Origin of the sequence: Streptomyces sp. NPDC057099 (assembly GCF_042671245.1) — a bacterium.
GTDB classification, from domain to species: domain Bacteria; phylum Actinomycetota; class Actinomycetes; order Streptomycetales; family Streptomycetaceae; genus Streptomyces; species Streptomyces purpurascens.
Genome location: NZ_JBHUTX010000012.1, coordinates 55,982 through 111,489, shown reverse-complemented (window position 1 = coordinate 111,489; position 55,508 = coordinate 55,982). Strand labels below are relative to the sequence as shown.

Sequence of the window (55,508 nt, the reverse complement as noted above, 5' to 3'; positions counted from 1 at the left end):
CCGGTGCCGGATCGCGACGGCCTGTCCGAGCGCGAGGACGACTCCGAACACCACGCACAGGACGGCGATCGCCCCGACGCTCCAGACGGTGGCGGAGCCCCGGTCCGAGACGTCGCTCGTCATGCCCCGGTCCGAGACGTCGCGCGTCATGCCCCGGCGTCTCATGTGCCCACCGCCTCCTCCACCGACGCCACGGCCTCCTCGCGCACGGCCAAGGACAGCCCGCTCAGCAGCGGCGGTTCGGCCACGACAATCACCCGGACGTGTTCCGCTTCCCGGCTGACGGTCACCTTCGCGCCGGGCGGCGCCGCCTCGCGGGTCAGCCGCACGACCGCGTCGGGCGGGTCCTGGCGGGCCGCGGCGCGGGCGCCCGTCCGTGCCGCGTCCACGCACTGGATCTGCGCGGCCACGGCCAGCAGACCGCACACCAGCGCCATCGCGAACATCACCAGGACGGGCAGCACCACGGCCGACTCCGCCGTGACGAACCCCCGGTCCGAGCCCCGCTCACATCCGCGCATTGAGGGCTTCCGTCACCATGCTCTGCAGCTCCGCGCTGACCGCGCCGCTGGTGACGACCTTGTAGAGCACGACCGCGAACGCCACCGCCGCGACGAGTCCCATCGCGTACTCGGACGTGACCATCCCCGCGTCCCTCCGCGCCGCACGCATTCCGCACACCAGGGCGCGCAGCCGCGCCCGTACCGCCTGATACATCTCAACCTCCGTGAAAAAGTCCGAACTTCCTTCGGGTCCTGCTGACTTCTGTCGGTGTCGCCGGCTGCTCCCGGCCCGTATCCGCGTCATCCACCACCCCCTCCGAGCACCCCGCCCGCGAGCCCGATCACCACGGGCAGCACACCGACCGCGATGAACGCGGGCAGGAAGCACAGCCCGACCGGCGCGCTGACCATGACGCCCGCCCTGCGGGCCCTGGCCGTCGCGGCGCGGCCCCAGTCGGCTCGGGCCTCGGCGGCGAGCCGTGCGACCGGTGCAGCGGCGGGCAGTCCGGACACTCCGGCCCCTTCGAGCAGCCGGGCCAGGCCTCCGGCGCCCGGGACGGCGGCCAGCCTCCGCCAGGCCGCGCCCGGTTCACCGCCCAGCCGGACCTCCGCCGCGCCACGGGCCAGGGCGTCCCCCACAGGGCCGCCCAGGGCCTCGCCCACCGCCTGCGCCGCGATCACCGGGCCGGCGCCCGCCGCGATGCAGGCCGCCAGCAGGTCGGCCGCGAGGGGCAGTTGCCGCGCCGCCTCGTCGGGGTCGGGCGCCCGCGGGTCCGTGCCCACCGCCTCCTGCCGGAGCCACCACCGCCACATCCCGACCGCGCCGGCCAGTCCCACGGCGGCACCGACGAGGCCGCCGACCAGAGCCCATCCGGCACACGCCACACCCACGGGAGGCAGCCAGGTCCGCGCGGCCCGGCCCAAGGCGAGGCGCGGGACGGGAGCGCTCTCCTCCCGGGGCGACAACTCGGCCAGCCGCTTCCGCATCCTCCGGCGGCGCCGCGCCTCCGTCAGCCACCGCACCGACCACCCGAGGGCCAGCACGATCCCCACCACCACCCCCAGCCTGTGGACAACTTCCCCGCTCATGCCGCCGCCTCCGCGCCCCGCACGATCCGCAGCACCCACCACAGCCCCAGGCCCTCCAGCACACCGCCGACCGCCAGACAGCCCAGGCCCGCCGCCGTGTGGAGCAGGACTTGGAAGGGCTCGGCGCCGAGGGCGGTGCCGATGAGAAGCCCCAGGGCCGGCAAGCCGGCGAGCATCACCGCCGTAATCCGGGCGCCCGCCAACTGGGCTCGCAGATCGGAGCGTTGGTCCCGCTCGGCGCGCAGGGCGTCGGCAAGCCGGTCGAGTCCGGCCGCGAGCCCCGCGCCCTGGCCCACGGCCACTCGCCAGCACGCCGCGAGCCCCCGCAGCCCCTCGCCACCCGGCTGCCGGGCCGCCGCCTCGAGCGCGCCCGGCACATCACCACCGAAGCGCGCCGCCGCCAGAACCGTCGCCTGCGCGTCCACAAGTCCCCCGCAGTCCCGCGCGGCCCTCAACAGCGCCTCGCCCGGCTGGCGTCCGGCCCGCACCTCCCCGGCGAGCGCCCCGCACAACGCGATCACCGCATCCGCCCGACGCTCCCGGTCCCGCCCCGCCCGTCCGGCCAACCGGACCCGCCGCAGCAGCGGCATCCCGGCCGCTCCCAGGACGACCGGCAGCACCGAAGCCCCGAGCACCGCCAGCACCAGCCCGGCCACCGGTGACCACCACTCGGCCCGCAACCGCCCACGGACCCGCCGCAGCCCACGGGTCCCCCGCCGCCACCCGGGCGGCCCACTCCCGACGGCTCCGCCGCCCGCGAGCAGCAAGCGCGCCCGACGCGCCACCGAGTCCCGCTCGCCCAACAGCCAGACCGCCGCTCCCATGCACGCCACGGCCGCCCCCATCGACATCTCAGCCGCCCCTGCCATCACTCGGCCCTCCCCGTCCCGGCCATCGCCCGGCCCCCTCGGCCCCCGTCATCCCTCGCCCGCCCGCTGTCACCGGCACAGGGCCGCCCTCACCCGGCCCTCTTCCGCCGCCCTCGCCGTCCTGGCTGCCAGCGATGCCCTCGCCGCCCTCACTCCGCAGCAACCCCCGCAATCGCCCCCACCCCCGTTCACGCACAAAGGCCTCCGCTCCCCACCGCAGCGCCGGCACCGTCCGCACCAGCCCCGACGGATCCCGCTCCAGCACATGCACCTCGGCGATCCGCCGCCGCCCGGCCCGGTCGCGTACGAGGTGCAGCACCACGGAGAGGGCGGCCGCCACCTGGCTGTGCAGCGCGGCCCGGTCGAGCCCGGCGGCCGTGCCGAGTGCCTCCAGCCGGGCCGGTACATCGGCGGCGGCGTTGGCGTGGACGGTTCCGCAGCCGCCCTCATGGCCGGTGTTCAACGCGGCCAGCAGATGCACCACTTCGGGTCCGCGCACCTCGCCCACGACCAGCCGGTCGGGCCGCATCCGCAGTGCCTGGCGGACCAGGTCCTCGAGGGTGACGAGGCCCGCGCCCTCCTGGTTGGCGGGTCTGGTCTCCAGGCGCACCACGTGCGGATGATCCGGCCGCAGTTCGGCCGAGTCCTCGGCGAGGACGATCCGCTCGTCCGGTCCCACCAGCCCCAGAAGGGCACTCAACAGCGTCGTCTTGCCCGAGCCCGTGCCACCGCTGACCAGGAAGGACAGCCGTGCGTCGAGCAGCGCGCGCAGGACGCGGTCCCCGCCCGGCGGCACCGTGCCCGCCGCGACCAGCTCGCCGAGGGTGAAGGCACGCGGCCGTACGACCCGCAGCGACAGGCAGGCGCAGCCCACGGCCACCGGTGGCAGCACGGCGTGCAGCCGGGTCCCGTCGGGCAGCCTGGCGTCGGCCCAGGGGCGGGCGTCGTCCAGGCGGCGCCCCGCCACGGCGGCGAGGCGCTGGGCGAGCCGTCGTACGGCCGCCGCGTCCGCGAAGCGCACCGGCGTCAGCTCCAGTCCGCCGCCCCGGTCCACCCAGACCCGGTCCGGGGCCGACACCAGCACGTCCGTCACCGACGGGTCGGCGAGCAGCGGCTCCAGCGGCCCGCTGCCGACCAGCTCGGACCGCAACCGTGCGGCGGCCCCCAGGACTTCGGCGTCCCCGAGCACCCGCCCCTGCTCCCGCAGGGCCTGGGCCACGCGCGCGGGGGTCGGCTCGGCCCCGCTCTCGGCCAGCCACCGCCGCACCCCGTCGAGCAGCCCGGCGCCCTCGGATCCGGACACCGCTTCGGTCACCGCGCTCATGGGGCACCCGCCTCGACGAGCGCCCGCTCCCAGAACCCCTTGCAGAACCGGGCGAGCGGTCCGCGCGGGACGCCACCCGGTGGTGCCGTGCCCTCGTCCGGGCGCAGCAGCCCGGGCTCGACCGGCACCTCGCCGGCCAGGGGCAGTCCGAGCAGCCGGGCCACCTCCCGGTCGTCGAGCCCCGGGGGGTACGGACCGCGGACCGCCACCCGCAGGTCGCGCAGGACCATGCCGACAGCGGACGCCACGCGCCCGGCGGCCGCGACGGCCCGCAGCTCGGCGGGCACCACCAGCACGCCGAGGTCCAACTGGGCGAGTACCTCGGCGACTCCGTCGTCGATGCGGCGTGGCAGGTCGACCACGACCGTGCCGCCCCGGCGCCGGGCCGCCGCGAGCACCGCGCGCACCGCCTGGGGCGGGACCGCGATCCGGTCGCCGCGGTCCCAGCTGAGCACCCGCAGCGAGTGCAGCTCGGGCAGCGACTCCTCCAGGGCGCCCCCGCCGACCCGCCCGCGGGAGGAGGCGAACGCGGGCCAGCGCAGCCCTTCGGCCGTCTCACCGCCGAGGAGTACGTCGAGTCCGCCACCCAGCGGATCGGCGTCCACGAGGAGCGTGCGCAGCCCCTCCCGCGCGGAGGTGACGGCCAGCGCGCACGCGAGCGTGGACGCTCCGGCCCCGCCCCGGCCGCCGATGACGCCCACGGTGAGGGCGGGCCGGCCGACGCCCTCGGCCACGTCGGCGATGCGGTCGACGAGCCACTGCTCGCCGTCGGGCAGCATCAGGACGTGCTCGGCGCCGATCTCGACGGCCCGCCGCCACACCCCCGAGTCGTCCTGATCCCGGCCGACGAGGACGACGCCCCTTCTGTGCACGGCCCCTCGTACGCGCCGCGCGGCGTCGTCCCCCACGAGGACGAGCGGCGCGGCCTCCCAGCCGCCTCTGCGCTCCGGCACCCCGTGGTGCACCTCGGGTGTGGCGCCCGCCGCCGCGCACAGGCGCAGCAAGTCGTCGAGGAGGTCGGTGTCCTCGGTGACGATCAGTGGTCCGCCCTGCCGCCCTCCGGCGGCCGGTGGCGGATCGTGTGTGACGGCTCCGGCCACGGTCATCCCCCTTCACTGCTTGCCTCGCGCGGCCCTGCGGCCCCGCGATTCCCGGACGTGGGAAGAACCGACAAGGCGGCCTCCCTTTGAACGGCCGGCAGAAACCGGCCAAACGCCCCCGGCAATCGGAACCGGCCATGAACTCGCCGCGAGCGGGGTGCGTTGGGAATCACGGTGCAGCGATCCCGGAAATCGTGTGGATCTTGGTGGATAACTGTGGACGTCTCGACAGTTGTGAATATCGCCGTCACCCATACCGGTGACCGCCGCAGGCCCTCTGTGCGACTTCCACAGAGCAGTCCGACGGCTACACAGCGTGAGAAATCATGAGCATGACAAAGACGCAGCCGGCACCACATCGGAGCGGCGATCCGGCCGCGCGAAGAAGGGAGAAAACCCACCCGGACATGCGACGACCCCCGCCGGGGGGGAGAGCGGGGGTCGTCCCCACGGCCGACTCGGGGGGGGAGGAGTCGGGCCGGGTTAGCACGGTCGCGAACGATCCGTGACTTCCATGGTGTACCCGAGAGCCCTCTCAGGCAAACCCACGCGCCCCACCTTACGCCGAATGGGCTGCCCCTATGCTCAGGGGCGTGGAAAACCACTCGTTGCCCCGCACAGCGGCCTTCTTTGACCTGGACAAGACGGTCATTGCGAAGTCGAGCACGCTCACGTTCAGCAAGTCGTTCTACCAAGGCGGTCTGATCAACCGCAGGGCCGTCTTGCGCACCGCATATGCCCAGTTCGTCTTCCTGGCCGGCGGCGCCGACCACGACCAGATGGAGCGTATGCGCGCCTACTTGTCCGCGCTGTGCCGCGGTTGGAACGTGCGGCAGGTGAAGGAGATCGTCGCCGAGACGCTGCACGACCTGATCGACCCGATCATCTACGACGAGGCCGCCTCCCTCATCGAGGAACACCACACCGCGGGCCGCGACGTCGTGATCGTGTCCACATCGGGCGCGGAGGTGGTCGAGCCGATCGGTGAACTGCTCGGCGCGGACCGCGTGGTGGCGACCCGCATGGTCGTGGGCGACGACGGCTGCTTCACCGGCGAGGTGGAGTACTACGCGTACGGCCCGACCAAGGCCGAGGCCATCAGGGAGCTGGCCGCGTCCGAGGGGTACGACCTCAGCCGCTGCTTCGCCTACAGCGACTCGGCGACCGACGTCCCGATGCTGGAGTCCGTCGGCAACCCCCATGCCGTGAACCCGGACCGCGCGCTGCGCCGTGAGGCCCTCGCGCGCGGGTGGCCGATTCTGGACTTCCACCGTCCGGTCCGTCTCAAGCAGCGCATTCCCGCGTTCTCCGTACCGCCGCGTCCGGCGCTCGTCGCGGTCGCCGCGATAGGCGCCGCCGCGGCCACCGCGGGACTGGTCTGGTACGCGAACCGGCGCCGGGCGTCGGTCGCCTGACCCGGGACGACCGGAAGTCCTGTTTGAACGCAAAAGTAAAGAAGTGCAGCCTGGACTTCCGCTTACTGGGGGGCAGGAGTACAAAGGACTCAACGGCCCGCGAGACCAAGGACATCCGAGAGGATCACCTTAAATACGCATTTGGCCCCACGGACCGAGCATGAACACCGGGCACCCACGCGACGTCGACCCGTCGAATACGGGCCAGCCGCACCAGGGACGGGCAAAGTTCCCGACCTGATGGGCATATATCGAGGACGCTTGGTAACCCGATGCTCATGCCAGCGGCGGTACGAGTTTCTCGTACCGCCGCATCAGTTTCCGGCCCCTGTGGACGAGTGTCACGCCGCTCCGCGCTGCAGCGCCTCGCACACCGCCGTCGATTCGCGTGCCCCCAGCTCGACCGCCCTGCCGCAGTGGGCGATCCAGGCGGCCACACCCTCCGGCGTACCGGAGACGTACCCGTCGAGGGCTTCCCGGTAGGCGCCGCGGCCCAACTCGGCGTGGCCGACCTCGGCCGGGCAGACCGACTTCGGGTCCAGCCCGCTGCCGACCAGGACGATGCGCTCGGCCGTGCGCGCGACCAGGCCGTTGTGGGACGTGAACGGGCGCAGCGCGAGGAGTTCGCCGTGCACGACGGCGGCCGTCACCAGCGCCGGTGCGGTGCCGCCCGCGATGATCAGCCCGGCCAGTCCCTCCAGCCGGCCGTGCGCCTCGGCCGCGCTCGGCAGCGGCAGCGCGACGAGCGGCTCGTCGACCGGCTCGCCCTCCTGCCGGGGCCGTCCCACCTGGTCGCCCTGGTCGGCGGCCGCGACCAGGTGCAGCCGGGCCAGCACCCTCAGGGGCGACTGCCGCCAGATCGACAGCAACTGGCCCGCCTCCGCGGTGAGCCGCAGCGCGGCACCCACGGTGTGCGCCTCGTCGTCACCGCTGAAGTCCGTACGCCGGCGCACCTCCTCCAGGGCCCAGTCCGCGCCGGACAGCGCCGCCGAGCCACGGGCGCCGCGCAGGGCCGCCTCGGAGGTGACCGCGTTGCTGCGCCGCCGCATGATGCGGTGCCCGTAGACCCGGTCCACGGCCTTGCGCACGGACTCCACGGACTCGGCCACTCCGGGCAGAGCTCCCAGGGTCGCCAGGGGATCGGCGGTCGCACCTGCTGTACTCATGAGTACGACCCTACGCACCCCGGGAGCCCTCCCCACGGCGGAGTGGCCTTCCTCACGTGCGCTACGGCTTCGCCGCCGGCGCCCCGGGCACGCCCTTCGGGGCCGGGGCGGGGTCACCCCCGAGGAAGGACGCCCAGCCCTGCTTCGGCGCCTCGCCGACCTTCAGGGAGCGCAGCTTCTCCAGCGTCTCCGGGTCCTGGGCGTCCAGCCAGTCCACGAGCCGGCGGAACGAGACACAGCGCACCTCCTTCCTGGTGCACACCGCCTCGATGACCTCCTCGACGGCCCGCATGTAGGTGCCGCCGTTCCAGGACTCGAAGTGGTTGCCGATGATCAGGGGCGCGCGGTTGCCGTCGTACGCCCGGCGGAAGCCCTTGAGCAGGCCCTCGCGCATCTGGTCGCCCCAGAAGTCGAACTTGCCGGGGTCGCCCTGGGTGGTGGTGCCCGACTGGTTGACCATGAAGTTGTAGTCCATGGTGAGCTGCTCGTAGGAGTGCCCGGGGAAGGGCACGAGCTGCATGGACACGTCCCACAGGCCCTGCTTCCGCTTGGGCCAGACCTGGTCGTTGACGCCGCTGGTGTCGTAGCGGAAGCCCAGATCGCGGGCCGCCTTCATGAAGTTCCGCTGGCCTTCGAGGCAGGGCGTGCGGGCGCCGATGAGCTCCTTGTCGTAGTCGAAGGGCAGCGGGGACGCGTTCCGCAGGCCCGTGTTGGTCTTCCAGGTCCGCACGAAGTGCTTGGCCTGGGCGATCTCGTCCTTCCAGTCCTCCACCGACCACTCGCCGACCCCGCCGCCGCTGCCGCAGAAGTGGCCGTTGAAGTGCGTGCCGATCTCGTTGCCCTCCAGCCACGCCAGGCGCAGTTGCTTCGCGGTGGCGGCGATGCCGCGGCGGTCGTTGAAGCCGATGTCGGAGCGGCCCGGGGAGTGCTGCGGTGGCCGGTAGAGGTCGCGTTTCTCGTCCGGCAGCATGTACACGCCGCTCAGGAAGTACGTCATCGTCGCGTTGTTGGCCTTGGCGACCTTGCGGAAGTGGGAGAACAGCCTCTGACTGTCCTCGCCCGCGCCGTCCCAGGAGAAGACGACGAACTGCGGGGGCTTCTGGCCGGGCCGCAGCCGTTCGGGCCTGGGCAGGTGGGGCTGGGCGCCGGTGTAGGCGGTGGAGCCGTCTCCGATCAGCCGGACCGCGCTCTTCGGCGCCTGGGCCGGTTTCGCCTTCTGCGGTGCGGGGGCTTCGTTCCGGGAAGTGCCGGTCGAGCAACCGGCGAGCGATGCGGCGCAGACCGCCGCGATCACGGAGCACGCGGCGATCCTGTGGGTGGCGGCCATGTGTCGCCCACCTTCTTCCTTCTCTCGGGTGCCGACAGCGCCGCCAAATTCGCACGGGACAGAGAAGGAATTAGTACGACAAGCCGATGAAATGGCCACTTCACTCGTCGGGGTGATTTATTCGCCCATTTGCCCGTAAAGTCTATGCCTGTCCTTTACTCTGCATTACGATCCGTTTACCGAGCGTTGATGCATCCCGCCGATTTACGCCGTGCCCTACGGCCGCGACCGATCCCCGCCCCGAGCGGGAGCCCCAGTCACGCGACCGCGCAGCCCCGGAGGAGACGGGAAACAATGTCTGCCTGCGTCCCCACACGCGCCGCCGACCCGAACCGGACCGAGCGCACCCACCCGCCCCACAGCCCGCCCCCGACCGGCCCCCGCCGCTTCCGGATCGCGGGTGCCGACGTGTCGGCCTCGATCGCGGTCTTCCTGATCGCCCTGCCCCTGTCCCTGGGCATCGCCCTCGCCACCGGCGCCCCCCTGCAGGCCGGCCTCGTGGCCGCCGCCGTGGGCGGAGTCGTCGCCGGACGGCTCGGCGGCTCCCCGCTCCAGGTGAGCGGACCGGCCGCCGGACTCACCGTCGTCACCGCCGACCTCATCCTGCGCTACGGCTGGCGGACGACCTGCGCCATCACCGTCCTCGCCGGCCTCGCCCAACTCGGCCTGGGCTGCCTGCGCGTGGCCCGTGGCGCCCTCGCCGTCAGCCCCGCCATCGTGCACGGCATGCTCGCCGGGATCGGTGTCACCATCGCCGTCGCCCAGCTGCACATCGTGCTCGGCGGCACACCGCAGAGCTCCGTCCCCGACAACCTCCGCGCACTGCCCGCCCAGTTGGCGCATGTGCACCCCGCGGCCATCTCGGTGAGCGCGCTGACGCTCGCGCTGCTGCTGCTCTGGCCGAGACTGCCCGGCCGGGCCGGACGCCTGCTGCGCAAGATCCCGGCCGCGCTCATCGCCGTGGCCGGAGCCACCGCGGTCGCCGCCCTCGCGGGTCTGCGCCTGCCCAAGGTCGACCTGCCGTCCTGGAGCAACCACGCCCTGGCCGGGCTGCCCGAGGGCCCCGTGCTCGGCCTTGTCGCCGCGGTGCTCACCACCACGCTGGTGTGCAGCGTGCAGTCACTGCTCGGCGCGGTCGCCGTGGACAAGCTGGTGGCGGGCCGCCCGGGCCTGTCGGCCCAGGTCGGCCGCTCCCGCCTCGACCGCGAACTGCTCGGACAGGGCGCCGCCAACATCGTCTCCGGCTCGCTCGGCGGACTGCCCATCGCCGGTGTGGCCGTGCGGAGTTCGGCGAATGTGCACGCGGGTGCGGTGAGCCGGAACTCCACGATGCTCCACGGCGTTCTCGTAGTGATCGCCGCACTGCTGATGGTCCCGCTCCTGGAGCTCATCCCGCTCGCCTCGCTCGCCGCCCTGGTGATGGCCGTCGGCATCCAGATGGTGTCCCTGCACCACATCCGTACGGTGACGCGCCACCGCGAAGTGTGGGTCTACGCCGTCACCACCCTGGGCGTCGTGTTCCTCGGCGTCCTGGAAGGCGTCGCGCTGGGCATCGCCATGGCCGTCGGCGTCGCCCTGCACCGCCTCACCCGCACCCGCATCACACACGACGAGACGGAAGGAGTCCATCACGTACACGTCAGAGGACAGTTGACGTTCCTCGCGGTGCCACGGCTCAGCCGGACCCTGCATCTCGTACCCCATGGAGCCGACGCCGTCGTCGAGATGGACGGTTCGTTCATGGACCACGCGGCGTACGAGACGTTGCAGGACTGGCAGAAGACGCACACCGCGCAGGGCGGCACCGTGGAGATCGCCGGCCGGCACCCCGGCACCCGTGTCACCGAGCCCCAGGCCCTCACCGGCTGCCGTTGCCGGCCCTGGACACCCTGGCGCAACCACCAGTGCGACCGCCCCCGGTCCGCACCCCGCTCCGAGCACGACCCGGACGGGACGGACCGCCCCGAGCCGGACGCGACAGGTCCCGGCGGAGCCAGCGGGGACGAACTGGCGCGTGGCATCAGCGCGTTCCAGCGCAACACCGCGCCCCTGGTGCGCAGTGAGCTGGCCCGGCTGGCGCGCGAGGGACAGCGGCCCTCGCAGCTCTTCCTGACCTGCGCCGACTCACGGCTGGTCACCTCGATGATCACCTCCAGTGGTCCCGGCGACCTGTTCGTGGTGCGCAACGTGGGCAACCTCGTGCCGCTGCCCGGCGAGGAGAGCGGTGACGACTCGGTGGCCGCGGCGATCGAGTACGCGGTGGACGTGCTGAACGTGCGGTCCATCACGGTGTGCGGGCACTCCGGGTGCGGAGCCATGCAGGCGCTGCTCAGCTCCGAACCGGGCGGCACCCGGACCCCGCTCGAGCGATGGCTGCGGCACGGCCGGCCCAGCCTGAAGCGCGTGACCGACGACAGCCCACCGTGGGGCAGACTCGCCGGACGGGCCCCCGAGGGCGCGGTCGAGCAGCTCTGCCTGACCAACGTGGTCCAGCAGTTGGAGCATCTACGCGCCCACGACTCGGTCGCCCGCGCCCTGAAGGAGGGCGAACTGGAGCTGCACGGCATGTACTTCCACGTGGGAGAGGCCCAGGCCTATCTACTCACCGAGGTGGACGGGGACTGGGTGTTCGACCACGTCCGGGAGGCCGACCACGCACGGGAGTCCGACCAGCCGGCGTGAGCGCGGGGGGCCCGCCCCACGGCAGTTGGCATGAGCCCGGGGCCCGGCCCACGGCAGTTGGCGTGAGCCCGGGACCCAGCCCCACGGCAGTCGGCACAAGCGCGAGGCCCAGCCCACGACAGTCGGCGTGAGCCCGGGACCCAGCCCCACGGCAGTCGGCACAAGCGCGAAGCCCGGGCCACGGCAGCCGGCGTGAGCGCGGGGCCCAGCCCCACGGCAGCCGACAGGAGCCGGGGGTCCCGCCCTCCGCAGCCAGCATGGGCCAAGTGCCTCGCCCGCCGGCAGCCGACCAAGGCGGCGGCCCGCGCCCAACAGCCCCTGCCCGGGCCAGGTCCGGCGAAGGCGGGCGGCGCCCCCCGTACGCCGCCCGCCACCTGCCACCTGCCGTGCGCCGCCCACCGGCCCCCTCAGCCCTCAGCGACCTCAGCCCCCAGCCCTCAGCCCCCAGCGACCTCAGCCCCCAGACTCCACCTCGCAAGGCGCGATCTCGCCCTTGACCGCGTAGAACAACTCGGAGTTGACCCCGGGTCGGCCGTCCTTGCGGCTGGTGTTCTCCATGCCCAGGGAGTCTCCGGGGTGCAGGGTGACCTGCCAATTGCGGTGGAAGGCCGGGTCGGTCGGGCCGCCGACGGGGACGGTTCCGTCCTTGGGCGGCTCGCCGATGAACCCCCGTGCCACGCTGCCCGTCAGCATCTTGCCGCGCGGCTGCTTGCACTGCTGACCGAAGGAGAGGTTGTTGATGGTCACGTGAATGCCCTCGGCCCGCAGGCGTTCGGCCAGCCGGCGCTGGGCGTCCTGGCCTATCGCGATCTTCGTGAGGGTGAGCGTGACCCTGCCGTCGCCGTGCCGCTCCACCGCGTACGCCGGGGATTCGCCCGGCGAGCCCGGCACGAGCACCAGCACCAGCCCGGTCACGGCACACGCGCCCGCGGCCAAGGCGAGCCGCCGCCCCGTGAGCACCGCCGCGAACGGGGAGCGTCGCGCGGCGACCGCCTCGGCGGGACCGGTGGCCGCCCCGGCGGGACCGGTGGCCGCCCCGGCGGGACCGCTGGCCCCGCGCACCTCGATCTCGCGCCGCAGCTCAGCCAGCAGCCGGTCCTCGAACGTGGTCTTCGTGGTCATGCCTCTCCTCCGGATTCTCCGGCTCCGCCGGTGACGTAAGTCAGGGATGCGCCGGGCGGGGCCTCCGGCACCGGATCCGCCTCCGCCCGCAGGGCCTTGCGGGCCCGGTGCAGCCGCACCCGGGCCGTGACTTGGCGGATGCCGAGCGCGGCGGCGGCCTCGGTCACCGTGAGCTGGTCCACGGCGACGAGTTCGACGACGGCCCGTTCACCGTCCGGAAGCCGCTCCAGCGCGGCCAGCGCCCGGCGCCCCGGGCTCTCGGCGTCGAGCTTGTCCTCGAGCCGCGCGATGTCGTCGGGCTCCAGCAACCGCCGCCCCGAGATGCGGCGGTCGCGCGCCGTCTCTCGAGCGACCCGGCGGCGCTCGGAGGAGACGATGTTGCGTGCGATGCCGTACAGCCAGGCCCGCTCGTCGCCCCGGCCGGGGCGGTAGGTGTGGGCGGAGTCGAGCGCCGCGAGGAAGACCTCGGCGGTCAGGTCCGCCACCGTGTGGACGTCGGCGACACGCCGGGCCACGAAAGACATCACGGCGTCCACATGGCGCCGGTAGAACTCTTCGAAGAGCTGAGGGTCGTGGGCCGCCGCCGCGGGTCCGCCCCGTATGCCGTCCACTCGGCTGTCCTCTCTCTCGGTGCGCCTTCACCTGTAGTTGGGCCGGACTGTGAGAGGCGTTACAGAGGATGAACCCTGCCTGGTCGGCGTCCGTGGGTACGGATGACCCCGGCCGCCGAAACCGACCCCACAAGAGGTCTAAACCAATCGGCGGTCGGCCCTTGTCATCGCACCCCCGGGTCTGATGAGCTGTGGCCTGGGACACAACGGACACCCCGGGAAAGGCAGATGCCGTGAGCAACGAAAGCCTGGCCAACCTGCTGAAGGAAGAGCGCAGGTTCGCACCCCCCGCCGACCTGGCCGCAGGCGCCAACGTCACCGCGGAGGCGTATGTACAGGCCAAGGCTGACAGGCTCGGCTTCTGGGCCGAGCAGGCCCGTCGGCTGACCTGGGCCAAGGAGCCCACCGAGACCCTCGACTGGTCGAACCCGCCGTTCGCCAAGTGGTTCAAGGACGGCGAGCTCAATGTCGCCTACAACTGCGTCGACCGGCATGTGGAGGCCGGGCTCGGCGAGCGGGTCGCCATCCACTTCGAGGGTGAGCCCGGCGACAGCCGCGCGATCACCTACGCCGAGCTCAAGGACGAGGTCTCCAAGGCCGCCAACGCCCTGCTGGAGCTGGGAGTTCAGGCCGGCGACCGGGTCGCCGTCTACATGCCGATGATCCCCGAGACCGCGATCGCGATGCTGGCGTGCGCCCGGATCGGCGCCGCCCACTCGGTCGTCTTCGGCGGCTTCTCGTCGGACGCGCTCGCCACCCGCATCCAGGACGCCGACGCGCGCGTGGTCATCACCTCCGACGGCGGCTACCGGCGCGGCAAGCCGTCCGCGCTCAAGCCGGCCGTGGACGAGGCGGTCGAGAAGGCGGGCATCGTCGAGCACGTGCTGGTCGTGCGCCGCACCGGCCAGGAGGTCGCCTTCACCGAGGGCCGCGACGTGTGGTGGCACGAGGCCGTGGAGCGGCAGAGCGCCGAGCACGCCCCGCAGGCGTTCAACGCCGAGCACCCGCTGTTCATCCTGTACACCTCGGGCACCACGGGTAAGCCGAAGGGCATCCTGCACACCTCGGGCGGCTACCTCACGCAGACCGCCTACACCCACCACGCCGTCTTCGACCTCAAGCCGGAGACCGACGTCTACTGGTGCACCGCCGACGTCGGCTGGGTCACCGGTCACTCGTACATCGTCTACGGCCCGCTCGCCAACGGCGCCACGCAGGTCATGTACGAGGGCACGCCCGACACCCCGCACCAGGGCCGCTTCTGGGAGATCGTGCAGAAGTACGGCGTGACGATCCTCTACACCGCGCCGACCGCGATCCGTACGTTCATGAAGTGGGGCGACGACATCCCCGCCAAGTTCGACCTGTCCAGCCTCAGGGTGCTGGGCTCGGTGGGCGAGCCGATCAACCCCGAGGCGTGGATCTGGTACCGCAAGAACATCGGCGGCGACCGCACCCCGATCGTGGACACCTGGTGGCAGACCGAGACCGGCTCGATGATGATCACCCCGCTGCCGGGCGTGACCGCGACGAAGCCCGGCTCCGCCCAGACGCCGCTGCCCGGAATCGCCGCGACGGTCGTCGACGACGAGGCGCGCGAGGTGCCCGACGGCGGTGGCGGCTACCTGGTCCTCACCGAGCCGTGGCCGTCGATGCTGCGCACCATCTGGGGCGACGACCAGCGGTTCATCGACACGTACTGGTCGCGCTTCGAGGGCAAGTACTTCGCCGGTGACGGTGCCAAGAAGGACGACGACGGCGACATCTGGCTGCTCGGCCGGGTCGACGACGTCATGCTCGTCTCGGGGCACAACATCTCCACCACCGAGGTCGAGTCCGCGCTCGTGTCCCACCCGTCGGTCGCCGAGGCGGCCGTGGTCGGCGCGGCGGACGAGACGACCGGGCAGGCGATCGTCGCGTTCGTGATCCTGCGCGGTACGGCCGCCGAGACCGAGGACCTGGTCGCGGAGCTGCGCAACCACGTCGGCAACACCCTCGGCCCGATCGCCAAGCCCAAGCGGGTCCTGCCGGTGGCCGAGCTGCCCAAGACCCGCTCCGGCAAGATCATGCGCCGTCTGCTGCGGGACGTCGCGGAGAACCGCCAGCTCGGTGACGTCACCACGCTGACCGACTCCACGGTCATGGACCTCATCCAGTCCAAGCTGCCCGCCGCGCCCAGCGAGGACTGAGTACGGGATACCGGAACGGACGAGGGGCACCCGGCAGCCACGCGCTCCGGGTGCCCCTCGCGGCGTGGTGAAGGCCACTCCGGGCCACTCCGTGCGCCCCGCCGCACACTTAGGTAAGCTAAACAAAACGAAGCTCATAGGGGTGCCGGGAAGTCTGGTCGGCAGGTAGTCACGTCCTACCCGGAAACCGGAGGTCTCCCCAGTGACCGCGCCCCGCTCCACCACCCCTCGCAAGGTCCTCGGACGACTCTCGCTGCCCGAGCGGACCTACGTGGCGGACGCGCTGCGCACCGAGACCGTCGGCGGTGTCCTGCTGCTCGCCGCCGCGGTCACCGCACTGCTCTGGGCGAACATCCCGGCACTGGGCGACAGCTACGAGAGCGTCGCCCACTTCAAGCTCGGCCCCACCGCGCTCGGTCTCGACCTGTCTCTCGCGCACTGGGCCGCCGACGGGCTGCTGGCGATCTTCTTCTTCGTCGCCGGGATCGAACTCAAGCGCGAACTCGTCGCCGGCGACCTGCGCGACCCCAAGGCCGCCGCGCTCCCGGTCGTCGCCGCCCTGTGCGGCATGGCCGTACCGGCGCTCGTCTACACCGTCACCAATGTCACCGGCGGCGGCTCCCTGGCCGGGTGGGCCGTGCCCACCGCCACCGACATCGCCTTCGCGCTCGCCGTGCTCGCGGTCATCGGCACATCCCTGCCGAGCGCGCTGCGGGCCTTCCTGCTCACGCTCGCCGTCGTCGACGACCTCTTCGCGATCCTGATCATCGCCGTCTTCTTCACCGCCGACCTGAACTTCGCCGCGCTCGGCGGCGCCGTGGTGGGCCTGGGCGTCTTCTGGCTGCTGCTGCGCAAGGGCGTACGCGGCTGGTACGTGTACGTGCCGCTCGCGCTCGTCGTCTGGGCGCTGATGTACAACAGCGGCGTCCATGCCACCGTCGCCGGCGTGGCCATCGGCCTGATGCTGCGCTGCCACCGCAAGGAGGGCGAGACCCGCTCCCCCGGCGAGCACATCGAACACCTCGTACGCCCCCTGTCGGCGGGCCTGGTCGTACCGCTCTTCGCACTGTTCAGCGCGGGTGTCTCCGTCACCGGCGGAGCGCTCGCGGACGTGTTCCGCTCGCCGGAGACCCTCGGGGTCGTCCTCGGGCTGGTCGTCGGCAAGACGCTCGGCATCTTCGGCGGGACCTGGCTGACGGCCCGTTTCACCCGGGCCTCGCTCAGCGACGATCTCGCCTGGGGGGACGTGTTCGCGGTGGCGAGCCTCGCCGGCATCGGCTTCACGGTCTCGCTGCTCATCGGCGAACTCGCCTTCGCCGGCGACGAGACGATGACGAACGAGGTCAAGGCCGCCGTCCTGCTGGGCTCGCTCATAGCCGCCACGCTGGCGACCGTCCTGCTGAAGATACGGAACGCCAAGTACCGCCGCCTGTGGGAGGACGAGGAGCGCGACGACGACCTCGACGGCATCCCGGACATCTACGAGGAGGACGACCCGGCGTACCACCTGCGCCTGGCCGCCCGCTACGAAGCCAAGGCCGCGGAACACCGCAGGATCGCCCAGGAGAAGGCAGCCGCGCGCCACGAGCTTGCCGAAGTACCGGGCGGGGCAGGCGAGGACCACGACGGTCCGGCATGATCTGACGAGACGGTACAAAAAGACGGAGAGGGAGAGACCGCGATGAGCGCACCCGACGGCAGCCCGGTCGGCGCCGAACGCAGCATCGGCCAGCTGTTCGCCTCGGCGACGACGGAAATGTCGGCGCTGGTGCACGACGAGATCGCGCTGGCGAAGGCGCAGCTCAAGCAGGACGTCAAGCGCGGCGCGACCAGCGGCGGCGCCTTCTCGGCAGCCGGCGCGGTGCTGATCTTCTCCCTGCCGATGCTGAACTTCGCGCTGGCGTACGGCATCCGCACCTGGAGCGACTGGAACCTCGCGATCTGCTTCCTGCTGTCCTTCGCGGCGAACGTGCTGGTCGCCGTCGTGCTCGCGCTGATCGGCGTGGTCTTCGCGAAGAAGGCCAAGAAGAGCAAGGGCCCGCAGAAGGTCGCCGCCTCGATGAAGGAGACCGCGGGCGTCCTGCAGAAGGCCAAGCCGCACCCGCGTCCGGAGCTCCCGCAGGACCGGGTCCCCGAGGCCATCGAGGCTGTGGCACGCTCGTCGTCATGACGGACCCCGCCACACCCTCGGCACAGCCGGCCTCGGCCGTTCTCCTCGACCTCCCCGGCGGGAGGAAGGTGAGCCACCGGGACGTCGCCGCCAACGGCGCCCGCTTTCACATCGCCGAGCTGGGTGACGGGCCGCTGGTGCTGCTGCTGCACGGCTTCCCGCAGTTCTGGTGGACCTGGCGGCACCAGCTGACGGCGCTCGCCGACGCGGGCTTCCGGGCCGTCGCCATGGACCTGCGGGGTGTCGGGGGCAGCGACCGTACGCCGCGCGGGTACGACCCCGCCAACCTCGCGCTCGACGTCACCGGCGTCATCCGCTCGCTCGGCGAGCCGGACGCCGCGCTGGTCGGCCACGACCTGGGCGGATACCTCGCGTGGACCGCCGCCGCGATGCGCCCCAAGCTGGTGCGGCGGCTGGCGGTCGCGTCCATGCCGCATCCGCGGCGCTGGCGCTCGGCCATGCTGCGAGACGTCAAGCAGACGCGCGCCGGTTCACACATCTGGGGGTTCCAGCGGCCCTGGATCCCGGAGCGGCAGCTCACCGCCGACGACGGGGCGCTGGTGGCCGAGCTGATCCAGGAGTGGTCCGGGCCGCGCCCGCCGGAGGACGAGGCCCTGGAGACCTACCGCCGTGCCATGTGCATCCCCTCCGCGGCGCACTGCGCGGTCGAGCCGTACCGCTGGATGGTGCGCTCCCTGGCCCGCCCGGACGGCATCCAGTTCAACCGCCGCATGAAGCGGCCCGTGCGCGTGCCCACCCTCCATCTGCACGGCTCGCTCGACCCCGTGATGCGCACGCGCAGCGCGGCCGGCTCCGGCGAGTACGTCGAAGCCCCCTACCGCTGGCGCCTGTTCGACGGTCTGGGCCACTTCCCGCACGAGGAGGACCCGGTCGCGTTCTCCTCGGAGCTCATCAACTGGCTCAAGGATCCCGAACCCGATCGGTGACCGGACGACCCCGCCCGGTATCCGCACGTGAACGCTTGTCCTACGAACGGCCACTTGCCTGGCGCATAGGCCAATTGGGCGCCCCGGGAGCGGTTATCGACCATGGGGCGGGGGCACAGGTCGAGGTATGGGCTGGACGCACGACTACAGTGACGCAAGCCGCAATCGCCGCTCGGCGGGCGGTGCGAACCCCCACCAGCGAAGCGGCGCACCGCAGATGGTGACCGCGGATCCCCGGGTCGGGATCCCGCGCATCCTCCGCCGCCGGGCCCGCTGGGTCTCCGTACGTCTGCGCCATACACGCGACTGAGGCGCCACCCACGCGAGTGACGCCCCGACCAGCCCACCGCAGGCCGCCAGCCGCTCTTAGAGCGCGCAGCTGTCGCTGTCCACCTGCTGGTTGGCGCTGCGCCCCTTGGTGATGTCCTCCTGGATCTCGTCCACGGTCAGCGCGTACCCCGTCTCGGCGTCGTCGAGGGACTTGGCGAAGACCACGCCGTAGACCTTGCCTTCGGGGGTGAGCAGCGGGCCGCCGGAGTTGCCCTGGCGGACGGTCGCGTAGAGGGAGTAGACGTCGCGGCGGACCGTGTCGCGGTGGTAGATGTCCGGGCCGTTGGGCTTGATGCGGCCCCGCACGCGCGCGGCTCGCACGTCGTACGCCCCGTTCTCCGGGAAGCCCGCGACGATCGCGCCGTCCCCGCTGCTCGCGTCCTCGGTGGAGAAGCGCAGCGCGGGCGCCTTGAGGTCCGGCACGTCGAGTACGGCGATGTCGCGCCGCCAGTCGTAGAGGACGACCGTGGCGTCGTACTTCCTGCCCTCGCCGCCTATCTGCACGGTCGGCTCGTCGACGCCGCCCACCACGTGCGCGTTGGTCATCACACGGCGGTCGGAGAAGACGAAGCCGGTGCCCTCCAGGACCTTGCCGCAGCTCGGAGCCGTGCCCATCACCTTGACGATGGAGCGCTGGGCGCGGTTCGCCACGGGGCTGGCGGCCAGGGCCGGGTCGGGCGGCCGGACGTCGGTGATCGGCTCGTTCGAGAACGGGCTGAAGACCTGCGGGAAGCCGTTCTGCGCGAGGACGGAGGAGAAGTCGGCGAACCAGGTGGCGGCCTGGTCCGGCAGTGCCTGGGAGACGCCCAGCAGCACCTTGGAGTTGCGGACCTCCTTGCCGAGCGTCGGCAGGGTGGTGCCCGCGAGGGCCGAGCCGATCAGCCAGGCGACCAGGAGCATGGCCAGGACGTTGACCAGGGCGCCGCCGGTGGCGTCGAGGGCCCGGGCCGGGGACCAGGTGATGTGCCGGCGCAGCTTGTTGCCGAGGTGGGTGGTGAGGGCCTGGCCGACGGAGGCGCAGACGATGACGACGACGACCGCGACGACGGCCGCGGTCGTGTTCACCTCCGCGTTGTCCGTGAGCGCGTCCCAGATGACGGGCAGTACGTAGACCGCGACGAGACCGCCGCCCAGGAAGCCGATCACCGACAGGATGCCGACGACGAATCCCTGGCGGTACCCGACGACCGCGAACCACACGGCGGCGACCAGCAACAAGATGTCCAGCACGTTCACGGAGGCCACCCTGTCATGCGCGCCAGTCGAGCGGGACCTGCTTCTCGCGGTCCCAGGGCCGCTCCCAGCCCGCGAAATGCAGCAGCCGGTCGATGATTCCGGCCGTGAAACCCCAGACAAGGGCTGATTCGACCAGAAATGCCGGACCTCGGTGGCCGCTGGGGTGGACGGTGGTGGCGCGGTGGGCGGGATCCGTGAGATCCACCACGGGGACCGTGAAGACCCTGGCGGTCTCGTTCGGATCGACGACCCCGACCGGGCTCGGTTCGCGCCACCAGCCCAGCACCGGGGTGACGACGAAGCCGCTGACCGGGATGTACAGCCTGGGCAGGACACCGAAGAGCTGGACACCCGAGGGGTCGAGGCCGGTCTCCTCCTCCGCCTCGCGCAGGGCGGCCCGCAGCGGGCCGTCGCCGTGCGGGTCGCCGTCCTCGGGGTCGAGGGCGCCGCCGGGGAACGAGGGCTGGCCGGCATGCGAGCGCAGGGAACTCGCGCGCTCCATGAGCAGCAGCTCGGGGCCGCGCTCGCCCTCCCCGAACAGGACCAGCACGGCGGACTGGCGCCCGGCGCCGTCCTCCGGCGGCAGGAAGCGGCTGAGCTGTCGCGGCCTGACCGTCTCCACGGCACGCACCACCGGGTCCAGCCAGGCGGGCAGGCCCTCCTTGCTCGGCGTCAAAGGCCCGTCCTGTGTGTCGCTCGCACGCGTCATCGCCACCCCCGTCGTCCTGCCGCTTCCAACGCGCGGCAGGTCCGAGATCGTTCCGCGAACGGCCACGATCCCCCGATCGGGCAGCTCGATCCCCCGACCGGGCAGCTCATCCGGCCCCCAGCGGCGGCGCCGGCTTGCCGCCCGCGTCCAGATACGCCTGCGGGGGCCGCAGCCGCTGGCCGGGGAAGCCGCCCTTCTCGTACTTGAGCAGCTTCTTCGCCTTCTCCGGGTCGGTCTCGCCCTCGCCGAACGCCGGGCAGAGCGGGGCGATCGGGCAGGCGCCGCAGGCGGGCTTGCGGGCGTGGCAGATACGACGGCCGTGCCAGATCACGTGGTGCGAGAGGTCCGTCCAGTCGCTCTTCGGGAAGAGCGCGCCGATGTCGGCCTCGATCTTGTCCGGGTCGGTCTCGCCGGTCCACTGCCAGCGGCGCACCAGACGCTGGAAGTGCGTGTCCACGGTGATGCCGGGCCGCCCGAAGGCGTTGCCGAGCACGACGAACGCGGTCTTGCGGCCGACACCGGGCAGCTTGACCAGGTCCTCCAGCCGGCCCGGGACCTCACCGCCGAAGTCCTCCACCAGGGCCTTGGACAGCCCTATGACCGACTTCGTCTTGGCCCGGAAGAAGCCGCACGGGCGGAGGATCTCCTCCACCTCCTCCGGGTTGGCGGCGGCCAGGTCCTCGGGGGTGGGGTACTTGGCGAAGAGGGCGGGGGTCGTCTGGTTGACGCGCAGGTCGGTGGTCTGGGCGGACAGGACCGTGGCGACGACCAGTTGGAAGGAGTTGTCGAAATCCAGCTCGGGGTGGGCGTACGGGAAGACCTCGGCGAGTTCGCGGTTGATACGGCGGGCTCGGCGGACCAGGGCCGTGCGCGACTCGTCACCCGGCGGGTGGACGACGGCCTTTGCGGGGCCGGTGCCCTTGACGCGGGCGGTGGCCTTCTTGGGCGCGACGGTGACCTTCTTGGCGGCAGGCGCCTTCTTCACGGATGCCGCCTTCTTCACAGACGCCTTCACAGACGCCTTCTTCGCAGGAGCCTTCTTCGCAGACGCCTTCTTGCTCGCGGCCCCGGCCTTCGCGGCGGCAGCCTTCTTGGCGGCAGCCTTCTTGGCCGGCGCCGACTTCCCCGAAGGCGCCGCCCTCTCTGTCGCTTTCGCCGTTTTCCTACCGCCATCGGGGCTCTGTTCGCCCACAGCGGAATCGCGACGTACAGCCACCCGCGCAGCCCCCTCGGCCTGTGCTCTCACCGGCGATTTGGACACCCGGCCAGCCTAAGGCGTGGCACTGACATCTGCCCCGGGCCCTGAAGATCGGCGTCCAATTGGACCCCTGCCGCGTACCCCGGGACACCTGTGCGGCATCCTTGTGACAGATCACACTGTTTGGACCGTCCGGCAAAACGGGCACCTCGGTGCCTTGATACAAGGGGGATCCAGGTCCCCTGAGCAGGTCGACAAGGAGAGAACTCGTGGACGACGTTCTGCGGCGCAACCCGCTCTTCGCGGCGCTCGATGACGAGCAGGCCTCGGAGCTCCGCGCCTCCATGAGTGAGGTGACCCTCGCGCGCGGCGACTCGCTGTTCCACGAGGGGGACCCCGGCGACCGCCTGTATGTGGTCACGGAGGGCAAGGTCAAGCTCCACCGGACGTCCCCGGACGGCCGCGAGAACATGCTGGCCGTGGTCGGCCCCGGCGAGCTCATCGGCGAGCTGTCGCTCTTCGACCCGGGCCCGCGCACCGCGACGGCCTCCGCGCTGACCGAGGTCAAGCTGCTCGGTCTCGGCCACGGCGACCTCCAGCCCTGGCTGAACGCCCGCCCCGAGGTGGCCACGGCGTTGCTGCGCGCGGTCGCCCGCCGGCTGCGCAAGACCAACGACGCGATGTCCGACCTCGTCTTCTCGGACGTCCCGGGCCGGGTCGCCCGTGCCCTGCTGGACCTGTCCCGCCGGTTCGGCGTGCAGTCCGAGGAGGGCATTCACGTCGTCCACGACCTCACGCAGGAGGAGCTGGCCCAGCTGGTCGGCGCGTCCCGCGAGACGGTCAACAAGGCACTGGCGGACTTCGCCCAGCGCGGCTGGCTCCGCCTGGAGGCCCGCGCGGTGATCCTGCTGGACGTGGAGCGCCTCGCCAAGCGCTCGCGCTGACGCGCACCCGCGCGTGCCGTACGTCATCGGGCCCTGTCTCCTCGCGAGACAGGGCCCGACGTCGTACCAGGGCACGTCGGCGGTCAGATGAGCCCGTGCTCGTCCAGGTAGTCCAACTGCGCCCGCACCGACAGTTCCGCCGCCGGCCACAGGGAGCGGTCCACGTCCGCGTAGACGTGGGCGACGACCTCGGTGGGGGTGCGGTAGCCGTCCTCGACGGCCGTCTCCACCTGCGCGAGGCGCTTGGCCCGGTGGGCGAGGTAGTACTCGACGGCGCCCTGGGCGTCCTCCAGGACCGGTCCGTGGCCCGGGAGCACCGTGTGGACGCCGTCGTCGACCGTGAGGGACCTCAGGCGCCGCAGGGAGTCCAGGTAGTCGCCCAGGCGGCCGTCGGGGTGGGCCACGACCGTCGTACCGCGGCCGAGGATCGTGTCGCCGGTCAGGACGGCCTGGTCCGCCGGGAGGTGGAAGGAGAGGGAGTCGGCGGTGTGGCCGGGGGTCGGTACGACCTTCAGTTCGAGGCCGCCGACGGTGATCACGTCCCCGGCGGCCAGTCCCTCGTCCCCCAGCCGGAGGGCCGGATCGAGCGCACGCACGCGCGTGCCGGTCAGTTCGGCGAACCGCCCGGCGCCCTCGGCGTGGTCGGGGTGGCCATGGGTCAGCAGGGTCAGGGCGACGCGCTTGCCGGCCTGCTCGGCCGTGGCGACGACATGGCGCAGGTGTCCGTCGTCGAGCGGCCCCGGGTCGACCACCACGGCCAGGTCCGAGCCGGGCTCGGAGAGGATCCAGGTGTTCGTGCCGTCCAGGGTCATCGCCGACGGGTTGGGGGCCAGGACGTTGACGGCGCGAGCGGTGGCGGGGCCCGTGAGGACACCGCCCCGGGGCTGGCCGGGAAGGGCTGCTGCGTCCGTCATGCGCTGGCTCCACCGGTCGGGAAGGTCGGGCGGGTCGGGATGTGCTTGGTGAACTCGTCGTGGCCCGGCCAGGAGAGGACGAGCTCGCCGTCCACGAGGCGGGCGGTGGCCAGCACGGGCGTGAGGTCACGCCCCGGGGCGTCCGCGAGCGCCCGGGCGGCCGTGTCGTAGGGCGTCAGCTGGCGCAGGGTCGCGATGGTCGGCGGCATCATCAGCAGCTCGCCCTTGTCGTAGCCGGCCGCCGCCTCGCCCGGGGCGATCCACACCGTGCGGTCGGCCTCGGTGGAGGCGTTGCGGGTGCGCTGTCCCTCGGGGAGGGCGGCCACGAAGAACCAGGTGTCGTAGCGGCGGGCCTCGAACTCGGGGGTGATCCAGCGGGTCCAGGCGCCGAGCAGGTCGGAGCGCAGGACCAGGCCACGGCGGTCCAGGAACTGGGCGAAGGACAGGTCCCGGGCGACCAGGGCGGCACGGTCCGCCTCCCAGTCGGCCCCGGTGGTGTCGCCGACGACCGAGTCGGGCGCCGGTCCGGCGAGCAGGACGCCCGCCTCCTCGTACGTCTCCCGCACGGCCGCGCAGACGATCGCCTGGGCCTCGGTCTCGTCGACGCCGAGCCGGTCCGCCCACCACGCGCGCGTGGGGCCCGCCCAGCGGATTTGGCGGTCGTCGTCCCGAGGGTCGACGCCGCCGCCCGGATACGCGTACGCGCCTCCGGCGAAGGCCATGGAGGCGCGTCTGCGCAGCATGTGGACAGCGGGACCGGTGCCGGTGCCGGTGTCCTTCAGGAGCATGACGGTGGCCGCGCGCTTCGGGGTGACCGGGGTGAGCGTGCCGTCCGCCAGGGCGCGGATGCGGTCCGGCCATTCCGGGGGGTACCACTGACCGTTCGCCATGGTCGCGAGGCTATCCCGTGACGGGCGGATGTTCGAGGGGCCCCTGAGGGTGCGGTTTCCCCTCGCGGGGAAGCTACGCCAGCTCCACCTGGATCTCGACCTCCACCGGGGCGTCCAGCGGCAGCACCGCCACGCCCACGGCGCTGCGCGCGTGCACGCCCTTGTCGCCGAGGACCGCACCGAGCAGCTCGCTCGCGCCGTTCAGCACCGCGGGCTGGCCCGTGAAGTCGGAGGCCGAGGCGACGAAGCCGACGACCTTCACCACGCGCGCGATGCGGTCCAGGTCACCGGCGACGGACTTGACGGCGGCCAGGGCGTTCAGCGCGCACGTACGCGCCAGCTCCTTGGCCTCCTCCGGGGTGACCTCGGCGCCGACCTTGCCGGTGACCGGAAGCTTGCCCTCCACCATCGGGAGCTGCCCGGCGGTGTAGACGTAGGGGCCGGTCTGCACGGCCGGCTGGTACGCGGCCAGCGGCGGGACGACGTCGGGCAGGGTCAGACCGAGCTCTGCCAGCTTCGCCTCGACGGCACCCATTACTGCTTCTCCCGCTTCAGGTAGGCCACGAGCTGCTCGGGGTTGTTCGGCCCGGGCACGACCTGGACGAGCTCCCAGCCGTCCTCGCCCCAGGTGTCCAAAATCTGCTTCGTGGCGTGGACGAGCAGCGGCACGGTTGAGTATTCCCACTTGGTCATGCGGCCGACTCTAGCCCCTGGCGGACAGGGGGCAGCGGCCGACCACGGAGGCGGTTGTCCACAGCCTCCGGAGTAGCCCGGGCGCGGACTGGTTAGGCTCGAATACGTGAGCAGGCTCCAGGTCGTCAGCGGCAAGGGCGGTACCGGCAAGACCACGGTGGCCGCGGCCCTAGCGCTGGCCTTGGCCACGGAGGGGAAGCGGACGCTTCTCGTCGAGGTCGAAGGCCGCCAGGGCATCGCGCAGCTCTTCGAAACTGAAGCGCTGCCTTATGAGGAGCGGAAGATCGCCGTCGCTCCCGGGGGCGGGGAGGTGTACGCGCTTGCCATCGACCCCGAACTGGCCCTTCTGGACTACCTCCAGATGTTCTACAAGCTGGGCAGCGCCGGGCGGGCCCTGAAGAAGCTCGGCGCGATCGACTTCGCCACCACCATCGCGCCGGGTCTGAGGGACGTACTCCTCACCGGCAAGGCGTGCGAGGCGGTGCGGCGCAAGGAGCGCAGCGGGCGCTTCACCTACGACTACGTCGTCATGGACGCGCCGCCCACGGGGCGCATCACGCGTTTCCTCAACGTCAACGACGAGGTCGCCGGCCTCGCCAAGATCGGCCCGATACACAATCAGGCACAGGCCGTGATGCGGGTGCTGAAGTCGCCTGAGACGGCCGTGCACCTGGTGACGCTGCTGGAGGAGATGCCCGTCCAGGAGACCGTGGACGGCATCACCGAGCTGCGGTCGGCGCGGCTGCCGGTGGGGCGGATCATCGTGAACATGGTGCGGCCGGAGGTGTTGGACGAGACCGATCTGGAACTCGTCCGGACGGCCACGCGTTCCACGGTCGCGCGGTCGCTGTCGGCCGCCGGGCTCGGCGGGGCACGGCGCGGCGGGCGCGCCGAGCGGCTGGTGGACCCGCTGCTCACGCAGGCCGAGGAGTACGCCGAGCGGTACGCGCTGGAGCACGAGCAGCGCGCGGTGCTCGCCGAACTGGGCCTCCCGCTGCACGAACTGCCGCTGTTCGCCGAGGGCATGGACCTGGCGGGGCTGTACGCGCTGGCCCGCGAGCTGCGCGGGCAGGGCGTGTCATGAGCGGGGCCGCCGCCGGACGGGGCATGTTCATGAAGGCCGTCGTGGAACAAGGCGCCATGAAACTGGTCATGAGTCGGAAGCAGGGGATGTCATGAGTCGTCCGGACCCGGCCCGCACACCCGACCCGGCCCGCCCCCGGCTGTCCCCCGTACGCCTGCTCGACGTCGATCCGCTGCTGGCGGATCCGAAGACCCGGATCGTGGTGTGCTGCGGTTCGGGCGGGGTCGGCAAGACCACGACCGCGGCGGCCCTGGGCCTGCGCGCGGCCGAGCGGGGCCGCAAGGTGGTCGTCCTCACCATCGACCCGGCCCGCCGGCTCGCCCAGTCCATGGGCATCGACTCCCTCGACAACACCCCGCGCCGGGTCAAGGGCATCGACGACTCCGCGGGCGGCGAGCTGCACGCGATGATGCTCGACATGAAGCGCACCTTCGACGAGATCGTCGAGGTGCACGCGGACGCCGAGCGGGCGGCCGCGATCCTGGGCAACCCCTTCTACCAGTCGCTCTCGGCGGGCTTCGCGGGCACGCAGGAGTACATGGCGATGGAGAAGCTCGGGCAGCTGCGGGCCCGGGACGAGTGGGACCTGATCATCGTCGACACCCCGCCGTCCCGCTCGGCCCTGGACTTCCTGGACGCGCCCAAGCGGCTCGGGTCGTTCCTGGACGGGCGGCTGATCCGGCTGCTGACGGCGCCGGCGAAGCTGGGCGGGCGCGCCGGGATGAAGTTCCTGAACGTCGGGATGTCGATGATGACCGGCACCCTCGGCAAGCTGCTCGGCGGACAGCTCCTCAAGGACGTCCAGACGTTCGTGTCCGCGATGGACACGACGTTCGGGGGCTTCCGCACGCGCGCGGACGCGACGTACAAGCTGCTCCAGGCGCCCGGGACGGCGTTCCTCGTGGTCGCGGCCCCGGAGCGGGACGCGCTGCGCGAGGCCGCGTACTTCGTGGAGCGCCTGGCCGCGGAGGACATGCCGCTCGCCGGTCTTGTGCTCAACCGCGTCCACGGCAGCGGGGCCGACCGGCTGTCGGCCGAGCGGGCGCTCGCCGCCGCGGAAAATCTTGAAGAGCCCCGCATTGTGGATCAGGAGGGCGGGAAAGCTGGACTTCGTAACTCCCCCGACGCATACGACAGTTCGGCCTCTCCGACGTCCGAAACCCCAGCTCAGACCCCAGCTCAGACTCCAGATCCGGCATCGACATCGGCTCCCGAGGGTGGCTCCCCCACCGAGGACGCGGATGACGCCGAGAACGCCGAGGACGCCGAGCGGTCCGTCGACCAGCTCACGGCAGGCCTGCTGAGGCTGCACGCCGAGCGCATGCAGCTGCTCTCGCGTGAGCAGCGCACGCGTGACCGCTTCGCCGCGCTCCACCCCGAGGTGGCCGTGACGGAAGTGGCCGCGCTGCCCGGCGATGTGCACGACCTCGCAGGACTGCGCGACATCGGCGACCGGCTCGCGGCGAACGAGCGCGAGCTTCCCGACGTGGCCGAGCAGGAGTCGCCGGGCCCTGACGCCTGAGGGCCCGTACGGGCCCCCGACCGGACATCGGCGCCGAGGATCCCCCGTGGAGTCCCCGGAGGGGACCCCTCAGCTCACCGCGGCGTAGTTCTCGTAGATCTCGTCGTCGTCGAGGGACACGACACCCGTGCCGCGCTCGTACTCGCTGCGTGCCGTCTCCAGCAGCCGGCGCCAGGACGTCACCGTGGGCCGCCTGCGCAGCAGTGCGCGGCGCTCCCGCTCCGTCATGCCTCCCCACACGCCGAACTCGACGCGGTTGTCGAGCGCGTCGGCCAGGCACTCCGTACGCACCGGACATCCGGTGCACACCGCCTTGGCCCTGTTCTGCGCTGCTCCTTGAACGAACAGTTCATCCGGATCGGTAGTGCGGCAGGCCGCCTGCGCACTCCAGTCGACTACCCAGCCCATACCGGCGCCGTCCTCTCCCGAATCGAGGCTCCCCCACGGCGGCAGCGGCATATTCACCGCCGCCAGTTGAGGACGTTACGGAAGGTGGGCACAGCGCAACACCCCCTTCGGGCCCAATCTTGAATGGCCCGAACGGACTATGGGTAAGCGGCAGATCACCCGGGGGAGTGAGCTGGCGACATACATAACTTTCCCGGCAAACCAGGACAGTTCAGTTGCGTCACAACGGACGCCGTATGACACACAAGGCGGATTCGGACACGACCCCACCAAAAAAGTTGGGGAACACCCGGAACGATTCGGGGTCGCCGGACGTATTGATACGTGGCCTCACTGCTGTGACAGTTGAGAGCAGCTTAGGCCAAGGCATATACGCCTGTCCGGCGAATGAGAACGTAGGCTGCCCTCATGCCAAAGAAGAGCTCGGGCGGTGGTCTGTCTCCTGCGCAGCAGGCGGCCAAGTTCCTCGGTGTCAGTGTCCTTGCGGGAGCCGTGCTGGCCGGTATCGCGCTGCCCGCGGTGGGCGCGCTGGGGCTCGCGGCGAAGGGCTCGGTCGAGAGCTTCGACGAGCTCCCCGCCAACATGAAGACGCCGCCGCTGAGTCAGCGCACCACGATCCTCGACGCCGACGGCGGCCAGATCGCCACGGTCTATTCGCGCGACCGCACGGTGGTCCCGCTCAAGGACGTCTCGCCGTACATGCAGAAGGCGATCGTCGCGATCGAGGACTCGCGCTTCTACCAGCACGGCGCGGTCGACCTGAAGGGCGTCCTGCGCGCCCTCAACAAGAACGCGCGCAGCGGTGAGGTCTCCCAGGGCGCCTCGACCCTGACGCAGCAGTACGTGAAGAACGTCTTCGTCGAGGAGGCGGGCGACGACCCGACGAAGGTCGCGCAGGCCACCCAGCAGACCATCGGCCGCAAGATCCGCGAGCTGAAGTACGCGATCCAGGTCGAGGAAGAGCTCGGGAAGAAGAAGATCCTCGAGAACTACCTGAACATCACGTTCTTCGGCCAGCAGGCCTACGGCATCGAGGCCGCGGCCCAGCGCTACTTCTCCAAGTCCGCCAAGGACCTCAACGTCCAGGAGTCGGCCCTCCTCGCCGGCATCGTCCAGTCGCCCAGCCGGTACGACCCGGTCAACGACGAGGCGGAGGCCACCAAGCGCCGCAACATCGTGCTGCAGCGCATGGCCGCCGTCGGCGACATCTCCCGGGCGCAGGCCTCCGAGGCGATGAAGGCACCGCTCGGCCTCAAGGTCAGCAAGCCCAGGAACGGCTGCATCACGGCGGTCAAGGGCGCGGGCTTCTTCTGTGACTACGTGCGCGAGGTCTTCCTGAACGACAAGGTCTTCGGCAAGACCAAGGAGGCCAGGGCGAAGGTCTGGAACCAGGGCGGCCTCACCATCCGCACCACCATGGACGCGGCGGCCCAGGAATCGGCCCAGCGGTCCATCAAGGACCACGTCTACAAGAGCGACGAGGTGGCCACCGCCGCCAGCATCGTCCAGCCCGGCACCGGCAAGATCCTCGCCATGGGGCAGTCGCGTCCGTACGGCGTCGACATCAAGGAGGGCGAGACGACCCTCAACCTGTCCGTCAACGACGACATGGGCGGCGGCATGGGCTACCAGCCCGGTTCGACGTTCAAGCCGATCGTGGCCGCCGCGGCCATCGAGGACGGCATGCCGGCGAACAAGGTGTACTCGGCGCCGTACCAGATGGCCTACCCGAGCCCGGTCTCGGCTTGCGGCGGCAAGCGGTGGATGAACGACCGGAGCAACCCCGCCAAGCTCGAGAACGAGAACAGCTCCGAGGTCGGCCCGTACGACATGAAGGAAGCGACCGCCAAGTCGGTCAACACCTACTACGTCCAGATGATCAGCGACATCGGCATCTGCCCGGTGACGACGATGGCGAAGAAGATGGGCGTCGAGCGGGCCGACGGCCGCAAGATGGACCAGGCGCCCTCCATCGCCCTCGGCACCCAGGAGATGTCCCCGCTGACCATGGCGAACGGGTACGCGACCTTCGCCTCGCGCGGCATGTACTGCACGCCGATCGCCATCGAGTCGGTCGGCCAGCGGGTCGGCGACACGACCAAGTCGCTCCCGGTCCCGAAGTCGACCTGCTCGCGTGCGATGTCGGAGAAGACCGCCGACACGATCAACGCGCTGCTCAAGGGCGTCGTCGAGGACGGCACGGGTTCGAAGGCCGGCCTCGGCAGCCGTCCCAGCGCGGGCAAGACCGGTACGACGGACGAGCGCTACGCGGCCTGGTTCGTGGGCTACACCCCGAACATGGCCGGCGCGGTGTGGGTCGGCGACCCCACGCACAAGCGGAAGATGTCCAACATCACCATCGGCGGCCGGTCCTACGGCAAGGTCTTCGGTGGTGAGGTCCCCGGTCCGATCTGGCGCGACATGATGTCCGGCGCGCTGGAGGGCAAGCCCGTCGAGCAGTTCAACGACATCCACATCCCCGACGGCCGCAACAAGGGCCGCGGCGACGAGGACCGCGACGACGACCGTGACGACAGGGGCAACGGCAACGGTGGCTTCATCGGCGGCCTGGTCGGCGGCAACAACAACGGCGGCGGTGGCGGCGAGCCCATCCCGACGCCTTCGTTCTCCATCCCCGAGGGCTTCTTCCGGGGTCAGGACAACGGCGGTGGCAACGGCAACGGCGGGCGGTTCGGCTGAGCCGACGGTGTGAGAGAAGAGGGGTGGCCCCCTACGTCCCGTCCTGGACGTAGGGGGCCACCCCTGTGAGGTGATCCGGTCAGCCGGCGAGCAGCTTCTTCACCACGGCGGCGACACGGCCGCCCTCGGCCAGCCCGGCCACCTTCGGGTTCACGATCTTCATGACCGCGCCCATGGCCCGCGGCCCCTCGGCACCGGCGGCCTTGGCCTCCTCGACGGCCTGGCCCACGATCTGCTGGAGCTCGTCGTCGGACAGCTGCTTGGGCAGGTACTCGGCGAGCACCTCGCCCTCCGCCTTCTCCCGCTCGGCGCTCTCGGCACGACCGCCCTGGGCGAAGGCCTCTGCGGCCTCGCGGCGCTTCTTGGCCTCGCGGGTGATCACCTTCTGCACCTCGTCGTCGGAGAGCGCGCGCTTCTCCTTGCCCGCGACCTCCTCCTTGGTGATCGCGGCGAGCGTCAGCCGGAGCGTCGAGGAGCGGAGCTCGTCGCGCTCCTTGATCGCAACGTTGAGGTCGTCCTGCAGCTTCGACTTGAGCGTGGTCATGGGGCTGATTGTCGCAGGTGCGGGAGGAAGGACGCCCCCTGTTTTGCGGGGCGGTGGCGGGATGGTGGCGGGGGCGGTGGCCTGGCGATGACCTGGCAGTGGCCTGGCGGTGGATCGAAGCGCCGGTGCCGCGAGGGCATTTCGGGCGGCGCCCGGGCAGGGTCGAGGTCCGGTGTCTGAGACGATGGTCGTATGCGCGCGCGATACGGAGTCCCCCTGGGAATCGCGGCGGCTGGTGCCGCCGGTCTGTTGTACGCCGCGGGCTTCGAAGCCCGCTCCTTCCGCCTCCGCCGGGTCACCGTCCCGGTCCTGCCTCCAGGAATGCGCCCGCTGCGTGTGCTGCAGGTCTCCGACATCCACATGGTCGGCGGCCAGCACAAGAAGCAGCGCTGGCTGCGGTCCCTGGCGGGCCTGCGCCCCGACTTCGTGATCAACACGGGCGACAACCTCTCCGACCCGGAGGGCGTCCCGGAGGTCCTGGACTCGCTCGGCCCCCTGATGGAGTTCCCGGGCGCGTACGTCTTCGGCTCCAACGACTACTACGGCCCCACGCTGCGCAACCCCGCCCGCTACCTGCTGGAGAGGGCCCAGGGCCGGCACGGCCTCAACGGCAACGCCCCGGCCGTGGGTGTGGTGCACAACCCGTGGGAGGACCTGCGGGACGGTTTCGACGCGGCGGGCTGGCTCAACCTGACCAACACCCGCGGCACGCTCAAGATCGAGGGCGTCTCGCTGGAGCTGACGGGCCTGGACGACCCGCACATCAAGCGGGACCGCTACGCGCAGGTGGCCGGCGGCCCGTCCGACTCCGCCGACTTCTCGATGGGCGTCGTCCACGCGCCCTACCTGCGCACCCTGGACGCCTTCACGGCCGACGACTACCCCCTGATCCTGGCCGGCCACACCCACGGCGGCCAGCTGTGCATCCCCTTCTACGGCGCCCTGGTCACCAACTGCGACCTGGACACGGACCGGGTGAAGGGCCTGTCGACGCACACGGTGGAGGACCGTACGTCGTATCTGCACGTGTCGGCGGGCTGCGGGACGAGCCGCTACACGCCGGTACGGTTCGCGTGCCCGCCGGAGGCGACGTTGCTGACGTTGGTGGGGCGGGAGTAGCGGGGCTCGCGGTCGGAGTGGCTGGCGCGGCTCGCGGCCGGACCGGCGAGGTGACGGGCGACTAACCCACACAGCCCCGCCCGCATCGCCCCCTATGTCCGTTTCTGCCAGCGTGGGGGCATGACAGCCCCGATACCCAGGGACATCCCGGACCTGCCCGTGATACCGGGCAGGCCCGCGCTGAAGCCCTCCCCCGTCCCGGCCACGGCCGTCGTCAGCCCGGTCCGCCGCCCCGCGGCCGCGGCCTTCCGCCTGCTGGTCGCCTTCGCCGCTGCCGCGGGCGTCACGCTGGAACTGCTCCTCGGCGACCCGTACCGGACCCTGGGGTACTTCGCGATCCAGAGCAACATCCTGCTGGCGCTGGTCATGGCCCTCTCGGCCCGCCGCGCCTGGACGGCCGGCCGGCCCCTGCCGGGAGCCGTCCTGGGCGCGACGACCCTCTACGTCGTCGTCGCGGCCCTGGCGTACCACCTGCTCCTGGCGAACGAGGCCAGTCCCTTCTCCCTCACGGGCGAAGCGGCCCACCCGGCCGGCTGGCAGGCCCTGACCCAGTACACCCTCCACACGGTGACCCCGATCGCGGCCGTACTGGACTGGCTCCTGCTCACACCCCCCGGCCGTCTGCACCTGCGCCAGGCCAGCACCTGGATGCTCTACCCCCTGGCCTACCTGGCCTTCTCCCTCCTCCGAGGCGAACTGCTCCTCCCGGGCTCGTCCGGCCGCTACCTCTACCCCTTCATGGACGTCGACCAGGACGGCTACAAGAAGGTCCTCGGCAACGCCCTCCTCCTCGGCCTCGCCTTCTACGCCCTGGCGGTCCTCCTCGTAGCCCTCGACCACGCCCGCCCGAACCCCCTCCGGCACCCCTGGAAAACCGGATTTCGTCTCTAGCCACCGGTGGGCTAAAGTAAACGTCGTCGCCGCGACAGCAGCGACATCGGGGTGTAGCGCAGCTTGGCAGCGCGCTTCGTTCGGGACGAAGAGGTCGTGGGTTCAAATCCCGCCACCCCGACAGCTAAGCAGCAAGTTCAGAGGCCCCCTCTCATCAGAGAGGGGGCCTCTGCTGTTCGTTGGGTGAGCCTCGACTCGTTTCGGACTCCTGAGTGGCTCGGCGTGCCCTCACCGAAAGCGCGTTTCACTTTAAGTTACAAGATGATTACGGTGTGACGTATCCGGCCGACCTCTCGGCGAGGCAATAACAGACTGTCCCTCTCCGTTTTGCCGGGATGATCCGGCGCCCTGTGTGCTGGGGAGCCACAGGGGCGAGGGGGTGGGGAATGAGTACGTATCGCTTCAATCCGCCGCCGGGCTGGCCTGTACCACCTGCGGGCTGGGTGCCGCCGCCGGACTGGCAGCCCGATCCGTCGTGGCCTCCGGTTCCGGCGGGATGGCAGTTGTGGATTCCGGACGCCGATTCCGCCACCGGTACCGTCACCGCCGGAGCTGCTCCAGGTGACATCCCGTTGCCGGATACGACCGCTGCCGGGAGCCCGACGCAAGTGCCGGCGCCACGGAAGGGTGGGCTGTTCGGGCGGCGTCGTGCGGATGCCGCATCCGAGGCCGAAGAACTGCGGGCCTGGATCACCAGGACGCAGGGACCGGATGCCGCACGGGTCGCCGGCCTCATACAGCAGGTCGAAGCGGAGGCCACCGCGCTGCGCGAAACGGCGTCCGCCGAGGCCGCCCAGGAGGCCGAGGGGATCCTGAGGGACGCGCGGGAAACGGCGAAGGAGATCCTGGGCGACGCCCGCCGGACGGCGAAGGAGACCGATCGGGCGCGCAAGGAGGCCGAGCGTCACCGCAGGGACGTGTCCGACGCCGAGCGGCGGCTGGCCGAGTTGCAGGCACGGATCGTCCTCACCGACGAGACCGCCATGCTGCAGGAGGCCGGGATCTACGCGTATCGGCATGCCCTGCAGGACGCGATCGCCTACCGCAGTCGGCTCGACTCGCTCCAGAGCGAGATCAAGACGCTCGCCCGCGCGGGCGGGGCCGTCCGCGCCGCCACGGACTGGACGGTCAACGGCTCCAAGCGCGAAGGCCAGAAGATGGTCCGCGACTTCTCCAAACTCATGCTGCGCGCCTACAACGCCGAGGCCGACTACGCGGTGCGGTCCATGCGACCACACCGACTGAACTCTCTCGTCGACCGGCTCTGCAAGAGCCGCGAGACGATCGCCAGACTCGGCGCCACCATGCACATCCGGATCTCCGACGAGTACCACAACGCACGCGTCCGGGAGTTGGAGCTCACCGCCGATCATCTGCTGAAGAAGGAAGAAGAGAAGGAAGCTCAGCGGGAGGCGCGCGCCCGGGAGCGCGAAGAGGCCGCGGTCCAGAAGGAACTGGACCGTCAGCGGGAGAAGCTGAACAAGGAACTCAGCCACTACCAGTCGGCACTTGATCGCCTTCGCGAGCGCAGTGACGAGGCCGGTGTCGCGGAGATGGAGGCCAAACTGGCCGAGATCGAGAACGCCTTGCAGGACGTCGAGTCCCGCGCGGCCAACGTCCGCACCGGCTACGTCTACGTCATCTCGAACATCGGCGCCTTCGGCGATCGCATCGTGAAGATCGGCATGACTCGCCGACTGGAACCCCTGGAACGCATCTATGAGTTGAGTGGCGCCGCGGTCCCCTTCCGTTTCGACGTCCACGCGCTGATCTTCAGCAAGGATGCGGTGGGACTGGAGACAGAACTCCACCGGCGGTTCGCTTCACGGCGGGTCAACCAAGTGAACAACCGCAAGGAGTTCTTCTACGCCACCCCGATGGAGGTGCGGGATGCTCTGCAGCGGTTCGCGGGACAGCATCTGATCGAATTCACCGAGGAACCACAGGCCTTGGAGTGGCGGGCCGGCAGGCGCGAGGAAGAAGCCGGTGTCGCGGCGGGCGCTGGAGGAGTCGCACCCCGGCCGGCGTGATGTGAGGTGATGCGTCGCTACGATCACCGGCCATGGACTGGTTGGAGCGCGCCGCGAAGCTCAGGGCCTGGAAACGAGCCAGCGCGTACAGCAGCAGCAACGGCTTGTGCGGAGCCCGCACCCCGTCCCGACTCCACTGCGGCGAGCGCGAAGGACGCGTCGGACGCCGGCGGGTAGCCCCACTCCTTCATACGCCGGACCGCCAGACGCCGGGCGAGCCGCGCGCCTCGCGGTGAGGAGACGAACTGGGCTGTGAATGAACGGAGTTCTGGAGTGGTCGTTCCGGTCGGCACGGGCTGGTCCGTCCTTGTCTGTCGAGCGTGGGGCACTTCGTGGCGTACGCGAGTCATCACGTTCCGTGTTCAAGAGTCGCCCGGTCGCCCTACGCTCGACAGGTGACACAGCCTTACTTTTCATCCCGTAAGGAACGGAAGTGATGTCTTGGCCAACGGAATTGACCCCCGTGCGTCGATGGCGGCGCTCTTCGGCGTGCGGGTGCGCAGGCTCCGTACGGCGGCCGGGCTGACCCAGGCCGAACTGGGTGACAGGGCACACGTGGTGAGCACGCGGATCACGCAGATCGAGCGGGCGTCCGGAGCGAAGCCGACGCTGGAGCTGGCGCGTGCGCTGGACTCGGCTCTCGGTGCGGATGATCTGCTGGTCGAGTTGTGGCCGTTCGTGTACCGGGAGGCGTTTCCGGACTGGTCGCGGAAGTTCATGGAGTACTCGGCGCGGGCGGTGGCCGTCAGGCAGTACGCGGCTCATGTGGTGCCTGGTCTGTTGCAGACGGAGGAATACGCGCGGGCGGTACTGAGAGTCGGTCGGACGCTCGGCAGTGAGGAGCAATTGGAAGAGCGCGTCGCCCTTCGTATGGGACGTCAGGAGCGCCTCGGAACGAACGATCGCCCCGAGTTGTGGGTGGTCCTCGACGAGGCTGTGCTCCGGCGTCCCGTTGGTGGCCAGGTGGTGATGCGGGAGCAGTTGGCGCGACTGCTCACAGCCAGGACGGAACCTCACATCACCGTGCAGGTACTGCCGTTCGACCAGGGCGAGCACGAGGTCATGGGTGGCTCGCTCACAGTTCTCACCATGCCGGACGGCTCGGAGATCGCCTACACGGAAGGCGCGCACTACGGCCAACTCATCGAGGATCCGGACGAGGTCAGGGGCTTTGCGCTGACTTACGATCGGCTGCGGGCGGCAGCTCTGCCGCCGCTCATGTCGCTCGACATGATCCGATCCGTGATGGAGGACAACCACCGTGGAGCGAACGTCCCGTCCCGATCTGAACGGCGCCGTCTGGCGCAAGAGCAGCTACAGCAATCAGGAGGGGGGCGACTGCGTGGAGGTAGCCGACGGGTTCCGAGGGCCGTCGTCCCGGTTCGTGACAGCAAGGTGCCGCATGGTCCGGCGCTGTGCTTCGAAGCCGGCTCCTGGAGCGCCTTCATAGGCGAGTTGAAGGCCGGGCACGACCGTTCCTAAGGCAGCCGGATACCGGTCGTCGTCCGCCTTCCGGGCTCACCGGGCCCTTGTTCGCGAGGGTCCGGTGGGTCGCTGACCTCCTGAAAGAACCGGGGGAAAGAACTACCCACCCACCCGCCCTCCCTGGCCAGTTGGCCTGCGTCACCCGTCCGGGTGACCGGCTTGCAGGTGCGGGATGTGGGCCGTTACGTTCGCCGCGACAACCTCACACAGACGACGGCCCCCGGCCGGGACTGGCATCCCGATCGAGGGCCTGACCGATCAGGAAGCTTCGACCTTCCCAATGGCTGAGCCGCAGTCTAACGCGCGCCTGCGCGCCGACGCCGGAGCAACGACCTCCGGCGTGATCCATGTACGCACCCGGCTGACCGCCGACTTCACCGTGATCTCCAACGCCCTCGCGCAGCGACGCGGCAGCGCGGTCACGGTCGGTGTCGCGGCGTACATCTCCTCCCTGCCCGACGGCTCCTCCGTGAGCATCGCCGCCCTGTGCCAGCACTTCAGCGAGGGCGAGATCCTCATCTCGCGAGCGCTGCGGGAGCTGGAGGAGGCCGGTTACCTGGAGCGTCGCCGTGAGCGGACGCCCACCGGGCAGGTGCGGACGCGGACGTACTTCTACGACGTGCCCGGCGGCGCCATCGGCGACGAACCGCCCGAGCCGCCGAAGCCGTCCCGGGCCCGGAAGGCGCCCGCGGGCGAGGAGGCACCGGCCTCCCCCGCTCGGGAACAGTCGGAGAAGCCCGCGTCGCTCTCCGACGCCGATCCCCGGGCAGTCGCCGTTCTGGCCTCGCTGCGCCGGGTCGATCCGCGTCTCGTGCTGTCCGAGCAGGAGGCCGTGCGGCTGGCGCCGGCCGTCGCGCAGTGGCTCGGGGCCGGGATCGATCCCTCCCAGATCACCGCGCTGCTGACCGCGCGACTTCCCGATCGCCTCCTGAGCCGGCCGGCGGGCATCCTCGCGTTCCGTCTGCGGGAGACTCCCCTGCCCGCACCGCCTCCGCGCCCCTTCGCCGAGGGCGCGAGCCGGCCGGTCGTGCTGCCCTTCCAGACCTGCGACGGATGCGAGCGGGCGTTCCGCGCGCCGGAGCCCGGGCACTGCCGGGGATGCCGGACCCGGGAACCGGGGGATCTTCTCCGTGCGGCCTGCTGAGCCGCCGGTGGGCGGGTGTGCGGTCCGGCCCTGGGTGGGAGGCTTGATGTGCGACGATGCGAAACCCCGCAGCGGCGACCGCACGAGGAGGAGGTGGGGCATGGTCGACAGGTTCAGGGACGGACTTCTGACTCCCACGGAAACAGCCTCCTACCTGGAGATTCCGCAGTCGACGCTCACCTCTTGGCTCAAGGGCAGGGCCGCCGGCGCGCCTCTGGTCCACCAGGTGGAGCCACCTCGCAAGGGGCAGCCCTCGGTGCCGTTCATCGCGGTGGCCGAGGCACACGTCCTTCGGTCCCTGCGTTCCCTCGGGCTCCGGATGAGCGAGATCAGGGAAGCCGCCGCCGCCGTACGAGACGCCTTCGCCACTCCCTACGGCCTGGTGTCCAGACGGATCGCGACGGACGGCGTGGACATCTTCGTCGAGCACGGCCTCGGGGATCTTCGCCGGGCTCGGGACGGTCAGGCCCCGATCCACGAGGTGGTCTCCGGCTATCTCCGCTACCTGAACTGGGAGCCCGACGACGACTTCCCCTCCAGCCTGCGGCTCAGGCAGTATCCGGACGCCGTGCCCGTCGTGATCGATCCGAGGTTCGGACACGGGAGGCCCGTCGTGGCCGCCAACCGCGTCGCGGTCAACGCCATCACCGACCTGTGGGAGGCCGGGGAGAGCGTCGAGGACATCGCGTACGACTTCAACATGACGCCCGAGCAGGTCGACGCGTTGTGCCGGGCAGTGGTGCGCCTTGCCGCCTGAGTTCTTTCTCGACCGCAATCTCGGGCGTCGGGTCGCGGAAGGGCTGAGAGCGTGCGGCTGGACCGTTCACCGCATCGGGGACGTCTTCCCCGACGACGGACAGGACGTCGCCGACGAGGAGTGGATCACTCACGGTCTCGAGCAGTCATGGGTGCCGCTCTCGAAGGACGGTCGGATCAAGAGCCGGGATCTGGAGATCCAGCCGGTCTTTGAGCGAGAGGCAGTGCTCTTCTACCTCGACAATCAGCAGCTGCGCAGTGTCGAGATGGTCGAACGGCTCGACGCACAGCGTGAGGCGATCCATCGCGCGGTGGCCAGGGGCGGTCCCGCGGCGTACGCGGTGCGACGCGATCGCATCGAGCGCACCTGGCCGTGACGGGCAGGGGGTGCCTCCGGACCGGACCCGCCTTCCTGAACCCGACCGGTGCGCACCGCGCCAAGGCCAACTACTCCCCCTCCCAAGCCACTTCGATCATGTGCGGTCGCGAACCCGTTGTAGGGTGATCGTTATCTGCTCATGCGTGAGCAGATCGCAACACCACAACGAGGGGAACCTGAAAGTGAATCTGCGTCGCACAGCGCCTTCGCGGCAGTCGGCCGCGGGCAGGAAGTTCATGTCGGTCGCGCTGGTCGGTGCCACCGTCGTCGGGGCGTCCGTGCTGTCCGTCTCGCCGGCGGCCGCGCTGAGCTGGAAGTGCAAGGAGAGCTCGAAGACCATCGACGACGCGGGGTACACCGGTCCCTGGGGCGACAACTGGGACTTCACCGTCAAGAACTGTGTGGCCCGGTCCGGCAGTTATGTCTATGCCAAGGCCAAGGTGAGCTGGGACGCTCCGCCGTGGTACTCCGGGACCGACCTGTCGGAGACCTTCGACAGCGCCGGGTTCCGGCTGTACCTCAAGCACTCCGACGCGGGCGCGGACACCGTCCTGCTGAAGAAGGACTTCGGCATCCGGTCCAAGCTGGCCGCCATGGACGGCAGCGGGAACGGTTCGTGGACGTCCTCCACGATCAAGAAGAAGGTCGGCGGCAAGAGCGCGTACGCCGACGGGGCCCTCCGTCTCAACTGGGACGAGGACGGCAAGGACGTCATTCACTACGGCTTCAAGGCCAGCCGCTCGGTCTGACACTCTGACCCGCTGACCCGCTGAGCCTGTGCCGGGTTCTCCCGAGGGGAGGGCTCGGCACAGCCCCTACGTGAGCGCCCCGGCCAGCGTTCCCGCCAAGGTGAGCGTGAGGAAGACCGCTCCCCAGGCCATCCCCCGCCGTATGCAGCGGTACTTGACCCAGACGGTGCGGGGCCTCGCGGCCAGGCCGAGCAGGACCAGGGCCGGGGCGCAGGCCGCGCAGCCGGACCAGACCAGGAGCTGGGGGATCACGGCGTACTGCGCGGGTGCGATGACACCGGCGGCGATCGCGCCGAGCAGGGCGGCCAGGGCCGCGCCCAGGGTCGCCAGGGTCAGTTCGGCTCTGTTGTCGGCCTTCACGAGTTCCTCGCGGGCCTCGGTGCGCAACCGGCCTCGGTGTGTGGTCATGCGTCCCCCTCGCTGAACAGCGGGATTCACGGGTACCCGGAAGTGGACGGTCTAGTACGCCACTTCAGGTGTTCCACGTTTCGTCGTAGGGGTCGTGCGGGGTGGGGACCGGCTTGGCCCGGGTGACCTCGAGGTACGGGATCGGGCCGTCGTTGACCGGGTCCTTGGTGCGGCGCGGGGTGTAGCGGCCGGTGATCTCCAGCCAGGTGTCCGGGCTCAGGACCGGGGGGATGTCGCCGGTCAGGGCGATCTTGACCGGCTGGGCGTCCGCAGCGCAGCAGTTGAGGCCCATGCGGACCAGGTAGGGGGTGCCGGCGCGGTCCAGGGTGACGAAGCCGGTGATCTTCAGTTCGCGGTCGCGGAGGGAGCGGCCGTCGCCGTAGACCGCGCGGCCCGCGTAGTCGGCGACGCCCAGGCGCAGGGGGCCGTCGGCCGGGAGGTCCGCGAAGCCGAAGGGTTTCTGGAGGGCCGTGCCGGTGTGGGACGCGCTGTAGGAGCCCAGGGCCGGCGGGGCGACCAGGATCAGGGCCAGGACCGGGAGCGTGAGGAGCCAGGTGACGCGGGGTTCGTGGTGGTGATCGTGGGCGTGGCCCCTGCCTCGGCGGTCGTACCAGAGTGTCGCCGCCGCCGTCGCGATCAGGACCACGCCCGCCAGCAGGACCAGGGGGCGCAGGCCCGCCTTGACGTAGCGCAGGTAGAGGTCGGTCATGCCGGCGTGCAGGAGCGTGGCGCCCAGGAGGAAGAGGAGGGCGCTCTGGGCGAGGCGGTTCACAGCAGGACCGTTCCGGTCAGGGCCGATACGACGACGGCCAGGGCGAAGGTCGCGGGCGCGAAGCGCAGGGCGAAGGCGCGGCCGAAGGTGCCCACCTGCATCGCGAACAGCTTCAGGTCGATCATGGGACCGACGACGAGGAACGTCAGGCGGGCCGTCAGTGAGAACTGGGTCAGGGACGCCGCCACGAACGCGTCCGCCTCCGAGCAGATGGAGAGCAGGACGGCCAGCGCCGCGAGGAACAGGACCGACCACACGGGGTGTCCGGCCGCCGCGCCCAGCCACTCCGCCGGTACCACCGCCTTCAGTGTCGCCGCGGCCATCGCGCCGATCACCAGGTAGCCGCCCGCGTGCGTCACGTCGTGACGCACCGAGCCCCAGAAGGCGGCCCCCTTGCTCTGGCCCTCGTACGACGCCCTGGCCGGGGGGCGCAGCCAGTCCGTGCGGCCGAGGCGGTGCCAGAGCCAACCCATCGCGCAGGCCACCAGCAGGCTCGCGACGAAACGGGCCAGGACCATCTCCGGGTTGCCGGGGAAGGCCACGGCCGTCGCCGTCAGCACGATCGGGTTGATGGCGGGCGCGGAGAGGAGGAACGCCAGCGCGGCCGCGGGGGTGACGCCCCTGCGCACCAGTGCTCCGGCGACCGGCACCGAGGCGCATTCGCAGCCCGGCAGCACCGCGCCCGCCGCGCTCGCGACCGGGACCGCGAGGACGGGGCGTTTCGGCAGGGCCCGGGCGAAGAACGACGGTGGCACGAACACCGCGATCGCCGCCGACAGCAGCACGCCGAGCACCAGGAACGGCAGCGCCTGGACCATGACCGCCACGAACACGGTCATCCAGCTCTGCATCACGGGTGCGGCCAGGGCCCCGCGGATCGGGCCCTGGAACATCACCGCCGTGACCAGCAGTAGGGTCAGCAGGAGGGCGGAATTGAGGTGTCTCCCCTCGTCCCGGCCGTCCCGGCCCTCGCGGCTCTCGCGGCTCTCCTGGCTTTCCGGGCCTTCGCGGCCCCGGTCCGTCACGACGTCCCCGTGCTCGCCGCTCTCCCTCGGGACGGTCTTCGTGGTGGCCACGGGCCCGGTACCTCCGGTGGTGCGCATGGGCATGCATTGCCTCCCCTTCGGTACGGACGGACGGGCCCGCGCGTTCACCCACCTCGGTTCCCTTCTGGAACCAGCCGTCCCGGTGAGGCAGTCTTCTCCCTTGTGGGGAGCGTTCCGAATCAAGGTCAGCCAGGTGAACCGGCCACGCACATGGTCGTATGCGGTGACGACGGGCTCGCCCATCGGCTGGCCGCCGAACTCCGCGGTGTCTACGGCGAACAGGTCACGCTCGTCGTGCCGCCGTCGGGGCGCCGGGTGCGGCAGCCGGTGGTCGGGCGGGCCCGGGCCGCCTCGGCGGCGCTGTTCGACCGGGTCAGCGCGGCCGTCAACCGGGCGGGCACGGGCGGCGTCGCCGAACCGGCCGCGAACGAACAGGTGGTGGAGGCGGCCGAGATCACCGAGGCCGTGCTCACCGAGGTGGGCGCCGACCGGGCGGCGGCTCTGGCGCTCGTGTACGACGACGACGAGACCAACATCCGCGCGGCCCTCACCGCCCGTCGGATCAACCCCGGCCTGAGACTCGTCCTGCGGCTCTACAACCGGCGGTTGGGGCAGCACATCGAGGAACTGCTCGACCAGACGGCGGTCGTGGCCTCCGGGGCGGGGCCGGGCACCGACGTGGACACCTCGACGACCGTGCTGTCCGACGCCGACACGGCCGCGCCCGCGCTGGCCGCCACCGCCCTCGTCGGCACCAGCAAGGTCGTCCAGACGGAGGGGCTCGTCCTGCGGGCCGTGGAGCGGCAGCCGCCGCGGCCGGGCGAGGTGGCCGACCCGGGGCTGTGCACCCTGGCGCTGCTGTCCGCGACGAGCAACGACCCGGCCGGTGCGGACGGTTCCGAGACCAGCGGGGAGCACGGGCCTCAACTGCTGCCGGACGAGATGGCGGTGGCGTCCGCGACCGGGCGCGGGACCGTCGTGCTGGAGCAGGTGTCGTACTCCGGGCCGTCCCTGTCCTCCGGGCGGGGCGGTGGTGTGCCGCCGTTCGCCTCGCTGTTCTCACGGCGGCTGCGGTGGTCGCTGGCGGGGCTGACCGGGTGCGTGCTCGCGCTCGCCGTCGCGTTCACGTTCGTGACCGACGAGCATCCGCTGTACGCCACGTACGTCACGCTCCTCGACCTCTTCGGCATCAACGACCCCGCGTACCACGAGTCGACCGGGCGGCAGGTCCTGCAACTGCTGTCCGGGCTGGTCGGGTTGCTGCTGCTGCCGGTGCTGCTGGCCGCGGTGCTGGAGGCCCTGGGCACGTTCCGCAGCGCGTCCAACCTGCGCAAGCCGCCGCGAGGGCTCGGCGGGCACGTGGTGCTGCTCGGGCTCGGCAAGATCGGGACGCGGGTGCTGACGCGGCTGCGGGAGCTGCACATTCCCGTGGTGTGCGTCGAGTCCGACCCCGAGGCCAGGGGGATGGCCACGGCGCGGCGGCTGCGGGTGCCGGTGGTGCTCGGGGATGTCACGCAGGAGGGGGTGCTGGAGGCCGCGAAGATCCATCGGGCGCATGCACTGCTGGCGCTGACCAGTGCGGACACGACGAATCTGGAGGCGTCGCTGTACGCGCGGTCCGTGCGGCCCGATCTGCGGGTCGTGCTGCGGCTGTACGACGACGACTTCGCGACCGCCGTGTACCGGACGATGCGGGCCGCGCATCCGTTCGCCCTCACGCGGAGCCGGAGTGTGTCGCATCTGGCCGCGCCCGCGTTCGCCGGGGCGATGATGGGGCGGCAGATCCTGGGGGCGATTCCGGTGGAGCGGCGGGTGCTGCTGTTCGCGGAGGTGGAGGTGGCCGGGCATCCGCAGCTGGAGGGCAGGACGGTGGCGGAGGCGTTCCGGGCGGGGGCCTGGCGGGTGCTGGCGCTCAATACGGCGCCTCCTGGGGGGCGGCGGGACGAGGACGAGACGTCGGGTGAGGAGCGGGTGCCGGCCTCGGGACTGGTGTGGGATCTGCCTCCTACGTATGTGCTGGGGGCTGGGGATCGGGTGGTGCTGGCGGCGACTCGGCGGGGGCTCGCGGAGTTGCTGGGGCGGAGAAGGCGGGAGCGGGCGGGAGCGTGACGCCGAGCTGTGTCTCTGCACGACTCGGCGTCACGAGGTGCCCGGCGTTGATGCTGAGGCCGGGGCGTGGCGCAACCCGGCGCAGCGGGGTGCCGCCCGCGCCCACCCGTGCCGCCCTGGGGGCATCTCCCAGGCCCTTAAGGCACTGGGGGAGGCACGCATGCCCGCTGATTGCCAACCCAGGGGCGCGGGGAACTGCGCGACCGGCCACCGGACACCCGCAGCCGCCGACACCCCGCGCGCCCCGAGCTACTGGGCGTTCGACCGCTCCCTCAAGTACCTCTCCGCGAACTCCAGTTCCAGCCGCACCTGCTTGATCCGCTCGTCCACCACCAGCGACCCGTGCCCGGCGTCATAGCGGTACACCTCGTGGATCGCGCTCCGCTTCTCCAGGCGTTTGACGTAGTTCTCGATCTGGCGGATCGGGCAGCGGGGGTCGTTGACGCCGGCCGAGATGTAGACCGGGGCCTTGACCTGGTCGACGTAGGTCAGCGGAGAGGACGCCTCGAAGCGGTCGGGGACCTCCTCGGGCGTGCCGCCGAGCAGCGTGCGGTCCATCGCCTTCAGCGCTTCCATCTCGTCGTGGTACGCCGTGACGTAGTCGGCGACGGGGACCGCGGCGATGCCCAGCGTCCACGCGTCGGGCTGGACGCCGAGGCCGAGGAGGGTGAGGTAGCCGCCCCAGGAGCCGCCGGTGAGGACGATGCGGTCGGGGTCGGCGAGGCCGGAGGTGACGGCCCATTCACGGACCGCGGCGATGTCCTCCAGTTCGATGAGGCCCACGCGGTGCTTCAGGGCGTCGGTCCAGGCACGGCCGTAGCCCGTCGAGCCGCGGTAGTTGACCCGGACCACCGCGTAGCCGTGGTCGACCCAGGCCGCCGGGCCCGCCGCGAAGGAGTCGTTGTCGTGCCAGGTCGGGCCGCCGTGGATGTCGAAGACCGTGGGGAGCGGGCCGGTGGTGCCCTTCGGCCTCTGGACCAGCGCGTGGATGCGGCCCCCGGGGCCCTCCACCCACACGTCCTCCACCGGCACCGAGCCGGGGGACTTCATGCCGGGCGGGTCGAGCACGACACCGCCCGTCGTGGAGCGCAGCGCCGACGGTTCGGCGGCCGAGGACCACAGGTACTCCACGCTGCCGTCGGGCCGGGCCGTGGCACCGGAGACCGTGCCGGGCGGGGTCGGGATCTCCGTCAGGGCGCGGCTCGCGAGGTCGTAGCGGAACAGCTCGCTGCGGGCCTCGAAGCCGTGCACGATGAGCAGGCCGGAGCCGTCCGGGTACCACTCGGCGCTGACGTCGCCGGGCAGCTCCAGCGCCAGGTCCGTCTCCTCACCCGTGGCCACGTCCCACACCAGGGGCTCCCAGCGGCCGCGGCGCTGATGGCCGATGAGGAGGCGGGTGTCGCCGTCGACGGGGGCGAAGCCGAGGACCTCCAGGCCCAGCTCGCGCGTGCCGCCCTCGGTGTCGTCGAGGTCGGCGACGGGGGTGCCGTCGGGGCGCAGGACGCGCAGGGCCGAGTGCATCGCGTCGCCGTGCTCGGTGTGCTCGACGGCGATGAGGGAGCCGTCGTGGGCGAGGTCGCCGACGCCGGCGGACTCGCGGTGACGGTAGATCTCCACCGGGTCCTCGCCGGTGCGGACGAGGTGGATCGTCGTACCGTCCTCGTCCGTCGAGCGGCCCACGACCGCCGTGCGCCCGTCGCGGCCGAGGGCGAGGCCCGCCGGGTAGGAGGCCTCGAGGCCCGCGGCGGCCGGTTCGTCCTCGCCGCCCGCGAACGGCTGGCGGCGCCACACGCCGAACTCGTCGCCGTCCTTGTCGTCGAACCACCAGATCCACGCGCCGTCCGGGGACAGCACGCCGTCCGTCGTGCCGTTCGGCCGGTCCGTCACCTGGCGCTGGTCGCCCGTCGAGCGGTCCCACGCGTACAGCTCGTACGTCCCTGTCGCGTTCGACACGAACAGGGAGCGGTCCGGCGCGTCCTCCGCCCAGTCGGGCAGGGACACCCGGGGTGCGCGAAAGCGCTTCTCCCAGTCCGGCATCCGCTCCTGCTGTCCCGCCTGTACCACTTGCTCGTGCCGGTCCCGCCGGTCCTGCGCATCGGACGCGTTGCTCTCAGTCATGACCCCATACTGCCCGCCCCGACCGACATCGCGCTGCCGAGGCCCCCAGCCTGTGGATAACCTCCACCGGTCCCCCTTCCCAGCAGGTCAGGGAACGCCCCGGGAGCACCCGGCCGAGCGGTGCCGAACGGCGCCCACCCCGCAGTCCGGACCCTTCGGGCAGCCCCGTACCTTTGGGGTGTGTACCGGTTTCTGCTGACGCCCCGATGGTGGGGGATCAACGTCTTCGTGCTGTTGTCCATCCCCTTCTGCATCTTCATGGGGTCCTGGCAGCTGGGCCGGTTCGAGGACCGCGTGCAGGACCACCGCACCGCGACCGAGCAGGTCTCCGAGGCCCGGCACGAGGCGCCCCGGCCGCTCGCGAAGATGCTGCCGGTGACCAAGGCGACGTCCGGCAAGCAGGTCACCGCGACCGGCCGCTACGGCAAGCAGCTGCTGGTCCCGGGCCGGGAGCTCGACGACAAGCGGGGCTACTACGTCCTGACACTGCTGCGCACCGACTCGGGCGAGGCACTCCCGGTCGTCCGCGGCTGGCTGCCCGGCTCCCCGGACGCGGCCGAGGCCCCCGCCCCGCCCACCGGTGAGGTCACGGTCAAGGGAGCGCTCCAGGCGTCCGAGACCCCGGGCGACAACGGCGTCAGCGCGCAGGGCGGCCTGCCGTCCGGGCAGACCGCGGCGATCAGCGCGGCGTCCCTGGTGAACCTGGTGCCGTACGACGTGTACGACGCGTGGGTCACGCTCGCCAAGGGCGACTCGGGCATGAAGGCGGTGCCCGCGAGCGCCCCGCCGGACTCGGGGCTGGACCTGAAGGCGTTCCAGAACCTCGGCTACACCGCCGAGTGGTTCGCCTTCGTCGGGTTCGTGATCTTCATGTGGTTCCGGTTGCTGCGGCGCGAGGTGGAGTTCGCGCGGGACGCGGAGCTGGGCCTGGTCCAGGAGGAAGAGGAGCGCGTGGTCGCCTGAGGGCGACCACCCCCCTGCCGGGAAAGGCCGGCCCGTCTCTACGCGCCCGCCAGTACGCCCGTCCAGTACACGGTCCCCGCGCACGCGTTGGACACCGTGACCGAGTTCGCGCCCGAGCCGGTACCGGGCGTGTACGTCACCGCCACGCTGCCGTCGGTCGTGCCGTCCTCCGTGGCCAGCTGCGGGGCCGTGCCCGTTTCGCCGCCGGTGGAGGTGCCGCCCGTGTCCGTCGTGTCGCCCGACGGGGTCGGTTCGGGGCTCGGGTCGCCGGGGCCGCCGACGCTGCCGCCGGGGGTGGGGCAGGTCTCCGTGGGGACCCAGGCGAACTTCACGTCGTAGGCGGCTCCGGGCGCGAGCACCAGCTGGGCCGCTTCCAGGGACGGGTCGGGCAGGCCCGCCGCCGCGTCCCCGGCCGCGTGCCGGGCGGTGCTGACCTTGCTGATGTCGGCCGTGCCCTGCGGCAGCGCGCTCACCGAGCCGGGGCCGGTGACCGTACAGCTCGCCGCGGAGACGTTGGTGACGCGGAAGGAGCCGTAGACCGCGCCCGTGGAGTCGGGGGCGGCGCTGCTGCCGGCGGCGGGGCCGAGCTGGGCCGCGGTGCAGGCCGCGATGCCGGCGGCGGTCGTGGAGGAGGGGTCGGCGCCCTGGGTCGCGCCGGTGGCGGCGCCGGTGCCCTTGCCCTTGTCCTCCTCCTTCTTCTCGCCCTTGTCCTTGCCCTCGGGCTTGCCGGAGGTGCCGCCCGAGGTGCTCTCACCGCCGTCCGGTCCCTTGCCCTGGCTCACGCCGCCCTGGGTCTCGGAGGCGTGGCCGATGGCGGACGGGTTGGCGTCGGAGCCGGTGGAGTTGGAGACGTGCACGAGAGCGGGGACGGCCGTGCCGATGAACAGCGCGGCCGCGGCCATGCCGACGACGGCCTGCCGCTTGCGGGTCCGCCGCTGGGGCACCGCCTTGCGGAGGTACTCCAGCGTGCCGTCGCGCGGTTCCACCTCCTGCACCACTTGATGCAGCATCGTGCGCAGGTCCAGCTCGTCCGAGTCGAACCCCTCGGGGCTCTGGTCGTCGGGGCCGTGGTTCACAGTTGCGTTCCCAGCGTGCGATTGCTTCGGATCTTGCCCGTGCGGCCCGGCCGGCTCGTGCCGGTCGGGCCCGTCACGTCCCGCGCTGTCCGGGGCGCTCATGCCGGTGCCTCCATGGCCAGCCGGAGCGCCGCGATGCCGCGCGAGCCGTACGCCTTGACCGAGCCCAGGGATATGCCGAGGGCCTCGGCGACCTGTGCTTCGGTCATGTCCGCGAAGTAGCGCAGCACCAGCACCTCGCGCTGGCGGCGCTGCAGCCCCTTCATCGCCTTGATGAGGGAGTCGCGCTCCAGCTGGTCGTAGGCGCCTTCCTCGGCACTGGCCATGTCGGGCATGGGCTTCGACAGCAGCTTCAGGCCGAGTATGCGGCGGCGCAGCGCGGAACGCGAGAGGTTGACGACCGTCTGCCGCAGGTAGGCCAGGGTCTTCTCGGGGTCGCGGACCCGCTTGCGGGCCGAGTGCACCCGGATGAAGGCCTCCTGGACGACGTCCTCGCAGGAGGCGGTGTCGTCGAGGAGGAGGGCGGCGAGACCCAGCAGCGAGCGGTAGTGCGCGCGGTAGGTCTCGGTGAGGTGGTCGACGGTGGTGCCGGCCGCCGCGTCGTCCTCGGCACCGTCACGCTGGTTCGGTATGCGGGCCGGCCGCGCTGCGGGCACGGGCGCGATCACCGGCATGCCACCGGGCGTACCGGCCATGCGGGGTCGGAAAGCCGCCGGACGGGGCGGTCGTAGGACCGTGCCGCGTGCCGCGCTGAAGTCGAGTACCTCTGCCACGCCTGTTGGACACGCTGACCCCGGTGAGGGTTGTACGTGCCGGGCGTCACTTTCACGCCGACCGTCGCCGTCGACGGTCTACCCGCGTCAGGCTGCACAACAGATGGTGCGTCAAATGCCCTCATGCGTCCCGCTCTTCCCCTATGTCCAATTGTGAACGGACGTCCCCACGCCCGGTTCCAGGCGTCCCCACGCCTGATGAAGCGCTCGCACGGCCGAAGGGCGACCGCAAAGACGCTCCCCGCCCTCCGCACGGTTGCGGAGGACGGGGAGATAAATCCTCTGATGCCGAAGCGCCCCGGACAAGTGGTCCGGACCATCGATCAGCTCACATGTCGCACACAGATCCTACAAACCGCCCACCCCGGCGGCCGGAGGATTTTCGCTGCGCGGGAGTCAGGCCAGCTCGGCGGCCACCACCTCGGCGATCTGCGCGGTGTTGAGCGCGGAGCCCTTGCGCAGGTTGTCCCCGCACACGAAGAGTTCGAGCGCCGTCGGGTCGTCCAGCGCCCGCCGCACCCGTCCGACCCAGGTCGGGTCGGTGCCCACGACGTCGGCGGGGGTCGGGAACTCCCCGGCGGCCGGGTTGTCGAACAGCACGACACCGGGCGCCGTGGCGAGGATCTCGCGGGCCCCCTCGACGGTGACCTCGCCCTCGAAGCGGGCGTGCACGGTCAGCGAGTGCGTGGTGATCACCGGCACCCGGACACAGGTGACGGCCACGGGCAGATCGGGCAGGCCGAGGATCTTGCGGGACTCGTCCCGCACCTTCAGCTCCTCCGAGGACCAGCCGTCCTCGCGCGCCGAACCGGCCCACGGCACGACGTTCAGCGCGACCGGCTCCGGGAAAGGCCCGGTGTTGTCCCCCACGGCCCGCCGTACGTCACCGGGGCCGGTGCCCAGTTCCGTCCCGGCGACCAGGGACAGCTGCTGGCGCAGGGTGGCCACGCCGGCCCGCCCGGCGCCGCTGACCGCCTGGTACGAGGAGGCGACGAGCTCGCGCAGCCCGAACTCGGCGTGCAGCGCGCCCAAGGCCACGATCATGGAGAGCGTCGTGCAGCTGGGGTTGGCGATGATCCCGCGCGGCCGCATCCGCACGGCGTGCGGGTTGACCTCGGGAACGACGAGCGGCACGTCCGGGTCCATCCGGAACGTGCCGGAGTTGTCGACGACCACCGCGCCCTTGGCGACCGCCAGCGGCGCCCACCGCTCGGCGACCTCGTCGGGGACGTCGAACATGGCGACGTCGACCCCGTCGAAGGCCTCCTCGGTGAGCGCGATGACCTCGGTCTCCTCGCCGCGCACGGCCAGCTTGCGGCCGGCCGAGCGGGAGGAGGCGATCAGCCGGATCTCGCCCCAGACGTCGGCCCGCTGGGACAGGATCTGGCGCATGACCGTGCCGACGGCCCCGGTCGCGCCCACCACGGCAAGCGTCGGACGCCCGGACCTGCCGGTCCGGGCGTCCTGTCGGAGGTGGGCCATCAGCGGCCGGTGCCTCCGTAGACGACAGCCTCGTCGCTGTCGGAGTCGAGCCCGAAGGCGGAGTGCACGGCACGGACGGCCTCGGGCACGTCGTCGGCGCGCGTGACGACCGAGATGCGGATCTCGGAGGTCGAGATCAGCTCGATGTTCACACCGGCGTCGGACAGCGCGCCGAAGAAGTCGGCCGTGACACCCGGGTTCGTCTTCATGCCGGCGCCGACGAGGGAGATCTTGCCGATCTGGTCGTCGTAGCGCAGCGAGTCGAAGCCGATGCCGGACTTGTTCTTCTCCAGCGCGCCGATGGCCTTGCGGCCCTCGGTCTTCGGCAGCGTGAAGGAGATGTCCGTCAGGCCCGTGGAGGCCGCGGACACGTTCTGCACGACCATGTCGATGTTGATCTCGGCGTCGGCGATCGCGCGGAAGATCGCAGCCGCCTCGCCCGGCTTGTCGGGCACACCGACGACCGTGACCTTGGCCTCGGAGGTGTCGTGCGCGACACCGGAGATGAGAGCCTGCTCCACCTGCTTTTCCCCTTGCTGCTGCGTCTTTCGAACAACTGGCTCGCTGCTGACCCAGGTGCCCTGGAGTCCACTGAAGCTGGACCGGACGTGGATCGGGATGTTGTACCGCCGGGCGTACTCCACGCAACGGTGGAGCAGCACCTTCGATCCGGACGCCGCCAGTTCGAGCATGTCCTCGAAGGAGATCCAGTCGATCTTCCGGGCCTTCTTCACCACGCGCGGATCGGCGGTGAACACGCCGTCGACGTCGGTGTAGATCTCGCACACGTCGGCTTCGAGGGCGGCGGCCAGGGCCACCGCCGTGGTGTCGGAGCCGCCGCGGCCGAGGGTGGTGATGTCCTTGGTGTCCTGGCTGACGCCCTGGAAACCGGCCACGATCGCGATGTTGCCCTCGTCCACCGAGGTCTTGATCCGGCCCGGCGTGACATCGATGATGCGCGCTTTGTTGTGGACCGAGTCGGTGATGACACCTGCCTGGCTGCCGGTGAACGACTGGGCCTCGTGGCCCAGCTTTTTGATCGCCATGGCCAGCAACGCCATGGAGATCCGCTCTCCGGCGGTCAGCAGCATGTCGAGCTCGCGCCCGGCAGGGATCGGGGATACCTGCTCGGCGAGATCGATCAGCTCGTCCGTCGTGTCGCCCATCGCGGAAACCACGGCAACCACCTGGTTGCCGTTCTGCTTCGCTTCCACGATTCGCTTGGCGACGCGCTTGATGCCCTCGGCATCGGCTACGGAGGAGCCTCCGTACTTCTGCACGACAAGGCCCACGTGCGCTCCTCGCTCAATCCGTCTCTATCCGCTCATACGCATTCGTACCGCGGTCGGCTCAGTCTATCGAGCGTCCGAAAATCCCTTCCGCGATATCGCATGATGAGATTTCAGGGGTACTCGCTCAGACCTGCTCATGCCCACCTGGACACAGGCCACGCGAGAAAGTGCCCGGCGTCACAATCGTCCCCCGACCGACGCCGGTAAGCCAACTTTCAAGCACTAAGGTTCGGCTGTGCGCGTACTTCTGGTGGAAGACGATGCGCCGGTCGCCGAGTCCCTGCGCCGTGGCCTGAGGCGCTACGGCTTCGAGGTCGAATGGGTGACCACGGGCGCGGCGGCGCTGCGGCACGAGGGCCCCTACGACGTCGTCCTGCTGGATCTCGGGCTGCCCGACACCGACGGCCTGGACGTCTGCAAGGCGCTGCGCGGGCGCGGCGACATCCCGATCATCGTGATCAGCGCCCGCAGCGACGAGACGGACCGGGTGGTGGGCCTGGAGCTAGGCGCGGACGACTACGTCTCCAAGCCGTTCGGCGTCCGGGAGGTCATCGCCCGGATAAGGGCGGTCATGCGCCGCACGCAGGCCCGTACGCCCGCGGCGGGCGCCCCCGCGCCCGGCCCCGACCGCTACGGCACGCGCCTGACGATCGACCGCAAGGCGGCCCGGGTGCGCCTCGACGGCGAGGAGGTGGCCCTCGCGCCCAAGGAGTACGACCTGCTGGCCTTCCTCACCGAGGAGCCCGGGGCGCTGATGTCGCGCGAGCAGATCATGGAAGCGGTCTGGGACGCGAACTGGTTCGGGCCGACCAAGACGCTGGACGTGCATGTGGCGGCGCTGCGGCGGAAGCTCGCCGGGGCGATCGCGATCGACGCGGTACGCGGGGTGGGCTTCCGGCTGGAGATCGTCAAGGACGACGGGGCTTCATGAACCGGCAGCTCATCCGGAGCTACATCCTCCTGGTCGCGGTGGCCATCCTCCTGTTCACGGTGCCGGTCGCGTTCACCCTCACCAAGCAGCTGCGCGACGACACCAGGCAGTCCGTCCTGCGCGAGGCCAACACGATGGCGCTGCTGCTGAGCAACGGCACCGGCGCCTCCTGCGAGGCCCTGACCGAGGTGGCCAGGGCGTACGGCGACGTACAGGCGACCCCCACCGCCTCCTGTGACCCGAAGCTGCCCGAGCCCGCCGCGGACGAGGCGCTGACCCGGGCCACGGAGAAGAACGAGGTGACGACGGACTGGGGGTCCGACTTCGTCTGGGGCGAGCACCTGAAGGTCACCGTCCCCGCGCGGGGGGACGCGGCCGTGCGGATCGTCTACTCGACCTCGGACATGACCTGGCGGCTCTGGCAGATCTGGGGCTTCCGGGCCGGGCTCGCAGTGATCGTGCTCGGGGCGGCCGCCGCGATCGGCGCGTTCGCCGCCCGCCGTATCACCCGGCCGCTGCGGCAGCTCAACGACATGGCCAGCAAGTTCAGTGACGGCGACCTGACGGCCCGCTCCCCGGTGACCGGGCCGCCGGAGACCCAGACCCTGGCCCGCACCCTCAACCAGGGCGCGGAACGCCTGGACACGCTGATCGCCGCCCAGCGCATCTTCGTGGCGGACGCGTCCCACCAGCTGCGCACCCCGCTCACCGCGCTGCGGCTGTCCCTGGACAACATCGCGGACGGCGTGGACGACGATTTCGTACGTGAGGACGTGGAGCAGGCGACGGCCGAGGTCGTCCGGATGAGCCGCCTGGTCAACGGCCTGCTGGTGCTGGCCCGGGCCGAGGCCAAGGTGGCGGCGGCCGAGCCGCTCCCGCTGATGGACCTCGTACGGGAACGGCTCGCCGTGTGGAGACCGGCCGCCGACGAGCGCGGAGTCACCATCGCGCTCAGGGGGAGTGCCGACGGCCGGCCGTCTGTGCTGGCCAGTCCCGGTCATCTGGACCAGATGCTGGACAACGTGCTCTCCAACGCCCTGGAGGTGTCACCGGACGGCGGGACGATCACCGTGCGGGTGGACCCCCGGGGCGATGTGGTGGGGGTGTCGGTGCTGGACGAGGGGCCCGGCATGTCGGACGCCGAGAAGTCCCGCGCCTTCGACCGTTTCTGGCGGGGCCAGGGCCTGACCGGGAAGTCCGGCTCGGGTCTCGGCCTCGCCGTCGTCCGGCAACTGGCGACGGACGACGGCGGCACGGTGGCGCTGACGGACGCCCCGGGCGGCGGCCTGTGCGTGACCATCACGCTACGGGCGGCGCCCCACCGGGCCGGCGGCTGAGGGCCCTTTCAGGGGCTCACAGGGCCTTGCTCACCCCTCGGGCATCTTCGAGGAGTGGTGGTTCACGATCAGCCACGTGCCGTTCGGCTGCTTCTCGTAGGCGTAGGTGTAGCGCGCCTTGACGTCGCTCCTCTCGCCCGACCTCGGGTCGGTGAGCGCGAACTCGTACACGCCGGTGTCGATCACGGTGTTCCGGTCGAGGACGTCGACGACGGACTCGATCTTCTTCCCCTGCGGCTTGTTCCGCAGGAAGTGCTCGAAGTAGTCGACGATCTCGGCTCTGTCGGTACGCACGTTGTTGGAGACGGTCGGCAGCAGGACCGCGTCCTTCGCGTACAGGTCGGCGACCTTCTTCGGGTCGCCGGTCCGCAGCGCGGCGTTCCAGTTGTCGAACAGCCCGAGCACCTGCGCCTTGGTGATCGTCCTGGCGGACGTCCCGCCCTTGCTCCCGGAGTCGGCTCCGGCGACCCCGGCACCGGCGGCGAAGGTGCCGGCGGCGAGCACGGCCACGCCGGTGGCGACGGCGACGCGCTTGCGTATGGAGGTGGCTGCGGGGTGGCGGGTCATGTTCATCTCCGGTGAGATCGAGTGGAGTCGGTGAAGTGACTCCAGACTCGCGTCCCACCGGTTAGGGCCCGTGCAGCCCGCGTACAGGGGACGTACAAGGAGCCCCCAAAACACGCGGTGTGACCGAGGGGGCGGGCGCTACCGTCTGCGCATGGAGATATTGCGCTACGTGGCATTCAGCACGGATCCCCGGGGCGGAAACCCGGCAGGTGTGGTGCTGGACGCCACCGGGGCCGACGACGCGACGATGCTGGCGACGGCGGCCGAAGTCGGTTACTCCGAGACGGCGTTCGTGGTGGCGTCCGGCGACGGAACCCTGGACGTGCGGTACTTCAGCCCGCTCGCCGAGGTGCCGTTCTGCGGCCACGCGACGATCGCCACGGCCGTGGCCCACG

52 protein-coding genes, 1 tRNA gene and 3 pseudogenes (2 of these 56 running past the window's edge) are annotated in these 55,508 nt (G+C 71.2%); 27 read left to right on the top strand and 29 right to left on the bottom strand.

The genetic code is table 11. The annotated features are described in order from the left end of the window. The 7 genes and pseudogenes from ACFT4A_RS18410 to ssd all read right to left on the bottom strand — a co-directional run. A pseudogene (locus tag ACFT4A_RS18410) lies at positions 1 to 123 on the bottom strand (Rv3654c family TadE-like protein); its annotated part reaches 147 nt to the left of the window's first position; the annotation flags it as partial. 38 nt (positions 124 to 161) lie between these two features. Beyond that, entirely contained in the window at positions 162 to 521 is a 360-nt protein-coding gene (locus tag ACFT4A_RS18405) for a TadE family type IV pilus minor pilin (protein WP_382831309.1), read from the bottom strand. Then, a complete protein-coding gene (locus tag ACFT4A_RS18400; RefSeq protein ID WP_382831307.1) occupies positions 508 to 717 on the bottom strand; it encodes a DUF4244 domain-containing protein in 210 nt (69 codons plus the stop codon). Before ACFT4A_RS18400 ends, ACFT4A_RS18405 begins: the two co-directional genes overlap by 14 nt. Positions 718 to 803: 86 nt before the next feature. Beyond that, entirely contained in the window at positions 804 to 1,592 is a 789-nt protein-coding gene (locus tag ACFT4A_RS18395; RefSeq protein WP_382831306.1) for a type II secretion system F family protein, read from the bottom strand. Continuing rightward, positions 1,589 to 2,461 (bottom strand): type II secretion system F family protein, encoded by an 873-nt coding sequence (locus ACFT4A_RS18390; protein WP_382831305.1) that lies wholly within the window; start codon positions 2,459 to 2,461, stop codon positions 1,589 to 1,591. Before ACFT4A_RS18390 ends, ACFT4A_RS18395 begins: the two co-directional genes overlap by 4 nt. Beyond that, positions 2,445 to 3,785 (bottom strand): TadA family conjugal transfer-associated ATPase, encoded by a 1,341-nt coding sequence (locus ACFT4A_RS18385; RefSeq protein ID WP_382831303.1) that lies wholly within the window; start codon positions 3,783 to 3,785, stop codon positions 2,445 to 2,447. The genes ACFT4A_RS18390 and ACFT4A_RS18385 overlap by 17 nt, the downstream gene beginning before the upstream one ends. Continuing rightward, positions 3,782 to 4,885 (bottom strand): septum site-determining protein Ssd, encoded by a 1,104-nt coding sequence (ssd, locus tag ACFT4A_RS18380; protein ID WP_382831301.1) that lies wholly within the window; start codon positions 4,883 to 4,885, stop codon positions 3,782 to 3,784. Before ssd ends, ACFT4A_RS18385 begins: the two co-directional genes overlap by 4 nt. Before the next feature lie 581 nt (positions 4,886 to 5,466). Here ssd and ACFT4A_RS18375 point away from each other — a divergent pair. Then, complete coding sequence (locus ACFT4A_RS18375; protein WP_382831298.1) at positions 5,467 to 6,300, top strand: HAD family hydrolase; 834 nt, start codon at positions 5,467 to 5,469, stop codon at positions 6,298 to 6,300. Positions 6,301 to 6,641: 341 nt separating this feature from the next. On the opposite strand, the gene ACFT4A_RS18370 is transcribed toward ACFT4A_RS18375, so the two are convergent. Then, positions 6,642 to 7,466 carry an oxidoreductase gene (locus tag ACFT4A_RS18370; RefSeq protein WP_382831296.1) on the bottom strand — a complete coding sequence of 275 codons (825 nt, stop codon included), beginning with the start codon at positions 7,464 to 7,466 and terminating at the stop codon, positions 6,642 to 6,644. A 61-nt stretch (positions 7,467 to 7,527) separates the two neighbouring features. After that, positions 7,528 to 8,793, bottom strand: coding sequence for a hypothetical protein (locus tag ACFT4A_RS18365; RefSeq protein ID WP_382831293.1), 1,266 nt, complete (start codon positions 8,791 to 8,793; stop codon positions 7,528 to 7,530). Between the two features lie 294 nt (positions 8,794 to 9,087). Here ACFT4A_RS18365 and ACFT4A_RS18360 point away from each other — a divergent pair, with 294 nt between their 5' ends. Further along, positions 9,088 to 11,475 (top strand): bifunctional SulP family inorganic anion transporter/carbonic anhydrase, encoded by a 2,388-nt coding sequence (locus ACFT4A_RS18360; RefSeq protein ID WP_382831291.1) that lies wholly within the window; start codon positions 9,088 to 9,090, stop codon positions 11,473 to 11,475. Between the two features lie 453 nt (positions 11,476 to 11,928). On the opposite strand, the gene ACFT4A_RS18355 is transcribed toward ACFT4A_RS18360, so the two are convergent. Continuing rightward, positions 11,929 to 12,597 (bottom strand): hypothetical protein, encoded by a 669-nt coding sequence (locus ACFT4A_RS18355; protein ID WP_382831288.1) that lies wholly within the window; start codon positions 12,595 to 12,597, stop codon positions 11,929 to 11,931. Next, entirely contained in the window at positions 12,594 to 13,208 is a 615-nt protein-coding gene (locus ACFT4A_RS18350; RefSeq protein ID WP_382831286.1) for an RNA polymerase sigma factor, read from the bottom strand. Before ACFT4A_RS18350 ends, ACFT4A_RS18355 begins: the two co-directional genes overlap by 4 nt. 233 nt (positions 13,209 to 13,441) lie before the next feature. Between ACFT4A_RS18350 and acs the strand changes: the two genes are divergently transcribed. The 5 genes from acs (at position 13,442) to ACFT4A_RS18325 (ending at position 18,824) form a co-directional block, all read left to right on the top strand. After that, positions 13,442 to 15,397, top strand: a complete 1,956-nt coding sequence (gene acs, locus ACFT4A_RS18345; protein ID WP_382831283.1) for an acetate--CoA ligase — start codon at positions 13,442 to 13,444, stop codon at positions 15,395 to 15,397. Between the two features lie 202 nt (positions 15,398 to 15,599). Further along, positions 15,600 to 17,036, top strand: a complete 1,437-nt coding sequence (gene nhaA, locus ACFT4A_RS18340; RefSeq protein ID WP_382831281.1) for a Na+/H+ antiporter NhaA — start codon at positions 15,600 to 15,602, stop codon at positions 17,034 to 17,036. 42 nt (positions 17,037 to 17,078) lie between these two features. Then, a complete protein-coding gene (locus tag ACFT4A_RS18335; RefSeq protein WP_382831278.1) occupies positions 17,079 to 17,567 on the top strand; it encodes a phage holin family protein in 489 nt (162 codons plus the stop codon). Next, on the top strand, positions 17,564 to 18,514 hold the full coding sequence (locus ACFT4A_RS18330; RefSeq protein WP_382831275.1) for an alpha/beta fold hydrolase: 951 nt from the start codon (positions 17,564 to 17,566) through the stop codon (positions 18,512 to 18,514). The genes ACFT4A_RS18335 and ACFT4A_RS18330 overlap by 4 nt, the downstream gene beginning before the upstream one ends. A gap of 127 nt (positions 18,515 to 18,641) precedes the next feature. Further along, positions 18,642 to 18,824, top strand: a complete 183-nt coding sequence (locus tag ACFT4A_RS18325) for a hypothetical protein (RefSeq protein WP_078506886.1) — start codon at positions 18,642 to 18,644, stop codon at positions 18,822 to 18,824. A gap of 56 nt (positions 18,825 to 18,880) precedes the next feature. Here ACFT4A_RS18325 and ACFT4A_RS18320 read toward each other — a convergent pair whose 3' ends face one another. From ACFT4A_RS18320 to nth, 3 genes are all read right to left on the bottom strand, one after another. After that, entirely contained in the window at positions 18,881 to 20,080 is a 1,200-nt protein-coding gene (locus tag ACFT4A_RS18320; protein WP_382831272.1) for a MarP family serine protease, read from the bottom strand. 13 nt (positions 20,081 to 20,093) lie between these two features. Continuing rightward, positions 20,094 to 20,789 (bottom strand): NUDIX hydrolase, encoded by a 696-nt coding sequence (locus ACFT4A_RS18315; protein ID WP_382831270.1) that lies wholly within the window; start codon positions 20,787 to 20,789, stop codon positions 20,094 to 20,096. 106 nt (positions 20,790 to 20,895) lie between these two features. Next, a complete protein-coding gene (gene nth, locus ACFT4A_RS18310; protein ID WP_382831267.1) occupies positions 20,896 to 21,981 on the bottom strand; it encodes an endonuclease III in 1,086 nt (361 codons plus the stop codon). Between the two features lie 275 nt (positions 21,982 to 22,256). Here nth and ACFT4A_RS18305 point away from each other — a divergent pair, with 275 nt between their 5' ends. Then, positions 22,257 to 22,931: a Crp/Fnr family transcriptional regulator gene (locus tag ACFT4A_RS18305; protein WP_215119931.1), complete on the top strand. Its 675-nt coding sequence runs from the start codon at positions 22,257 to 22,259 to the stop codon at positions 22,929 to 22,931. 83 nt (positions 22,932 to 23,014) lie between these two features. On the opposite strand, the gene ACFT4A_RS18300 is transcribed toward ACFT4A_RS18305, so the two are convergent. The 4 genes from ACFT4A_RS18300 to ACFT4A_RS18285 form a co-directional block, all read right to left on the bottom strand. Next, positions 23,015 to 23,845, bottom strand: a complete 831-nt coding sequence (locus ACFT4A_RS18300) for an MBL fold metallo-hydrolase (protein WP_382831265.1) — start codon at positions 23,843 to 23,845, stop codon at positions 23,015 to 23,017. Continuing rightward, a complete protein-coding gene (locus ACFT4A_RS18295) occupies positions 23,842 to 24,735 on the bottom strand; it encodes an NUDIX hydrolase (RefSeq protein ID WP_382831263.1) in 894 nt (297 codons plus the stop codon). The genes ACFT4A_RS18300 and ACFT4A_RS18295 overlap by 4 nt, the downstream gene beginning before the upstream one ends. Before the next feature lie 73 nt (positions 24,736 to 24,808). Continuing rightward, positions 24,809 to 25,270, bottom strand: coding sequence for a RidA family protein (locus ACFT4A_RS18290; RefSeq protein ID WP_382831260.1), 462 nt, complete (start codon positions 25,268 to 25,270; stop codon positions 24,809 to 24,811). Then, positions 25,270 to 25,428, bottom strand: a complete 159-nt coding sequence (locus ACFT4A_RS18285; RefSeq protein ID WP_097218487.1) for a DUF4177 domain-containing protein — start codon at positions 25,426 to 25,428, stop codon at positions 25,270 to 25,272. Before ACFT4A_RS18285 ends, ACFT4A_RS18290 begins: the two co-directional genes overlap by 1 nt. 106 nt (positions 25,429 to 25,534) lie before the next feature. On the opposite strand from ACFT4A_RS18285, the gene ACFT4A_RS18280 reads away from it, so the two are divergent. Further along, a complete protein-coding gene (locus tag ACFT4A_RS18280; protein ID WP_382831258.1) occupies positions 25,535 to 26,512 on the top strand; it encodes an ArsA family ATPase in 978 nt (325 codons plus the stop codon). Between the two features lie 91 nt (positions 26,513 to 26,603). Next, a complete protein-coding gene (locus ACFT4A_RS18275) occupies positions 26,604 to 28,034 on the top strand; it encodes an ArsA family ATPase (RefSeq protein WP_382831255.1) in 1,431 nt (476 codons plus the stop codon). Between the two features lie 69 nt (positions 28,035 to 28,103). Here ACFT4A_RS18275 and wblA read toward each other — a convergent pair whose 3' ends face one another. Next, positions 28,104 to 28,442, bottom strand: coding sequence for a transcriptional regulator WblA (gene wblA, locus ACFT4A_RS18270; RefSeq protein WP_184594573.1), 339 nt, complete (start codon positions 28,440 to 28,442; stop codon positions 28,104 to 28,106). 408 nt (positions 28,443 to 28,850) lie between these two features. On the opposite strand from wblA, the gene ACFT4A_RS18265 reads away from it, so the two are divergent. Continuing rightward, positions 28,851 to 31,142: a transglycosylase domain-containing protein gene (locus ACFT4A_RS18265; RefSeq protein ID WP_382831252.1), complete on the top strand. Its 2,292-nt coding sequence runs from the start codon at positions 28,851 to 28,853 to the stop codon at positions 31,140 to 31,142. Between the two features lie 79 nt (positions 31,143 to 31,221). Here ACFT4A_RS18265 and ACFT4A_RS18260 read toward each other — a convergent pair whose 3' ends face one another. Then, on the bottom strand, positions 31,222 to 31,686 hold the full coding sequence (locus ACFT4A_RS18260) for a GatB/YqeY domain-containing protein (protein WP_382831250.1): 465 nt from the start codon (positions 31,684 to 31,686) through the stop codon (positions 31,222 to 31,224). A gap of 192 nt (positions 31,687 to 31,878) precedes the next feature. Between ACFT4A_RS18260 and ACFT4A_RS18255 the strand changes: the two genes are divergently transcribed. The 11 genes and pseudogenes from ACFT4A_RS18255 (at position 31,879) to ACFT4A_RS18205 (ending at position 40,239) form a co-directional block, all read left to right on the top strand. Further along, positions 31,879 to 32,805 (top strand): metallophosphoesterase, encoded by a 927-nt coding sequence (locus ACFT4A_RS18255; RefSeq protein ID WP_382831247.1) that lies wholly within the window; start codon positions 31,879 to 31,881, stop codon positions 32,803 to 32,805. Between the two features lie 120 nt (positions 32,806 to 32,925). Beyond that, positions 32,926 to 33,696, top strand: a complete 771-nt coding sequence (locus ACFT4A_RS18250; protein WP_382831245.1) for a Pr6Pr family membrane protein — start codon at positions 32,926 to 32,928, stop codon at positions 33,694 to 33,696. 47 nt (positions 33,697 to 33,743) lie between these two features. Then, positions 33,744 to 33,817 (top strand) — tRNA-Pro (locus ACFT4A_RS18245). Between the two features lie 487 nt (positions 33,818 to 34,304). Then, the gene (locus ACFT4A_RS18240; protein WP_382831242.1) at positions 34,305 to 35,726 is read left to right on the top strand and encodes a DUF4041 domain-containing protein; all 1,422 of its coding nucleotides are present in this window, start codon (positions 34,305 to 34,307) and stop codon (positions 35,724 to 35,726) included. Positions 35,727 to 36,197: 471 nt separating this feature from the next. Further along, positions 36,198 to 36,905: pseudogene (locus ACFT4A_RS18235) on the top strand (Scr1 family TA system antitoxin-like transcriptional regulator); the annotation flags it as partial. Between the two features lie 82 nt (positions 36,906 to 36,987). Beyond that, a pseudogene (locus ACFT4A_RS18230) lies at positions 36,988 to 37,053 on the top strand (DUF397 domain-containing protein); the annotation flags it as partial. A 68-nt stretch (positions 37,054 to 37,121) separates the two neighbouring features. Continuing rightward, complete coding sequence (locus tag ACFT4A_RS18225) at positions 37,122 to 37,208, top strand: DUF397 domain-containing protein (protein ID WP_382831422.1); 87 nt, start codon at positions 37,122 to 37,124, stop codon at positions 37,206 to 37,208. A gap of 283 nt (positions 37,209 to 37,491) precedes the next feature. After that, positions 37,492 to 38,355: a hypothetical protein gene (locus ACFT4A_RS18220; RefSeq protein WP_382831240.1), complete on the top strand. Its 864-nt coding sequence runs from the start codon at positions 37,492 to 37,494 to the stop codon at positions 38,353 to 38,355. Between the two features lie 100 nt (positions 38,356 to 38,455). Next, the gene (locus tag ACFT4A_RS18215) at positions 38,456 to 39,112 is read left to right on the top strand and encodes a DUF433 domain-containing protein (protein ID WP_376389441.1); all 657 of its coding nucleotides are present in this window, start codon (positions 38,456 to 38,458) and stop codon (positions 39,110 to 39,112) included. Further along, positions 39,102 to 39,488 carry a toxin-antitoxin system, toxin component, PIN family protein gene (locus tag ACFT4A_RS18210; protein ID WP_382831237.1) on the top strand — a complete coding sequence of 129 codons (387 nt, stop codon included), beginning with the start codon at positions 39,102 to 39,104 and terminating at the stop codon, positions 39,486 to 39,488. Before ACFT4A_RS18215 ends, ACFT4A_RS18210 begins: the two co-directional genes overlap by 11 nt. 238 nt (positions 39,489 to 39,726) lie before the next feature. Beyond that, positions 39,727 to 40,239, top strand: a complete 513-nt coding sequence (locus tag ACFT4A_RS18205; protein WP_382831234.1) for a hypothetical protein — start codon at positions 39,727 to 39,729, stop codon at positions 40,237 to 40,239. A gap of 66 nt (positions 40,240 to 40,305) precedes the next feature. Here the strand turns inward: ACFT4A_RS18205 and ACFT4A_RS18200 are convergent, their stop codons facing one another. The 3 genes from ACFT4A_RS18200 to ACFT4A_RS18190 form a co-directional block, all read right to left on the bottom strand. Further along, positions 40,306 to 40,647: a hypothetical protein gene (locus tag ACFT4A_RS18200; RefSeq protein ID WP_382831232.1), complete on the bottom strand. Its 342-nt coding sequence runs from the start codon at positions 40,645 to 40,647 to the stop codon at positions 40,306 to 40,308. 64 nt (positions 40,648 to 40,711) lie between these two features. Then, complete coding sequence (locus tag ACFT4A_RS18195; RefSeq protein ID WP_382831229.1) at positions 40,712 to 41,419, bottom strand: TIGR03943 family putative permease subunit; 708 nt, start codon at positions 41,417 to 41,419, stop codon at positions 40,712 to 40,714. Next, complete coding sequence (locus ACFT4A_RS18190; protein WP_382831226.1) at positions 41,416 to 42,528, bottom strand: permease; 1,113 nt, start codon at positions 42,526 to 42,528, stop codon at positions 41,416 to 41,418. Before ACFT4A_RS18190 ends, ACFT4A_RS18195 begins: the two co-directional genes overlap by 4 nt. A 147-nt stretch (positions 42,529 to 42,675) precedes the next feature. On the opposite strand from ACFT4A_RS18190, the gene ACFT4A_RS18185 reads away from it, so the two are divergent. Continuing rightward, positions 42,676 to 44,574, top strand: coding sequence for an NAD-binding protein (locus ACFT4A_RS18185; protein ID WP_382831223.1), 1,899 nt, complete (start codon positions 42,676 to 42,678; stop codon positions 44,572 to 44,574). 249 nt (positions 44,575 to 44,823) lie between these two features. Here ACFT4A_RS18185 and ACFT4A_RS18180 read toward each other — a convergent pair whose 3' ends face one another. Then, positions 44,824 to 46,692 carry a prolyl oligopeptidase family serine peptidase gene (locus ACFT4A_RS18180; RefSeq protein ID WP_382831219.1) on the bottom strand — a complete coding sequence of 623 codons (1,869 nt, stop codon included), beginning with the start codon at positions 46,690 to 46,692 and terminating at the stop codon, positions 44,824 to 44,826. A 180-nt stretch (positions 46,693 to 46,872) separates the two neighbouring features. On the opposite strand from ACFT4A_RS18180, the gene ACFT4A_RS18175 reads away from it, so the two are divergent. Next, positions 46,873 to 47,655 (top strand): SURF1 family protein, encoded by a 783-nt coding sequence (locus ACFT4A_RS18175; protein ID WP_382831217.1) that lies wholly within the window; start codon positions 46,873 to 46,875, stop codon positions 47,653 to 47,655. Positions 47,656 to 47,693: 38 nt separating this feature from the next. Here the strand turns inward: ACFT4A_RS18175 and ACFT4A_RS18170 are convergent, their stop codons facing one another. The 4 genes from ACFT4A_RS18170 to ACFT4A_RS18155 form a co-directional block, all read right to left on the bottom strand. Continuing rightward, positions 47,694 to 48,731, bottom strand: a complete 1,038-nt coding sequence (locus tag ACFT4A_RS18170) for a hypothetical protein (protein ID WP_382831215.1) — start codon at positions 48,729 to 48,731, stop codon at positions 47,694 to 47,696. Between the two features lie 98 nt (positions 48,732 to 48,829). Further along, positions 48,830 to 49,405 carry a SigE family RNA polymerase sigma factor gene (locus tag ACFT4A_RS18165; RefSeq protein WP_382492703.1) on the bottom strand — a complete coding sequence of 192 codons (576 nt, stop codon included), beginning with the start codon at positions 49,403 to 49,405 and terminating at the stop codon, positions 48,830 to 48,832. A 495-nt stretch (positions 49,406 to 49,900) separates the two neighbouring features. Next, positions 49,901 to 50,986: an aspartate-semialdehyde dehydrogenase gene (locus tag ACFT4A_RS18160; protein WP_382831214.1), complete on the bottom strand. Its 1,086-nt coding sequence runs from the start codon at positions 50,984 to 50,986 to the stop codon at positions 49,901 to 49,903. Then, a complete protein-coding gene (locus tag ACFT4A_RS18155) occupies positions 50,986 to 52,278 on the bottom strand; it encodes an aspartate kinase (protein WP_215119958.1) in 1,293 nt (430 codons plus the stop codon). Before ACFT4A_RS18155 ends, ACFT4A_RS18160 begins: the two co-directional genes overlap by 1 nt. Positions 52,279 to 52,513: 235 nt before the next feature. Between ACFT4A_RS18155 and ACFT4A_RS18150 the strand changes: the two genes are divergently transcribed. Together ACFT4A_RS18150 and ACFT4A_RS18145 are read left to right on the top strand one after the other, a co-directional pair. Then, complete coding sequence (locus ACFT4A_RS18150; protein ID WP_382831211.1) at positions 52,514 to 53,209, top strand: response regulator transcription factor; 696 nt, start codon at positions 52,514 to 52,516, stop codon at positions 53,207 to 53,209. After that, positions 53,206 to 54,546 (top strand): sensor histidine kinase, encoded by a 1,341-nt coding sequence (locus ACFT4A_RS18145; RefSeq protein WP_382831208.1) that lies wholly within the window; start codon positions 53,206 to 53,208, stop codon positions 54,544 to 54,546. The genes ACFT4A_RS18150 and ACFT4A_RS18145 overlap by 4 nt, the downstream gene beginning before the upstream one ends. Before the next feature lie 30 nt (positions 54,547 to 54,576). Here ACFT4A_RS18145 and ACFT4A_RS18140 read toward each other — a convergent pair whose 3' ends face one another. After that, complete coding sequence (locus tag ACFT4A_RS18140) at positions 54,577 to 55,113, bottom strand: SgcJ/EcaC family oxidoreductase (RefSeq protein ID WP_382831206.1); 537 nt, start codon at positions 55,111 to 55,113, stop codon at positions 54,577 to 54,579. Positions 55,114 to 55,264: 151 nt separating this feature from the next. Here ACFT4A_RS18140 and ACFT4A_RS18135 point away from each other — a divergent pair, with 151 nt between their 5' ends. Then, positions 55,265 to 55,508: the start of a PhzF family phenazine biosynthesis protein gene (locus tag ACFT4A_RS18135; RefSeq protein ID WP_382831204.1), read on the top strand. 593 nt of this gene lie beyond the right edge of the window; 244 of the gene's 837 nt are visible here — the first part of the coding sequence; its start codon is at positions 55,265 to 55,267; its stop codon lies off the right edge, out of view.

Excerpts from the sequence above, each read along its gene's own strand:
- ACFT4A_RS18145 (WP_382831208.1), top strand. The coding sequence starts at position 53,206 with ATGAACCGGCAGCTCATCCGGAGCTACATCCTCCTGGTCGCGGTGGCC.
- ACFT4A_RS18405 (WP_382831309.1), bottom strand. The coding sequence starts at position 521 with ATGCGCGGATGTGAGCGGGGCTCGGACCGGGGGTTCGTCACGGCGGAG.
- ACFT4A_RS18190 (WP_382831226.1), bottom strand. The coding sequence starts at position 42,528 with ATGCCCATGCGCACCACCGGAGGTACCGGGCCCGTGGCCACCACGAAG.
- ACFT4A_RS18365 (WP_382831293.1), bottom strand. The coding sequence starts at position 8,793 with ATGGCCGCCACCCACAGGATCGCCGCGTGCTCCGTGATCGCGGCGGTC.
- ACFT4A_RS18335 (WP_382831278.1), top strand. The coding sequence starts at position 17,079 with ATGAGCGCACCCGACGGCAGCCCGGTCGGCGCCGAACGCAGCATCGGC.
- ACFT4A_RS18325 (WP_078506886.1), top strand. The coding sequence starts at position 18,642 with ATGGGCTGGACGCACGACTACAGTGACGCAAGCCGCAATCGCCGCTCG.
- ACFT4A_RS18275 (WP_382831255.1), top strand. The coding sequence starts at position 26,604 with ATGAGTCGTCCGGACCCGGCCCGCACACCCGACCCGGCCCGCCCCCGG.
- ACFT4A_RS18255 (WP_382831247.1), top strand. The coding sequence starts at position 31,879 with ATGCGCGCGCGATACGGAGTCCCCCTGGGAATCGCGGCGGCTGGTGCC.
- ACFT4A_RS18265 (WP_382831252.1), top strand. The coding sequence starts at position 28,851 with ATGCCAAAGAAGAGCTCGGGCGGTGGTCTGTCTCCTGCGCAGCAGGCG.
- ACFT4A_RS18285 (WP_097218487.1), bottom strand. The coding sequence starts at position 25,428 with ATGACCAAGTGGGAATACTCAACCGTGCCGCTGCTCGTCCACGCCACG.
- ACFT4A_RS18185 (WP_382831223.1), top strand. The coding sequence starts at position 42,676 with ATGGTCGTATGCGGTGACGACGGGCTCGCCCATCGGCTGGCCGCCGAA.
- ACFT4A_RS18395 (WP_382831306.1), bottom strand. The coding sequence starts at position 1,592 with ATGAGCGGGGAAGTTGTCCACAGGCTGGGGGTGGTGGTGGGGATCGTG.
- ACFT4A_RS18165 (WP_382492703.1), bottom strand. The coding sequence starts at position 49,405 with ATGCCGGTGATCGCGCCCGTGCCCGCAGCGCGGCCGGCCCGCATACCG.
- wblA (WP_184594573.1), bottom strand. The coding sequence starts at position 28,442 with ATGGGCTGGGTAGTCGACTGGAGTGCGCAGGCGGCCTGCCGCACTACC.
- ACFT4A_RS18300 (WP_382831265.1), bottom strand. The coding sequence starts at position 23,845 with ATGACGGACGCAGCAGCCCTTCCCGGCCAGCCCCGGGGCGGTGTCCTC.
- ACFT4A_RS18200 (WP_382831232.1), bottom strand. The coding sequence starts at position 40,647 with ATGACCACACACCGAGGCCGGTTGCGCACCGAGGCCCGCGAGGAACTC.
- ACFT4A_RS18375 (WP_382831298.1), top strand. The coding sequence starts at position 5,467 with ATGCTCAGGGGCGTGGAAAACCACTCGTTGCCCCGCACAGCGGCCTTC.
- ACFT4A_RS18215 (WP_376389441.1), top strand. The coding sequence starts at position 38,456 with ATGGTCGACAGGTTCAGGGACGGACTTCTGACTCCCACGGAAACAGCC.
- ACFT4A_RS18260 (WP_382831250.1), bottom strand. The coding sequence starts at position 31,686 with ATGACCACGCTCAAGTCGAAGCTGCAGGACGACCTCAACGTTGCGATC.
- ACFT4A_RS18220 (WP_382831240.1), top strand. The coding sequence starts at position 37,492 with ATGGCTGAGCCGCAGTCTAACGCGCGCCTGCGCGCCGACGCCGGAGCA.
- ACFT4A_RS18360 (WP_382831291.1), top strand. The coding sequence starts at position 9,088 with ATGTCTGCCTGCGTCCCCACACGCGCCGCCGACCCGAACCGGACCGAG.
- ACFT4A_RS18295 (WP_382831263.1), bottom strand. The coding sequence starts at position 24,735 with ATGGCGAACGGTCAGTGGTACCCCCCGGAATGGCCGGACCGCATCCGC.
- ACFT4A_RS18160 (WP_382831214.1), bottom strand. The coding sequence starts at position 50,986 with ATGGCCCACCTCCGACAGGACGCCCGGACCGGCAGGTCCGGGCGTCCG.
- ACFT4A_RS18250 (WP_382831245.1), top strand. The coding sequence starts at position 32,926 with ATGACAGCCCCGATACCCAGGGACATCCCGGACCTGCCCGTGATACCG.
- ACFT4A_RS18205 (WP_382831234.1), top strand. The coding sequence starts at position 39,727 with ATGTCGGTCGCGCTGGTCGGTGCCACCGTCGTCGGGGCGTCCGTGCTG.
- ACFT4A_RS18370 (WP_382831296.1), bottom strand. The coding sequence starts at position 7,466 with ATGAGTACAGCAGGTGCGACCGCCGATCCCCTGGCGACCCTGGGAGCT.
- ACFT4A_RS18330 (WP_382831275.1), top strand. The coding sequence starts at position 17,564 with ATGACGGACCCCGCCACACCCTCGGCACAGCCGGCCTCGGCCGTTCTC.
- ACFT4A_RS18140 (WP_382831206.1), bottom strand. The coding sequence starts at position 55,113 with ATGACCCGCCACCCCGCAGCCACCTCCATACGCAAGCGCGTCGCCGTC.
- ACFT4A_RS18390 (WP_382831305.1), bottom strand. The coding sequence starts at position 2,461 with ATGGCAGGGGCGGCTGAGATGTCGATGGGGGCGGCCGTGGCGTGCATG.
- ACFT4A_RS18180 (WP_382831219.1), bottom strand. The coding sequence starts at position 46,692 with ATGACTGAGAGCAACGCGTCCGATGCGCAGGACCGGCGGGACCGGCAC.
- ACFT4A_RS18315 (WP_382831270.1), bottom strand. The coding sequence starts at position 20,789 with ATGACGCGTGCGAGCGACACACAGGACGGGCCTTTGACGCCGAGCAAG.
- ACFT4A_RS18385 (WP_382831303.1), bottom strand. The coding sequence starts at position 3,785 with ATGAGCGCGGTGACCGAAGCGGTGTCCGGATCCGAGGGCGCCGGGCTG.
- ACFT4A_RS18400 (WP_382831307.1), bottom strand. The coding sequence starts at position 717 with ATGTATCAGGCGGTACGGGCGCGGCTGCGCGCCCTGGTGTGCGGAATG.
- ACFT4A_RS18355 (WP_382831288.1), bottom strand. The coding sequence starts at position 12,597 with ATGACCACGAAGACCACGTTCGAGGACCGGCTGCTGGCTGAGCTGCGG.
- ACFT4A_RS18290 (WP_382831260.1), bottom strand. The coding sequence starts at position 25,270 with ATGGGTGCCGTCGAGGCGAAGCTGGCAGAGCTCGGTCTGACCCTGCCC.